Origin of the sequence: Planococcus sp. CP5-4_YE (assembly GCF_019042655.1) — a bacterium.
Taxonomy (GTDB): Bacteria; Bacillota; Bacilli; order Bacillales_A; family Planococcaceae; genus Planococcus.
On the sequence record NZ_JAHPZO010000003.1, the window covers coordinates 172730 to 230400 of the forward strand.

The 57671-nt window shown below is 49.6% G+C and carries 57 protein-coding genes, 1 other RNA gene and 1 other annotated feature (2 of these 59 running past the window's edge); of the genes, 6 read left to right on the forward strand and 52 right to left on the reverse strand.

Features of this window, described 5'->3' with window-relative positions:
- From grpE to lepA, 4 genes are all read right to left on the reverse strand, one after another.
- Positions 1-142 carry the 5' portion of a nucleotide exchange factor GrpE gene (grpE, locus tag KTG14_RS05260; protein ID WP_258048455.1) on the reverse strand. Its footprint begins 464 nt before the window's first position, so 142 of the gene's 606 nt are visible here — the first part of the coding sequence; its start codon is at positions 140-142; its stop codon lies off the left edge, out of view.
- Positions 143-161: 19 nt separating this feature from the next.
- A complete protein-coding gene (gene hrcA, locus KTG14_RS05265; RefSeq protein ID WP_216969952.1) occupies positions 162-1193 on the reverse strand; it encodes a heat-inducible transcriptional repressor HrcA in 1032 nt (343 codons plus the stop codon).
- Positions 1194-1284: 91 nt separating this feature from the next.
- Positions 1285-2424, reverse strand: coding sequence for a radical SAM family heme chaperone HemW (gene hemW / locus KTG14_RS05270; RefSeq protein ID WP_216969953.1), 1140 nt, complete (start codon positions 2422-2424; stop codon positions 1285-1287).
- A gap of 58 nt (positions 2425-2482) precedes the next feature.
- Positions 2483-4312: a translation elongation factor 4 gene (gene lepA / locus KTG14_RS05275; protein WP_216969954.1), complete on the reverse strand. Its 1830-nt coding sequence runs from the start codon at positions 4310-4312 to the stop codon at positions 2483-2485.
- Between the two features lie 215 nt (positions 4313-4527).
- Between lepA and rpsT the strand changes: the two genes are divergently transcribed.
- Entirely contained in the window at positions 4528-4776 is a 249-nt protein-coding gene (gene rpsT / locus KTG14_RS05280; RefSeq protein WP_058380945.1) for a 30S ribosomal protein S20, read from the forward strand.
- A 110-nt stretch (positions 4777-4886) separates the two neighbouring features.
- On the opposite strand, the gene holA is transcribed toward rpsT, so the two are convergent.
- Positions 4887-5921 (reverse strand): DNA polymerase III subunit delta, encoded by a 1035-nt coding sequence (gene holA, locus KTG14_RS05285; protein ID WP_216969955.1) that lies wholly within the window; start codon positions 5919-5921, stop codon positions 4887-4889.
- Positions 5922-6099: 178 nt separating this feature from the next.
- On the opposite strand from holA, the gene KTG14_RS05290 reads away from it, so the two are divergent.
- Positions 6100-6234, forward strand: coding sequence for a YqzM family protein (locus tag KTG14_RS05290; RefSeq protein WP_082799234.1), 135 nt, complete (start codon positions 6100-6102; stop codon positions 6232-6234).
- A gap of 36 nt (positions 6235-6270) precedes the next feature.
- Here the strand turns inward: KTG14_RS05290 and KTG14_RS05295 are convergent, their stop codons facing one another.
- From KTG14_RS05295 to KTG14_RS05350, 12 genes are all read right to left on the reverse strand, one after another.
- The gene (locus KTG14_RS05295) at positions 6271-8436 is read right to left on the reverse strand and encodes a DNA internalization-related competence protein ComEC/Rec2 (protein ID WP_254178005.1); all 2166 of its coding nucleotides are present in this window, start codon (positions 8434-8436) and stop codon (positions 6271-6273) included.
- A 104-nt stretch (positions 8437-8540) separates the two neighbouring features.
- Positions 8541-9113, reverse strand: a complete 573-nt coding sequence (locus KTG14_RS05300) for a ComE operon protein 2 (RefSeq protein ID WP_216969957.1) — start codon at positions 9111-9113, stop codon at positions 8541-8543.
- 71 nt (positions 9114-9184) lie between these two features.
- Positions 9185-9787, reverse strand: coding sequence for a helix-hairpin-helix domain-containing protein (locus KTG14_RS05305; protein WP_216969958.1), 603 nt, complete (start codon positions 9785-9787; stop codon positions 9185-9187).
- Positions 9788-10127: 340 nt separating this feature from the next.
- A complete protein-coding gene (locus tag KTG14_RS05310; protein ID WP_216969959.1) occupies positions 10128-10850 on the reverse strand; it encodes a class I SAM-dependent DNA methyltransferase in 723 nt (240 codons plus the stop codon).
- On the reverse strand, positions 10847-11185 hold the full coding sequence (gene rsfS / locus KTG14_RS05315; RefSeq protein ID WP_101190200.1) for a ribosome silencing factor: 339 nt from the start codon (positions 11183-11185) through the stop codon (positions 10847-10849). Before rsfS ends, KTG14_RS05310 begins: the two co-directional genes overlap by 4 nt.
- A complete protein-coding gene (gene yqeK, locus KTG14_RS05320) occupies positions 11178-11756 on the reverse strand; it encodes a bis(5'-nucleosyl)-tetraphosphatase (symmetrical) YqeK (protein WP_216969960.1) in 579 nt (192 codons plus the stop codon). The genes rsfS and yqeK overlap by 8 nt, the downstream gene beginning before the upstream one ends.
- Positions 11710-12318: a nicotinate-nucleotide adenylyltransferase gene (locus KTG14_RS05325; RefSeq protein ID WP_216969961.1), complete on the reverse strand. Its 609-nt coding sequence runs from the start codon at positions 12316-12318 to the stop codon at positions 11710-11712. The genes yqeK and KTG14_RS05325 overlap by 47 nt, the downstream gene beginning before the upstream one ends.
- On the reverse strand, positions 12315-12605 hold the full coding sequence (yhbY, locus tag KTG14_RS05330; protein WP_216969962.1) for a ribosome assembly RNA-binding protein YhbY: 291 nt from the start codon (positions 12603-12605) through the stop codon (positions 12315-12317). Before yhbY ends, KTG14_RS05325 begins: the two co-directional genes overlap by 4 nt.
- Positions 12592-13416, reverse strand: coding sequence for a shikimate dehydrogenase (gene aroE / locus KTG14_RS05335; RefSeq protein ID WP_216969963.1), 825 nt, complete (start codon positions 13414-13416; stop codon positions 12592-12594). Before aroE ends, yhbY begins: the two co-directional genes overlap by 14 nt.
- A gap of 12 nt (positions 13417-13428) precedes the next feature.
- On the reverse strand, positions 13429-14532 hold the full coding sequence (yqeH, locus tag KTG14_RS05340) for a ribosome biogenesis GTPase YqeH (protein WP_216969964.1): 1104 nt from the start codon (positions 14530-14532) through the stop codon (positions 13429-13431).
- The gene (locus KTG14_RS05345; RefSeq protein WP_211653968.1) at positions 14529-15050 is read right to left on the reverse strand and encodes a YqeG family HAD IIIA-type phosphatase; all 522 of its coding nucleotides are present in this window, start codon (positions 15048-15050) and stop codon (positions 14529-14531) included. Before KTG14_RS05345 ends, yqeH begins: the two co-directional genes overlap by 4 nt.
- Before the next feature lie 39 nt (positions 15051-15089).
- Complete coding sequence (locus tag KTG14_RS05350; RefSeq protein WP_216969965.1) at positions 15090-15863, reverse strand: phosphatidylserine decarboxylase; 774 nt, start codon at positions 15861-15863, stop codon at positions 15090-15092.
- Positions 15864-15971: 108 nt separating this feature from the next.
- Between KTG14_RS05350 and pssA the strand changes: the two genes are divergently transcribed.
- A complete protein-coding gene (pssA, locus tag KTG14_RS05355; RefSeq protein ID WP_374939894.1) occupies positions 15972-16493 on the forward strand; it encodes a CDP-diacylglycerol--serine O-phosphatidyltransferase in 522 nt (173 codons plus the stop codon).
- Positions 16494-16548: 55 nt separating this feature from the next.
- On the opposite strand, the gene mtnN is transcribed toward pssA, so the two are convergent.
- The 15 genes from mtnN to cymR form a co-directional block, all read right to left on the reverse strand.
- Positions 16549-17253 (reverse strand): 5'-methylthioadenosine/S-adenosylhomocysteine nucleosidase, encoded by a 705-nt coding sequence (mtnN, locus tag KTG14_RS05360; RefSeq protein ID WP_216969967.1) that lies wholly within the window; start codon positions 17251-17253, stop codon positions 16549-16551.
- Between the two features lie 48 nt (positions 17254-17301).
- Complete coding sequence (locus KTG14_RS05365) at positions 17302-18015, reverse strand: YrrS family protein (protein WP_216969968.1); 714 nt, start codon at positions 18013-18015, stop codon at positions 17302-17304.
- Between the two features lie 118 nt (positions 18016-18133).
- The gene (gene greA / locus KTG14_RS05370) at positions 18134-18610 is read right to left on the reverse strand and encodes a transcription elongation factor GreA (RefSeq protein ID WP_216969969.1); all 477 of its coding nucleotides are present in this window, start codon (positions 18608-18610) and stop codon (positions 18134-18136) included.
- An 81-nt stretch (positions 18611-18691) separates the two neighbouring features.
- Entirely contained in the window at positions 18692-19315 is a 624-nt protein-coding gene (gene udk, locus KTG14_RS05375) for a uridine kinase (RefSeq protein WP_216969970.1), read from the reverse strand.
- A 27-nt stretch (positions 19316-19342) separates the two neighbouring features.
- A complete protein-coding gene (locus KTG14_RS05380; RefSeq protein ID WP_216969971.1) occupies positions 19343-19948 on the reverse strand; it encodes an O-methyltransferase in 606 nt (201 codons plus the stop codon).
- 632 nt (positions 19949-20580) lie between these two features.
- The gene (mltG, locus tag KTG14_RS05385) at positions 20581-21705 is read right to left on the reverse strand and encodes an endolytic transglycosylase MltG (protein WP_216969972.1); all 1125 of its coding nucleotides are present in this window, start codon (positions 21703-21705) and stop codon (positions 20581-20583) included.
- Between the two features lie 92 nt (positions 21706-21797).
- Positions 21798-22106, reverse strand: a complete 309-nt coding sequence (locus KTG14_RS05390) for a DUF1292 domain-containing protein (RefSeq protein ID WP_058380964.1) — start codon at positions 22104-22106, stop codon at positions 21798-21800.
- 13 nt (positions 22107-22119) lie between these two features.
- On the reverse strand, positions 22120-22536 hold the full coding sequence (ruvX, locus tag KTG14_RS05395) for a Holliday junction resolvase RuvX (RefSeq protein ID WP_216969973.1): 417 nt from the start codon (positions 22534-22536) through the stop codon (positions 22120-22122).
- Positions 22537-22538: 2 nt separating this feature from the next.
- The gene (locus KTG14_RS05400) at positions 22539-22805 is read right to left on the reverse strand and encodes an IreB family regulatory phosphoprotein (protein ID WP_216969974.1); all 267 of its coding nucleotides are present in this window, start codon (positions 22803-22805) and stop codon (positions 22539-22541) included.
- 87 nt (positions 22806-22892) lie between these two features.
- Positions 22893-25517 (reverse strand): alanine--tRNA ligase, encoded by a 2625-nt coding sequence (gene alaS, locus KTG14_RS05405; protein WP_216969975.1) that lies wholly within the window; start codon positions 25515-25517, stop codon positions 22893-22895.
- A gap of 295 nt (positions 25518-25812) precedes the next feature.
- Entirely contained in the window at positions 25813-28260 is a 2448-nt protein-coding gene (recD2, locus tag KTG14_RS05410) for an SF1B family DNA helicase RecD2 (RefSeq protein WP_216969976.1), read from the reverse strand.
- A gap of 26 nt (positions 28261-28286) precedes the next feature.
- Positions 28287-28946 (reverse strand): tetratricopeptide repeat protein, encoded by a 660-nt coding sequence (locus KTG14_RS05415; protein ID WP_216969977.1) that lies wholly within the window; start codon positions 28944-28946, stop codon positions 28287-28289.
- Positions 28947-28960: 14 nt separating this feature from the next.
- Positions 28961-30079, reverse strand: a complete 1119-nt coding sequence (gene mnmA, locus KTG14_RS05420; RefSeq protein ID WP_216969978.1) for a tRNA 2-thiouridine(34) synthase MnmA — start codon at positions 30077-30079, stop codon at positions 28961-28963.
- 15 nt (positions 30080-30094) lie between these two features.
- Positions 30095-31228 carry a cysteine desulfurase family protein gene (locus KTG14_RS05425; protein WP_216969979.1) on the reverse strand — a complete coding sequence of 378 codons (1134 nt, stop codon included), beginning with the start codon at positions 31226-31228 and terminating at the stop codon, positions 30095-30097.
- A gap of 14 nt (positions 31229-31242) precedes the next feature.
- The gene (cymR, locus tag KTG14_RS05430; protein WP_058380971.1) at positions 31243-31659 is read right to left on the reverse strand and encodes a cysteine metabolism transcriptional regulator CymR; all 417 of its coding nucleotides are present in this window, start codon (positions 31657-31659) and stop codon (positions 31243-31245) included.
- A gap of 137 nt (positions 31660-31796) precedes the next feature.
- Between cymR and KTG14_RS05435 the strand changes: the two genes are divergently transcribed.
- Positions 31797-33080, forward strand: coding sequence for a replication-associated recombination protein A (locus KTG14_RS05435; protein ID WP_216969980.1), 1284 nt, complete (start codon positions 31797-31799; stop codon positions 33078-33080).
- Between the two features lie 54 nt (positions 33081-33134).
- On the opposite strand, the gene KTG14_RS05440 is transcribed toward KTG14_RS05435, so the two are convergent.
- From KTG14_RS05440 to hisS, 4 genes are all read right to left on the reverse strand, one after another.
- On the reverse strand, positions 33135-33896 hold the full coding sequence (locus KTG14_RS05440) for a tRNA threonylcarbamoyladenosine dehydratase (RefSeq protein WP_216969981.1): 762 nt from the start codon (positions 33894-33896) through the stop codon (positions 33135-33137).
- 105 nt (positions 33897-34001) lie between these two features.
- Positions 34002-34185: non-coding RNA, 6S RNA (ssrS, locus tag KTG14_RS05445), on the reverse strand.
- 44 nt (positions 34186-34229) lie between these two features.
- Positions 34230-36014 carry an aspartate--tRNA ligase gene (gene aspS, locus KTG14_RS05450; protein WP_216969982.1) on the reverse strand — a complete coding sequence of 595 codons (1785 nt, stop codon included), beginning with the start codon at positions 36012-36014 and terminating at the stop codon, positions 34230-34232.
- A gap of 2 nt (positions 36015-36016) precedes the next feature.
- Positions 36017-37300, reverse strand: a complete 1284-nt coding sequence (gene hisS, locus KTG14_RS05455) for a histidine--tRNA ligase (protein WP_216969983.1) — start codon at positions 37298-37300, stop codon at positions 36017-36019.
- Between the two features lie 47 nt (positions 37301-37347).
- Positions 37348-37588 (reverse strand) — a binding site (T-box leader).
- A gap of 118 nt (positions 37589-37706) precedes the next feature.
- Here hisS and KTG14_RS05460 point away from each other — a divergent pair.
- Positions 37707-39272: an N-acetylmuramoyl-L-alanine amidase family protein gene (locus KTG14_RS05460; RefSeq protein WP_216969984.1), complete on the forward strand. Its 1566-nt coding sequence runs from the start codon at positions 37707-37709 to the stop codon at positions 39270-39272.
- Between the two features lie 414 nt (positions 39273-39686).
- Here the strand turns inward: KTG14_RS05460 and dtd are convergent, their stop codons facing one another.
- The 13 genes from dtd to ruvA form a co-directional block, all read right to left on the reverse strand.
- Positions 39687-40139: a D-aminoacyl-tRNA deacylase gene (gene dtd / locus KTG14_RS05465; RefSeq protein WP_216969985.1), complete on the reverse strand. Its 453-nt coding sequence runs from the start codon at positions 40137-40139 to the stop codon at positions 39687-39689.
- A gap of 9 nt (positions 40140-40148) precedes the next feature.
- On the reverse strand, positions 40149-42341 hold the full coding sequence (locus tag KTG14_RS05470; protein ID WP_216969986.1) for a RelA/SpoT family protein: 2193 nt from the start codon (positions 42339-42341) through the stop codon (positions 40149-40151).
- 117 nt (positions 42342-42458) lie between these two features.
- Entirely contained in the window at positions 42459-44012 is a 1554-nt protein-coding gene (locus KTG14_RS05475; RefSeq protein WP_216969987.1) for a glycosyl hydrolase family 28-related protein, read from the reverse strand.
- A gap of 89 nt (positions 44013-44101) precedes the next feature.
- Positions 44102-44614, reverse strand: coding sequence for an adenine phosphoribosyltransferase (locus KTG14_RS05480; protein ID WP_068461876.1), 513 nt, complete (start codon positions 44612-44614; stop codon positions 44102-44104).
- A complete protein-coding gene (gene recJ / locus KTG14_RS05485; RefSeq protein WP_216969988.1) occupies positions 44605-46947 on the reverse strand; it encodes a single-stranded-DNA-specific exonuclease RecJ in 2343 nt (780 codons plus the stop codon). The genes KTG14_RS05480 and recJ overlap by 10 nt, the downstream gene beginning before the upstream one ends.
- Positions 46948-47032: 85 nt before the next feature.
- A complete protein-coding gene (locus tag KTG14_RS05490; protein ID WP_216969989.1) occupies positions 47033-47473 on the reverse strand; it encodes a LapA family protein in 441 nt (146 codons plus the stop codon).
- A 105-nt stretch (positions 47474-47578) separates the two neighbouring features.
- Positions 47579-49858, reverse strand: coding sequence for a protein translocase subunit SecDF (gene secDF, locus KTG14_RS05495; protein ID WP_216969990.1), 2280 nt, complete (start codon positions 49856-49858; stop codon positions 47579-47581).
- Between the two features lie 63 nt (positions 49859-49921).
- Entirely contained in the window at positions 49922-50242 is a 321-nt protein-coding gene (locus KTG14_RS05500; RefSeq protein WP_216969991.1) for a post-transcriptional regulator, read from the reverse strand.
- Positions 50243-50575: 333 nt separating this feature from the next.
- Positions 50576-50833, reverse strand: a complete 258-nt coding sequence (gene yajC / locus KTG14_RS05505; protein ID WP_058380984.1) for a preprotein translocase subunit YajC — start codon at positions 50831-50833, stop codon at positions 50576-50578.
- 41 nt (positions 50834-50874) lie between these two features.
- On the reverse strand, positions 50875-52017 hold the full coding sequence (gene tgt / locus KTG14_RS05510; protein WP_216969992.1) for a tRNA guanosine(34) transglycosylase Tgt: 1143 nt from the start codon (positions 52015-52017) through the stop codon (positions 50875-50877).
- Positions 52014-53093 (reverse strand): tRNA preQ1(34) S-adenosylmethionine ribosyltransferase-isomerase QueA, encoded by a 1080-nt coding sequence (gene queA / locus KTG14_RS05515; protein WP_216969993.1) that lies wholly within the window; start codon positions 53091-53093, stop codon positions 52014-52016. Before queA ends, tgt begins: the two co-directional genes overlap by 4 nt.
- Positions 53090-54088: a Holliday junction branch migration DNA helicase RuvB gene (gene ruvB / locus KTG14_RS05520; RefSeq protein ID WP_216969994.1), complete on the reverse strand. Its 999-nt coding sequence runs from the start codon at positions 54086-54088 to the stop codon at positions 53090-53092. Before ruvB ends, queA begins: the two co-directional genes overlap by 4 nt.
- A 16-nt stretch (positions 54089-54104) precedes the next feature.
- Complete coding sequence (gene ruvA, locus KTG14_RS05525) at positions 54105-54701, reverse strand: Holliday junction branch migration protein RuvA (RefSeq protein WP_058380987.1); 597 nt, start codon at positions 54699-54701, stop codon at positions 54105-54107.
- 365 nt (positions 54702-55066) lie between these two features.
- On the opposite strand from ruvA, the gene KTG14_RS05530 reads away from it, so the two are divergent.
- Entirely contained in the window at positions 55067-55600 is a 534-nt protein-coding gene (locus KTG14_RS05530; RefSeq protein WP_374939893.1) for a transcription repressor NadR, read from the forward strand.
- 53 nt (positions 55601-55653) lie between these two features.
- Here KTG14_RS05530 and pheA read toward each other — a convergent pair whose 3' ends face one another.
- The 3 genes in view from pheA to obgE are tightly spaced (at most 20 nt apart) and all read right to left on the reverse strand, a layout consistent with a single transcriptional unit that may run on beyond the window.
- Positions 55654-56514: a prephenate dehydratase gene (gene pheA / locus KTG14_RS05535; RefSeq protein ID WP_216969996.1), complete on the reverse strand. Its 861-nt coding sequence runs from the start codon at positions 56512-56514 to the stop codon at positions 55654-55656.
- Positions 56515-56534: 20 nt separating this feature from the next.
- Entirely contained in the window at positions 56535-56987 is a 453-nt protein-coding gene (locus tag KTG14_RS05540) for an ACT domain-containing protein (RefSeq protein ID WP_068868964.1), read from the reverse strand.
- Positions 56988-57003: 16 nt separating this feature from the next.
- Positions 57004-57671, reverse strand: the 3' portion of a protein-coding gene (gene obgE, locus KTG14_RS05545; RefSeq protein WP_216969997.1) for a GTPase ObgE. The gene runs 622 nt beyond the window's last position; the window shows 668 of its 1290 coding nt (coding positions 623-1290); the start codon falls outside the window, past its right edge; it ends in the stop codon at positions 57004-57006.

Below are 57671 nucleotides of genomic sequence, written 5' to 3' on the forward strand. Positions count from 1 at the left end.
GCATCTGCTCAGCCGATTCGACAGTTCCAGGCTCGGTTCCTTCAGCGGTTTCCGCTGTTTCATCCATAGCCTCCTGCGCCTCTTGCTGTGCAGTATCCCGCTCTAGGTCTTGTTGTTTGATTGTTTCTTTTTCATTCGACAAAATATATGCCTCCTTTGGTTCACTTTCCTTGAAACAGCCGTGTCAGCTCTTTTGATAAATCGCTACTGACGTAATCCAGCAGCGAGACGATCCGGCGGTAATCCATTCTTTTCGGCCCAACGATCGCAATGGAGCCCATCTGCTCATCGCCGATATCATATGATACCGTAATGACCGAGCAATCTTCCATAGCAGCGAGGGCGTTTTCAGAACCAATACGGATTTGAAGCCCTTGAGCACCGATCGGCAGGATTTCAGGAATGTGCTTCCCTTCTTCCATTACGTCCATTAGCTCGCGGATTTTTTGGATATCATGGAAATCTGGCTGCCTCAATATATTCAGCTTGCCTCCATAATACACGTTATCCGAGCGCGGGAGCAGCAGTGCCTGCTGAAACGTCCGGAACAATTCCCCGTAACGCTCGACATGCTGGCGCAATAGCGCGAGTGTCTCCTGCTCAAGACGGTTGTGCAAATCATGCAGCGAGACGCCGATGAGCCGTTCATTTAAGATATTGACCATCTTTTCGATATCGGATGGGTCCATATCTGTCGGGATGGAAAATACCCGATTTTCCACATGTCCCGAATCCGTGACAATAATTGCCACGGCCACGCCAGGAGACAAAGGCACGATCGACAATTTCTTGACGATGTGTTTCCGGATATCCGGCCCTAGCAGAATTGACGTATAATTTGTCAATTCGGAAAGGATGCCAGCCGAACGTTTGATAATTTCCTCGGTTTCGTTCACTTTTTCCTCGAAAACCGAACGAAGCTGGACAATGTCCTGTTGCGGCACAGGATTCGGCGTCAACAAATGGTCGACGTAATAACGGTAACCTTTTTGAGACGGAATCCTGCCCGAGGATGTGTGAGTCTTTTCGAGGTAGCCTTGGCCCTCGAGTTCAGCCAATTCATTGCGAATGGTTGCCGAACTGGACGTGATCCCTGGCTTTTTAGTTAATTGGTTCGATCCTACCGGCTGCGCTGATTGGATATAATCATCGACTGTCACTTTTAAAATGAGCAGCTGCCGTTCTGTTAACATGATCATCACCTCTGTTAGCACTCTATTAGTTCGAGTGCTAAGACTACACTAAAATTACCAAAACTTTTTTTGCTTGTCAACGGAAGAGCTTTTACGAAAGCAAAAATTGCTCAAAAACTTCATTGCCAACAAATCGGCCTTTGTGCGTTAATTTGACACGACCTTGTTCGATCGCTAAATTGCCTTTTGCTTTTTCATTTTGAAGGATCTCTCCGTATACTTGCTCGAGCGATGCGCCAAACTTTTTATCGAAATGAGCCATGTTGACGCCTGCCGTTTTACGAAGTCCCAAGAACATTTCTTCTTCCATTTGCGCCTTAACGCTTACGTTTGTCTGATCGAGTACAGGGCGATGTCCCGACTCTAAAGGTTCCATGTATTTTTTCAGCGGCCCGTGATTGGAATAACGGACGCCGTCCACATAGCCATGGGCGCCTGCGCCGATGCCGATGTATTCTTCATTATCCCAGTACAAAAGATTATGGCGGGATTCATGGCCTGGCTTTGCGAAATTGGAAATTTCATATTGATGCAAGCCATGCTTTTCCATTTCATCCATGAGGCGTTCGTACATATCGCCTTCCAAGTCTTCGGTCACCGTATTGAGCTTGCCTTTGACCATCAAATTATAGAACACCGTTTTCGGTTCAATGATCAACGAGTAAGCAGAGAAATGCGGCATGTCAAACGCGAATGCGCGCTCAAGCGTTTCATCCCATTGCGCCATTGTCTGCCCAGGCAGCCCGTACATCAAATCAAAGCTGATATTCGAGAATCCGACTTCGCGTGCAGTTTCAACGGCACGCAACACATCATCATTGGAATGAGTACGGCCTAGACGCTTCAATAAATCCTGGTCGAAGGTCTGGACGCCCATGCTGAGGCGGTTGACGCCGCCGTTGAACAACACTTCCATTTTTTCGCGCGTCAGTTCATCGGGATTCGCTTCTGAACTCCATTCCACATCTTCGCTCATCGGTACATATTGATGGATCAATTCGAGCAAACGCTCTAATTGCTCTGGCGTAAGGGCAGTTGGGGTCCCACCGCCGAGAAAAACTGTTTCAAGCGGCTCATTTAATGCGCCTTGTTGTTTCCACAGCGCCAACTCCTTGCCGATCGACTCGATATAGGCGTCCACTGGCTGGTCTTTGAAAAATACTTTATTGAAATCGCAGTAAAAACAAATCTGGTGGCAGAATGGGATATGGATATACATGCCTTTTACCATAAAAAATCCTTCTTTCTAATAAGAAAAGGAGGCAGAAAAACCGCCTCCTTTTTTTCGTTTATTTGGATTGGTCATCCATTTTGAGAACAGCCATAAATGCTTCTTGAGGGACTTCTACGGAGCCGACTTGCTTCATCCGCTTTTTCCCTTCTTTCTGCTTATCCAATAGCTTACGTTTCCGGGAAATATCGCCTCCGTAACATTTTGCGAGAACGTTCTTCCGGATGGCGCTAATGGTCTGGCGAGCCACAATCTTTTGGCCAATGGCCGCTTGAATTGGCACTTCAAACTGCTGGCGAGGGATCAAAGTCTTCAATTTGTCGACAATGATCTTCCCGCGTTCGTAAGCAAAATCTTTATGAACGATAAAGCTCAAGGCATCGACTTTTTCTGCATTCAACAGAATGTCCATCTTCACCAGTTTTGAATCTTTGTAGCCGATCAATTCATAATCAAACGAGGCATAGCCTTTGGTACCCGATTTCAATTGGTCAAAGAAATCATAAACGATTTCAGCAAGCGGCAATTCGTAAATAATGCTGACACGTGAGTTGTCGAGGTAATCCATCGTCATGAAATTGCCGCGCTTCTGCTGGCAGATTTCCATAACGGCACCGACGAAATCGTTCGGAACCATGACAGTCGCTTTGACGTATGGCTCTTCGACGTATTCGATCTTTTGCGGATCCGGCATCATCGCCGGGTTGTCGATATTAAGCACTTCCCCGTCCGTCATGTGGACGTGGTAGATAACGCTTGGTGCGGTCGTGATCAAATCGATATTGAATTCACGTTCGATGCGCTCCTGGATAATCTCCATATGCAATAGTCCAAGGAACCCGCAGCGATAGCCGAAGCCAAGCGCTTGTGAAGATTCAGGCTCGAATTGCAATGCTGCATCGTTGAGCTCCAGTTTTTCCAGTGCATCGCGCAAATCGTTGTATTTAGATGTATCGATCGGGTACATCCCGCAATAAACCATCGGGTTCAAGCGGCGGTAGCCAGGCAGTGCTTCTTGTGCCGGGTTGTCCGCAAGTGTGATCGTATCCCCAACGCGTGAATCCGCGACATTTTTGATGGAAGCCGTCAAAAAGCCGACATCGCCAACAGTCAATTCGTCGCGCAATGTCACTTTCGGCGTGAAGACGCCGGCTTCAACAACATCAAATTCTTTGCCGCTCGCCATCATCTTGATCTTGTCGCCTGGTTTGACGGTGCCTTCCATGATCCGGATATATGCGACAACGCCGCGGTATGGATCGTACAAGGAATCGAAGATCATCGCTTTGAGCGGTGCAGACGGATCCCCTGTTGGCGGTGGAACTTTTTCGACGACCTGTTCGAGGATTTCCTCGATGCCGATTCCGGCTTTGGCAGAAGCAAGTACTGCTTCAGACGCATCGAGGCCGATGACATCTTCGACTTCCTGGCGCACGCGCTCAGGGTCTGCTGCAGGCAAATCGATTTTATTGATGACCGGAAGAATCTCGAGATCGTTATCGAGCGCTAAATAGACATTGGCCAGTGTTTGCGCTTCGATGCCCTGTGCTGCATCGACGACCAATACGGCACCTTCACATGCTGCGAGGCTGCGGGATACTTCGTATGTGAAGTCGACGTGGCCTGGCGTGTCGATCAAATGCATAATGTATGTTTCTCCGTCTTTTGCTGTATAATTGAGCTGGACGGCATTCAATTTGATGGTGATTCCCCGCTCCCGCTCCAAATCCATGGAGTCGAGCAATTGGGATTTCATTTCGCGTGCTGTCAGTGCATTGGTTCTTTCCAAAATGCGGTCGGCCAGCGTCGATTTTCCATGATCGATGTGTGCGATGATGGAAAAATTGCGGATCTTCTGTTGTCTCGCTAATCTCTGTTCTTGGTCCATTTTCTTCACTCCCATATAAACTACTTTGAATTATAGCAGTCAAGCGGGTAATGGGCAATGAATCACCGCATAAAGCTTTCAGTGTCAAGGCAAACTTCTTTCCACGTAACTATTGCATTCGGCCAGCCGATTTGATAAAATAACTTTTGTTGTATAGAGACACTGAAGAGCAAGGGCAATCGCCTGCCGCTCAAATTGTCTAGGAGGTGAAAGATATGCCAAACATTAAATCTGCAATCAAACGTGTTCGCACGAACGATACGAAAAATGCTCAGAACTCATCTGTTAAAACTGCAATGCGTTCTTCTGTGAAAAAGGCTGACAAAGCTGTAGCCAATAATGAAGAAAACAAAGGGGATTCCCTTAAAGCAGCAATCAAACAAGTTGAGAAAGCAGCTTCTAAAGGTTTGATTCACAAAAACACTGCTGCCCGTAGAAAATCAAGCCTTATGAAAAAAGCGTAAAACGCATCAAAAGCCGGCCCTATATGGAGCCGGCTTTTTTCTATGCAAAAAAACAAAAAATCGCCGCCCGCTCCAGCAGGCAGCAATTTTTTCGCAAAGTGATTCTATAGTCAAGAAGATTTCTTCGTATGCCCTGCGCGTTTCATCAGGAAAAATTCCAGCACCCGCTCCCTATTGCCGGAAACGGTCTTTAATTGCAGGTCGATGTCTGCCAAATCGCCGAGCACTTGAAGCAACCGGGCTTCCGAAATCTGCCGGCGCTTCTCTACCAACAGCTTGACGCGGTAAGGATGAGCTTTGAGCTGTTTGGAGATCTGCTGCGCATGATAGCCTTTTTTCTGCAGATAATAGACATGCACCATAAAACGGATCTGCGATGCCAGCAGCGCGGCAAGTGCGACGGGCTCTTCCTTTTGCCGCAGTAAGTCGTAATAGACGCTGAGTGCCGTCTGAACATCCCCGTCGAGATAAGCCTGCAACATCTTGAAAGCATCCTGCTCAAGTGTCCGCGCTGTCATGTCTTCGATGAGCGCTTCTGTAATCTCCTCTTGTTCCGAACCGAGATACAAAGACATCTTCTCGATCTCAGAAGCGAGCAAAGTCAAATTGGTGCCCGCCATTTCAATGAGCTTTTGTGCACTTTGGCGCTCCAGAGTCTTGCCATGGGATTTGGCCTCATGCGCAATCCAACTTTCCAGTTCATGCGGCTGCAACGATTTCGCTTCGATGAGCACGGCATTCTTCTTCATCAATTTGACAATTTTTTTGCGTTCATCCAATTTCTCATAAGGTGCCACAAAAACCGTCACGCTCGTCGCCGGTGGATTCTCGAGCCATGCTTCTAAGGACTTGAGATCATGGTTGATTTTCTCTTTCCCGCGTTCCGCCGCTTTTAGGAACGAAGCATTGCGCGCGATGATCAGCTTGCGGTCGCTGAAAAACGGAATCGTGTCCGCCTCTTCCAATACATGGCCGACCGGCACTTCATCCAAGTCGAAATTGGAGACATCCGTTTCCCCCGCCTCCGCCATTTGCGCTTTCAGCAATTCGATCGTCTTGGTGATGAAATAACTCTCCGTCCCCACGATCAGGTAAACCGGATCGATTTTATCCGCGCGTATCGACTTCCAAATTGATGTAATCATACGTTTCACTCCCTCTGCCCTTAACTATACCGGATTTATCCGCATCGGTCTGCCTCGCAGGACAAGTCCGCTTTTGACAGTTGTGTGACGTCAGCCGAAATTGGCGGACATTGTTGAGTTCGATATGGATTTTTCGCTTTTGTTCCCTTATAATAAAATCAACTAGGAGGGATTTTCAATGAATGAATTTGAACAGAACGTTCAGTCCAAACGCAACGATGCCATCGATGCAGGGATGGGCTTCGTCGTTTCCTTTGGTTTCTTCGCACTTATTTTCATCATCGCTGGCGTCGTACAATTCGTAGCCCGCTGATTACAAAAAAAGCTCCGGCATAAGCCGGGGCTTTTTTTATTTTCGGCTGGTATCGACGGAAAGAATCCCGTCTTCTATCGTCATGCGTATAGTCCCTTTTTCGGCTGTCGACAAGAGCGGCAACCCCAATTCATTAAAACGTGCTGTCACTTCTGGGCTCGGATGTCCATAGCGGTTGTCGATCCCTGCAGAAACGACCGATACTTGCGGCCGAAGAGCTTCCAAAAAAAGTTGCGAGCTTGACGTCTTGCTTCCGTGATGCCCTACTTTCAGAACTGTCATGCCAGCTAGTTGTCCACCGTATCGCTCCACCACCCCAGATTCGCCTTCGCTTTCCAGGTCTCCCGTAAAGAGGATCCGCTGCCCTTGGTGGTCCATCAGCAAGACTAGCGAATCATCATTGCCTTCATACACTTCATCTTCCGGGGATAGATACACGAATTGCGTTTCCCCCACTTGCCAGCCTGAACCGTTCTTCGGAAACTCCACACGCGCTTCACGTGCAGACGGCGCGAGTTCTGTCATCAAAGCGTTTGCTTCAGAGCCGGGCGTAATATGCAGGCGTTTCACAGCCAGCTCTTCAAAAACTTCATCCGCCCCTTCAGCATGGTCCGCATCCGGATGGCTCAAAATGAAAAGATCGATGCTCGCGATGCCCCGCGCTTTCAAATACGGCACCACGGTTTGACGCCCCACTTCAAACGGCCGGCTTCTTTCCTGAAATGTTTCCCCATCAAAACGCAGCACTCCCCCGGCATCGATTAAATACACCGCCTTGCGGTAAGGCAATTCAATCAAAGCGCTGTCGCCCTGTCCGACGTCGATAAAACTAACGTGAAGCCTTGGGTCGATATACGGCTTTACCGCCAGCAGCAGTGCCGGAATGAGCAGGACGAGCAATAAACGCAGGCGGAAGCGCTTTTCCGCCTGGACAAAAAACAGCAGCACGCTGGCAGCCATGAATAACAGCCAGCCAACAGACGGCCTGCCCGGCGTCCATACTTGGTGAGGCAAGCCTGCCAATGACGAAGTCAGCCCTTCAATCCAGCTGCGCAGCGGCACGTAAACCGCAAAGAGAACGGCGTCAATGCCCAGCGGCAAAAAGCTAGCAGCCACTAAAATGAAGTTCGCTGGCAAAATCACCAGCGTGAACAACGGAACATAGACGGCATTTACCAAAAATGAGGATAGGGAGATTTCAAAGAAGTGGAACAGCAATAGAGGATATAAGCAAAGCTGGGAAACTGCCGTGACAATCAAGCCGCTTTTTATAAAAGAAGCCCCTTCCATCAATTTCAGCGAGGCGATGATTCCAAAGCTCGCCCCGTAAGACAATTGAAAGCCGATATCCTGCAACAGGCCGGGGTCCATCCACAAAAACGCGATGAAGCTCGCAGTTAAGGCTTGAACAACTGATACATGAAGCCCGAAAAGCCTCGCACCCAGCACTAATGCCACCATGGCGCAAGCCCGCATGACCGATGGAGCGGCGCCCGCAAACACTGCATAAAGTGGCAACATGACCAGCAATAACGCCGTTGCACTTTCTTTCCTGACCCTTAAGCGCAACAAAACAAAATAAATCATACCGGTAACGATGCCGACATGCAAACCAGATATCGCAAACAAGTGTGTGATACCGAGCGTCCGCTGGATCCTGGCTTGTTCAGCATCCATGCCGCTGCGATCCCCGAGCAGGAGTGCCTGGGCTTCCACTGTCAACGACTCGGGAAAGGATGTCTCGATATGGTCGATCAAACCTCTGCGCTGACCAGCCAAACGTGCACGAAGCCCTGTCCCAGATACCGCAGACTCGAGCGTTTCAATCTCGAGCATGCCAGATGCATTATGGCGCTCCAAATAGCCCGCCATATCAAACGCGAATTGATGGGCAGGCTTTCTCGGCTCCGCGTATTTTCCCGACACCTGCAGCGTCGCTGATGGGCCCAGTTCCTGCAATCGCTGCTGCTCTTCATCTGAACGGATTCGGTAGCTCGCATAAATGACTTGGCCGGATGCGGCAGACGCAAATCCTGACAAGCGGTCGCCATCGATTGATAGTTCATCGAAAGCAAGTGCCCCTTGAAAACGTCCGGTTAGCATAGGACCTTCTACCAGACGGGCATCCATTGTAATGAAGGAAATCAATGACACCGCCAAAATAATCACGAGCCAAATGCCGGGTTCTCTCCGGTATATCATCCAACAAAAAAGCAGCGCCATGAGCAAAAGCTTATCAGCTGAGCCATGTGCTGCTTGTGCGGCAATTGCCGTCGCAATTGCTGCATAGAGAAATAACGCTTCCGTTAAACGATAAGTTCTCCGAATAATTCCTTCACCCGTTCTTTATAATGGGACAACTCTTCTTCGCTCGCCCCTTTTGCGCCAAGCTGTTCAATCAATTCCATATAAAGCGCCATTTTCTCGACGCTAAGGAAATCAATTGTCCGTTCATCGAACATCACTTGGATCACTTCGACGTTTGCCTGTTCCAGCAGTTCGATTGCGTATTCATGATTTTTATAATCAGCCGCATAGTAAAGGCGCGAAATGCCCGCTTGGATAATGGATTTCGTGCATTGGAGGCAAGGGAAATGGCTTACATACATATCGGCGCCGCTCACGCTGACCCCGTACTTCGCACATTGCAATAGCGCATTCATTTCCGCATGGATGGTCCGTACACAATGGTTATCGACAACATAGCAGCCTTTATCGATGCAATGGTCTCCACCGGAAATCGAGCCGTTATAGCCCCCAGCCATGATGCGCCGGTCCCGGACGATCGTCGCTCCAACAGCCAGCCGTGTGCAAGTGCTTCTTAGCGCTAAAAGATGGCTTTGAGCCATAAAAAATTGATCCCACGTTATTCGCTTCATCTGATTGCCTCCTGCTGTTTCGTTAAATTAAGTGTAGCAGAGGCAGTTGTTTCGTCAAGGGCCGTCCGTCCCTACCTGACTCGGACCAGTTCTTTCAATTGTTCAAAACTCTTTTCGCCGATGCCTGTCACGTCCATCAATTGCTCGGTGTTTTTGAATGGCCCGTTTTCAGTCCGGTGCGCCACGATTGCCGCTGCTTTTGCCGGACCGATTCCAGGTAGTTCGGTCAACTCATCTTCGGTAGCCGAATTCAAATTGATGAGGCCCGGCTCTGTGCTTCCGCCCGGCATTGCTGCTGCCTGTGCCGGGCTTTCTTCGCCTTGTTTTGGCACATAGACCGATGATTCATCGATCACGATGACCGCCAGATTGATCGAGCGGGTGTCTGCTTCAGGTAAAAAGCCGCCGGCAGCATCGATGGCGTCGTTGATGCGCGATCCTGCAGGCAATTCATACAAGCCCGCGTTTTGGACCGCGCCTTTCACGTCGATCATGACGCTTGTCGGGATTGACACATCGGGTTCCGGTGGCGGCGGTTGTTCGATGGTTTCGGAAGTAAGTTCGTCGAGGCTCGTGGCCTCAGGGGGTTCGTGCAGGAGAAAGAAATAGAGAAGCGCCAAAACAGCGGCGATCGGTACAATGATGCGGCTGTATTTGGCAAGTTGCGGAGACATATTCAGTGGGCATCCCTCGTTTCCACAGAAAGCAAACAGCTGAAGCTGTCTGAATTATATAATAACGGACAAGCAGAAGTCTATCTTTTCATAAAAAAACCCGCATATAAAAATATGCGGGTTTGCAGGCTGTCGAGAAACTTCAGAAGATCGTATTTTCCGAAGCTTAGCGCTCGCTTTCCGTGGGGCGGGAATCGAGCGAACGCTTCTTCAAATACTTTGAGAAAACATTAATTTTTAATTGTAAAAAAGCCGATTTCTTTTCGATCTACTGCGAACTATAGTCTTTTTCAATACTTTGAAAACCCGCATATAAAATATGCGGGTTTGGTGTGGATGATTATTTTGTCGCGCGGAAAAAGATCCGTTCGCTTTCGTCGTTTGGTGCATCCGCTGTAAAATCAGCAGTCACTGACTCTACCGCGAATCCGGCTTCCATGAGCCATTCTTTGTACACATCAATCGGGAAAGTCCGTTGTTCATGTGTTTCTTCAAAACGCTCGAACATCCAGCCTTCTCGCACGAAAAAAGTCAAATCGTGGATTACGCTCTGAGGCGCTGAGCCTTTTTCTGTGTGCCACATATAAGCAAGATCTTCTCCGTCATAAACGAAGGGGCTATCCATGAAGATCTCGTCGACTTTGAACACCGAATGGACATCGAAAAAGAAATACCCGCCCGGATTCAACGCCGCATAAACTTGTTCGAACGTCTTTTTGACCTGCTCTTCTTTCGCTAAATAATTCAAAGAATCGATCGCGATGGTCACGGCATCGAAGCCTTCTAAGCCTTCGAGATTGTCCATGGACAATTGAAGCACCGGAATATCCAGTCCCGATTCTTTAAAGCGTTTCTGTGCCACAGTGAGCATGTCAGCGGATAAATCACTCGCCGTCACGTCATAGCCGAGTTCAGCCATCAATTCAGACAGCACCCCGGTGCCGCAAGCGAGATCGAGTACAGATCCGGAACGCATCGTTTCTGCAATCCATTCCACATATTGTTCGTATGGAATATCTTCCATCAAGTCGTCGTAGACCGCCGCAAACCGTCCGTAGTTCATACTTCGAGCTGCGGGGCGTCGCGCCATAGACGCTCTAGGTTATAGTAAGAGCGCTCATCGCGGTGGAACACATGTGCCACGACATCGCCAAGATCGACCAAGACCCAACGAGCTGCGTCGAAGCCTTCAATACTTTTGACTTCATAGCCGGCTTCTCCAGCTTTATCCATCAATTCACGGGCAATTGACTGTACTTGGCGGTCCGAGTTCGCGCTGCAGATCAAGAAGTAATCCGCCAACAGCGAAATCCCTTCCATATTCAATACAACGATATCTTCTGCTTTTTTATCCTCTGCGGCTTGGTATGCCACTTGCAATAATGTATCTTTAGTCATTCTTCACGTTCCCTTTCTGTTGCTCAAAATGCTCTAGGCATTTCAAGGAATCCGGATAAACCGGCTGATTTTTTGATGCGAGAAATTCGATCGTTTGCCGGATCGACGCTTCCATCAAGCGGTCGAGACCATCATGCTTCATGGCTCTCAACCGGTCGACTCCCGGAAACTTGCGGCTCGGCTCGATCATATCTGCAATGTAAATAATTTTTTCAAGGTCGGACATGGCGGCACGCCCTGTTGTGTGGTAGCGAATCGCGTCAAGGATTTCTTCATCTTTGACTCCGAATTCATACTTAGCCACATAAGCGCCGACCGGGGCATGCCATAATTCGTGATGATAGTCGAGCAATACAGGATCCATGTTTTCTTTTTCGATAATTCCGCGCATCCATTCACGGTCGGCAAATTTCACCACATCATGGAGAATCGCCGCAACACGTGCTTGCTCTTCCGGCACTCCGTAATGCTTGGCAAGTGCGACTGCCGTATTCATCACGCCCAGGACATGGTTAAAGCGTTTTTCAGGAAGGCGTTGTTTGACTTTTTGGAGCATCAGGCTCGGGTCCATATAATCGCTCCTTCCGGATAAAAGTTTCCACTTGTTCGGGAACGAAAAAAGTCAATGGCTTGCCAGCCAAGACGCGCTCCCGCAGCATCGTTGAAGACAAATGCATTTCCGGAGAATCGATCATCATCACCGGATAATTCGTTTCGGCTTTATAGCCCGGACGGCCGATGCCGACAAACTGGACCAATTCAGCCAGTTCTCCGATGCGGTGCCAGCTATGCAGGCTTTCGACCATATCGCCGCCGATGATAAAATAAAATTCATATTCCGGTTCACGTTCGATGAGCTTGACCATCGTCTCATAAGTATACGAGACCCCACCGCCCGACACTTCAATGTCTTCTAGGCGGAACTGAGGCTGACCCTCGATAGCAAGTCGAGTCATGTTGACCCGTGTATCCGTATCGATGCCGCTCGATTCTTTATGAGGAGCGATGGCATTCGGCATGAAACGCACTTCATCCAAGCCCAGTGCGTAATAGGCTTCATTCGCCATGATCAAATGGCCGAAATGCGGCGGGTTGAACGTGCCGCCGAGAATGCCGATTTTGCGTTTTTTCACGGAAGCTCAATCCGTTTATTGTTGACGGACGCTTTATACAAAACGACCGTATGGCCGATCAATTGCACTAATTCCGCTTTTGTTCCTTGTGCCAGATGGTTCGCCACTTCGTGCTTGCCATCTTCATTGTTTTGCAGAATGCTGATTTTTACGAGTTCTCGTTTTTCAAGAGCTTCCCCGATCTGTACGAGCATCGCTTCATTGACGCCGCCTTTCCCGACTTGGAAGATCGGGTCCAAATGATGCGCTTCGCTTCTTAAAAAACGTTTTTGTTTACCTGTTAACATGATTTCCTCCTAGTTTTTCCGTAATCAATTGAATCATTTCTTCTGTATCCGGACGGATGCCTGTCCATTTTTCGAACGAAATGGCACCCTGGTTGACGAACATGCCGACACCGTTCAGCACCAGGCAGCCTTTCGCTTTCGCTTCTTTCAGAAATGGTGTTTCGAGCGGATTGTAAATGATGTCCGCGACGACCGATCCGCTTCCAAGATGTGTTAAGGACAGCGGCAACGCTTCTTCTATCAATCCGACGGAAGTTGTTTGAACAATCGTGGCGAATTCACTCAAGTTCGCTTCGGCCTCTGCCAGCACAACCGCCTTGCTGCCGGTTTCCTCTGCAAGTTCCTGCGCCCTGCGGAATGTTCGGTTGGTGATGGTGATATTGCTGAAGCCGGCACGCGAGAGCGCAAAACTGATGCCTCTTGCTGCCCCGCCTGCACCAATCACTAGCAAAGCGCGTTCTTTATCGACAGGATAACTTAATAGCGAACGGACAAACCCATCGCCATCTGTATTGAATCCCTTTAAACGCCCATTTTTTGCAGCGACCGTATTGACCGCATTCATGATGCGTGCCGTATCATCCAGCTCATCCAATAACGGGATTGCCGCCTGTTTGTGGGGCAAAGTGATATTGAATCCGCTGATGCCAAGCAATTTCATCGAATGAAACGCTTGTTCCAGCTGTTTCGGTTCGACATGCACCGGGATATAGGAAGCATCGATGCCGTGTTTTCCGAACCAATGATCGTGCATAAAAGGCGATAACGAATGGGAGATCGGATCTCCGATGACCGCATACCATTTCTTCATTGTGAAAACCTCCTATATAAGAGATGGGCGGACGATGACTTCTACCCCTTTTGGTGCGTGGGCAGCGATCGTCACGTCATCATGCTGGACCGTTATCCAGCCGAGCCCAGAAAAGACGATGTCTGTCTTGCCTTCTTTGATGCGGAATTCATGGCGCACCAATTCAGGGAAATCTTCTTTATATTCAGAAGATGGCGGAGCAAGCATGCCACCCAGGTGCTGTTCATACAATTCATCTGCATTGTCCAGTTTGGTCCGGTGGATATTCAATGAATTCGCAGCATGCACTGTAAAAGATGAACGTTTGCCGCTGATGAAATCGAAACGCGCCAAACCGCCAATGAATAATGTCTGTTCAGGATTCAATTGGAAGACGCGCGGCTTGATTTCTTTTTTCGGCATGATCGCCTTCAGGTCTTCCGTGTGCAGATGATGCGCCAGCTGATGATGGTTGATGATGCCCGGCGTATCATATAGCGAGCGCTCATCATCGAGCGGAATGCCGATCATATCAAGCGTCGTGCCAGGGAAATGCGAAGTCGTGATAACATCTCCTTCGCCTGTTGCCTGTTTGATGACACGGTTGATGAATGTCGATTTCCCAACGTTCGTGCAGCCGACCACGTACACATCGCCGCCGTCGCGGTATTGTTCAATCGCATCCATCGCTTCTGCGACGCCCGTTCCTTTATGGGCGGAAACCGCCAAAATGTCGACCGGGTTCAAGCCTAATTTACGCGACTCTTGTTTCATCCAATTGATCAATTTCTTCTCTTTGACCGACTTTGGAAGCAAGTCCGCTTTGTTGGCAATCAACAAAATTGGATTGTTTCCGACAAAGCGGTGCAAGCCCGGAAGCCAGCTGCCGTTGAAGTCGAAAATGTCGACGATTTTCACAATCAGCCCTTTGCGTTCCCCAAGGCCATTCAAAATACGCAAGAAATCATCATCTGTCAAAGAAACCGGCTGCAACTCGTTATAGTTTTTCAAACGGAAGCAGCGCTGGCAAATAATTTCTTCTTTATCGAGCGAAGACGGCGGCGCGTAGCCGATATCGTCTTTCCGCTCTGTTTGGATCTGTACACCGCAACCGATGCAATATGGCATTTCTGTCAATTTTCTTCCTCCCACATCAATTGTCCTTTTTCTTTCAACCTTTTCATGATCCGGCGCTCGACCAGCCGGTTGAAACGCGTAAAGAAGCCGTCCGATTGCGCGACCGGCAACACGAGGATTGTATGAAGCTTATTGCGGTTGCCGCCAAAAATATCGGTCAGCATCTGGTCGCCGATAACGACGACTTGTTCACGCTTGACGCTCATGATTTTCAGTGCTTTGCGGAAAGCTTTGCCCATCGGTTTTCTTGCCTGGTAAATAAATGGGATGCCAAGCGGGTCTGCAAACGACTTCACGCGCATCTCATTATTATTGGAAACGATGACTACTTGAATCCCTGCATCTTTCATTGATTTCAGCCATTCGATCAATCGCGGTGTCGCTTCAGGGCGGTCCCATTCAACCAATGTATTGTCCAAGTCGGTGATAATGCCAAGTACTCCTTTTTCTCTCAATGATTCTGGCGTAATGTCAAAAACCTCTTTAACGTATTGCCTTGGAATAAAATATCGATACACACATAACAACTCCTGTTTCTAGGGACTTAAGTCCATTGATTATACCATATATGCAAGGGGTTCTCCCACCTTGACCCGGTCGCCGTCATTGATTTTCGTGTCAAATTGAAGATGACCGCCTTCAAAGAACAAAGCGACCGTTGAACCGAAGCTGAAATAAGCGACTTCCTGCCCTTTTATCCATTCGGATCCGAACGCCGTCAATTCGATGGAATTGACGTACATCGCCCCGACTTTCACGACCAATACGCGGCCATGCGGCGTTTCGAGTTCAGTGATGAGCCGGCGGTTGCCGCTGATCGGCGATTTGCCGTAAGTCAGTCCAAGCCGATTGACCGGGTAGGATTTTTCACCGAGCATGTATTGCTTTACGACTTGGCCGTCTACTGGGCTATGGATGCGGTGGTAATCTGCGGGCGACAAATAAAGGATCGCATATTGGCCATTCGCATAGCGCGCAGCCATCTGTTCACTGCCAAGAAGTTCAGCAAGTGAGTATTCGATGTCTTTGACCTTGAACTGGCTATCGTTTTGGATAGCCCCGTGGATTTCAAGGCGACCGTCGACCGGAGATACCAGTCCGACATCGGCAATAGGCCGCGCGTCCATTTTCAGACGGCGCGTAAAGAAGTCATGCAAGCTCGTGTATTGTTCGTTCGGGCGATCGATATCGCCAAGTTCGATGTTGTAAGCATTGATGAATCCAGGAATAAACTTACGGCTGATGGCCGATTGGGCAAAGCGTTTCAATACCGTGGAACTGGCCTTGCCGTTTCCCAATTCAATCATCGATTGGTATAGGCGTTTTTTCATGCTTGCACCTCCGTCGTTAAAATAGTCTACCATTTTTTGTCGATTCGCAGTATAATTGTCGAAAGCATATCGAAAAAAGGAGCGCTTGCATTGATATTGATCGACAAAATGGACCACACCATTAAACGGCTAAAAAGCCAGGCAGCCAACACATTGACGATTGGCAATATGGTTTTCGGCGGCGCCTCATTGATGGCAACTTTGAGCGAATACTATAGTTACAGTGTGCTATTTATTTTTATCGCTGCATTTTTGGATCGTTTTGACGGCATGGTCGCAAGAAAATACAACCAGGAATCGGAACTCGGTAAACAATTGGATTCCATGGCGGATATCATTTCATTCGGCGTGGCCCCTGCACTGTTGATCCATCAGCTCGCTTTGCAGGATTTTGGGCTAGCCGGGATGGTGTTCACAGTTATCTATATTTCATGCGGCGCTTTCCGCCTGGCACGTTTTAATATCACCGAATCCAATGGCTATTTTACCGGTTTGCCGATCACCGCTGCCGGAACTGTGCTAACTTTGTCATATTTCGGGTTCAACCATTGGTCGCCCGCTGTCTATATGTTCATTCTCTTGATCTCTTCACTATTAATGATCAGCACATTTTCATTACGGAAAGTATAAAAGCTGAGGGCTTGATGCCCTCAGCTTTTTTGCTTGTTTTGGGATAAAGTTCCGTTTATATGCGCTGGAGCATCTTTTCGATGACACGCAGGACGATTTCCGTCGAGTGCTTGGCAGCAACCGGAAGGAATTCATCAAACGAGACCGAAGATTCTTTGCCAGCGATATCCGATAAAGCGCGAATGACGACAAACGCCGTATCGTATTGGAAACAGACTTGGGCGACGGCAGCCGCTTCCATTTCTGCTGCTTTCATCTCTGGAAACTGCTGTTTCACCAATGCCACACGTTCGGGATCGCTCATGAACGAGTCGCCTGTCGCGATAAGCCCGACCGCATGCTGGTGTTCACCGATTTCATCAACAGCTTGGACGGCGAGTTCAATCAATTCTTTGTTGGCGATATAAGAAGCCGGCATTTGCGGAACTTGCCCGAGCTCATAGCCGAACACCGTAGCATCGACATCATGATGGCGTACTTCATCTGAAATAACTACAGCGCCGACTTCCAGCTCCTCATCAAAACCTCCAGCCGAACCAATGTTCAATACCAGATCCGGCTTGAACTCCTGCATCAGGATGGTGGTTGTCATCGCCGCATTGACTTTGCCGATGCCGCTTTTCAATAGGATGAGTTCCTGGCCTTTGTATGTACCTGTTGTGAATTCGCTATTGGCGATTTCACGGACAGATGGGTTTGCTAATTGATTGCGCAACAACTCTACTTCTTCTTCCATTGCGCCGATTACACCGATTCTCATTGTATCCGCTCCTTGCTTCCAAGATTACGCCGGAAAAACGGCGCCCTATTAATAGGCGCCGTCCAGCGTTTTAAGTACATCCATTTTCTCCGGCTTCCAACCCTCACGATCTACCCATTGGAGATAGACACGGTATTTTTCAGACTGGTCTTTTGACTGGACTGTCGCGATGGATTTTTGCGGGCCGCCGCCATTTTGGACCATCATGACATACATGTCATTTTGGGACAATCCGGTAGCATACGTGACCGCTTCAATTTTTTCGTTCCAATCAACCGAATTTTTCTGGTACGAAGAGACATGGTCGCCGCTTTGGCTTGTGCCTACTGGCTCCCAACTGGTGTTGACGATGGTTTCACTGACGATAGGGTCGTTGGACTCTTCACGTGTGATGGTACCGCCTTTTGTTTCTTCTTCCTCTTCTTTTTCTTCTTTTTCTTTTTCTTCAGCTTCTTTTTTGGCTGCTGCTTCTTCTTCAGCCTTGGCTTCCTCTTCAGCTTTCTCTTCAGCCTCGAGGTCATTTTCCTCTGCTGTCACTTGCGTATCATCATCGCCGCTCGTTTGACTTTCTGTTTCCGGCGTTGCTTCTGTGGATTCAGGATCTGCTGAATCGTCGCCGCCTCCGAATAACAATGTCGCCCCGATGATAACCACCAAAGTAAATACTAAAGCGATCATGATATTGAGGATGGAATTTGAACGATTTTTATTGTTCTTATTCTTATTCAAACGAGAGGGATAAGACTTTTCTTCGTTAGCCATGGAAAGCCCCCCTTTACATGTATTTTATCATATTTAGCCCATGACAAATTTGACGTTTCAACTAAAGTTTTGTTTCACTCATCAAAAAAAGCCACTCCCAAAGGAATGGCTGGGTGCATTACTTGATCGAAACGATCTTGACTTCCATTTCCCCGCCGGGTGTCAATACTTTCACACGGTCACCGACAGTGCGGCCAAGCATGCTTTTGGCGATTGGCGAGTCGTTCGAAATACGCCCTTCCAGCGGGTCTGCTTCTGCAGATCCAACGATGGTATAGGCTTCTTCATCGCCGCCTGGAATTTCCATAAACGTAACTGTTTTCCCGAGGCGCACGACATCATTGCCAGCTTCCTCTTCATTTATAATTACCGCATTGCGGATCATGGATTCCAATGTAGAAATGCGCCCTTCGACAAAGGCTTGGTCTTCCTTAGCGGAATCATATTCGGAGTTCTCGGACAAATCTCCGAAGCTTCTTGCGACTTTAATACGTTCCACCACTTCTTTGCGTTTGACCGTTTTCAAATAATCCAGTTCATCTTCCAACTTCTGCTTTCCGGCAGCTGTCATCGGAAATTGTTTATCGTTTGCCATACTCTCCCCACTCCTTCAACTGCTGACTATGGATGCGCTAACACCCGTCAGTCTCGTATCATTCTATTATAAATTACCAATCTATTCAAGAATTGTTTTAATTTTTGTAACCATTAGATCAATTGCGACTTCGTTTTGGCCGCCTTCTGGGATGATGACGTCTGCATAGCGTTTTGTCGGCTCTATGAATTGGTTATGCATCGGGCGGACTACCGTCAAATATTGTTCGATAACCGAGTCGATCGTCCGGCCGCGTTCGTTGATATCGCGCATCAAACGGCGGATGATGCGGAGATCTGCATCGGTGTCGACAAATAACTTGATGTCCATCAGTTCACGCAGGCGTTCGTCTTCTAGAACCAGTATACCTTCAAGAATGATAACATCTTTCGGGTCAATTACAATGCTTTCCTCTGCCCGGGTGTGGATTGCGTAATTGTAGATCGGCTTTTCAATCGCACGCCGTTCGAGCAATTCGTTAACATGCTTGATCAATAGATCGGTATCGAAAGCGAGCGGATGGTCATAGTTGGTCTCAAGGCGCTCTTCGAACTCAAGGTGGCTTTGGTCTTTATAATAATAATCCTGCTCGATGACCACTACGGAATGCTCTTTGAACACTTCATAAATGGAATTGGTGACACTGGTCTTGCCTGATCCTGAACCGCCAGCGATGCCGATGACGACCGGTCTGTTTTTAGACATATACGTTAACTCCTTGTGTTTCGATTTTCATTTTTTCCTGCAGACGAGAAGCCCGTCGCCGACTGGCAAAAGCTCACAGTCGAAGCCGGGATGCCCGTCCATGGTTTCACGGAACGAGCGGATATTACGGATCATTGTGCGCTTGCGTCTGGGCACTTCTTTAATCGGCTGTTCAGCCATGCCGTGCATCGACATATTATCACAATAAATGATGCCTCCTGGAGACAGCAGACTTTCGTATTTATTGAAGAAACGCTCATATTGCCCTTTGGCTGCATCAATGAACATGGCATCGTAAAACGGGGCCAATTGGGCTATGTCCAGTTCGAGCGCATCGGCGCAGATAGCCTGCACACGCCGTTCCATTCCCGATTCACGTATGAACCCAAGCGCCTTATTGTGGCGATCTTCGTCCCGTTCAATCGTGTCGATGCTGACGTCAGGCAAAGCTTTGGCCATACGAAGCGCCGAATAGCCGATTGCCGTTCCCAGTTCAAGCAAGCGTTGCGGTTGTTGACGCTGCAACAATTCCAGCAACTCCCCGATGCCCTGCTCTTCCATGATCGGCACATGTTGCGCCGCCGCGTAGGAGCGCATCGTTTCGAAAAATGCTTCTATTGTTGAATCAGGCATTGTGGATGTCCGCTCCTTTCACGCTCTAGTCCTTCATTTGAACAGAAAAGAAGAAGGGAAACGGACGCTCCCTTCCTTCTTATACAAATTGAACTAATGGTTTTGTAATTAAAATCTTATTAAAACGATATTCCGCAAAACAGCTGTAAGAGCTTTGCTCTACTCTCACTATGTTCGAGCATCGCAAACGAATTGGTTCAGCTCTGCTTCACCGATTCGCTTCCTGGGGGCTCGCGCTGAACTAATTCGGGCTAGACGCCCGAATGGATTTCAGCACTTCGTCGAAACGGAGTTGGAAAGCCCCCTCCGTTTCTGCTCCCCAAGGAGTCTGCGCTGTTTTGCTCCATATCTCTCGAATAAAATACACTAAAGAGTGGAAGGCGGCGAAGGGCAAAGATGTGCTCCCACATCGCTGCGTTACTGCGTCGCAAACGAATCGTGTCAAGCACGATTCGTTTCCTGCGGGAGCAGTGACGGAGCACCGCGACGGAGCGACATGAGTCTATGCCCTGGCAGCTGGCAACGCGACGTCCTGTCGCGCCAGCTGCATGACCCACATCCTGTGGGCCCGAAAGCGTCCGCCTGGAACGATTTATTTACACTTACTCATTCTCTAGTTCAAATTATATTAATCAATTTCCGATATGTTCATCGCGGTATTGAAGATGCTGTTCGTAGCTGGTCGAGAAGTAGTTTTTGCCTTCTGAGTCAGCCAGGAAGTACAGATAATCCGTTTGGTTCGGGTCAAGCACCGCTTCGATGGATGATGCACCGGCAGCAGCAATCGGCCCGGGCGGCAAGCCTTTATTCGTATAGGTGCTGTAAGGATCTTCGAACTCGTAATCCGAGTTGAACAAGCGGTCCTTATGCTCGCCCATCGCATAAATGACGGTCGGGTCTGTCTGCAGCGGCATGTCTTGATCCATGCGGTTGTAGAATACGCTAGCAATGGTTTGTCGATCTGATTTCGCAGTCGCTTCTTCCTCTAGTAGCGAAGCAAAAGTCAATAACCAATGAGGTGATTTTTCCTCTTCCTGCAAAACGCTTTGGTAAGGCTCGATATTCGCTTTAGTAGCATCGAGCATCTGCTCAATCAACACGGTAAGTGAAGGATTTTCCTCATAAATCGGATAAGTGGCCGGGAATAGATAGCCTTCTAGCGCGAATTTGACGTTCTCCCCTTTGATCTCATCGGTCAGCAATTCAGGGTATTTGGTCATCAATTCATCGATATAAGCTTCATCTTGCACTTGTTCCATAAACTGCTCAGCGGTATATTCCGTATTTTCCGCAATTACGCGCTCGGCAATCTCTTCTAAGGTTAAACCTTCAGGAACACTGATGGTATATAACGGTTCATGATAAACTTTCCCAGTTTTCAAGCTTTCCGTAATTTCGTCCAATGTCATCGACTGAGTCAAACCATAGCTGCCTGCCTGAAATTCCGATTCATTTTGGAACTTGACGTAATACTTGTAGATTCTAGCATCTTTAATGATGCCATTGTCTTCAAGCAAGGCGGCAATGCTATCCAGGTTAGAACCGATCGGCACTTCGATATCGATGACTTCCTCGGAATTTGGATCGACAGGCTCGAGTGCATCGGTGACATAGCTATAAGCTTGCCAGCCTGCCACCGCGACGACCACAAGAAACACGAGTGCTACGATCAGCACAATGCGCCGAACGATTCGCACTTCTTTTTTCTTTTCCTTCATCCTGTCGAACATGACGTCTTTCTTTGACTGCTTTTCCACGGGTGTTCCCCCTCAGCTATTCATCTCTCCAAAACAGAAGGCGATTCAAACGAAAGGGACGGAATCAAGGTTCAATTCCGTCCCCCTTATGGTTATTGCTCTTCGTTTTCTTCTTCTTCCTCAAGGAAAGTATTGAGCATTTCTTCAATCATGTCCCATTCTTCTTCCGTTTCGACCGGGCGAAGTTCGCCGCCGGAAACCTTCTCATCGGAATCCAGGTTTTCAGTGAATGAAGATGCGTGGATTTCGATCTCGCCTTCTTCGTCTTCATCTGCGCCTACTGGGAAATACAAAACGTATGATTTTCCGAAATCTTCCGATTCAAATGTGAACAACACTTCAAATAATTGCTCGTTTCCGTGCTCATCCACTACTGTAATATGCTCTTGACCATGTTCCATTTGTGTCACCTCATCATTTTTTTGAATCAAGATAGCCTTGCAAAATCATCACTGCAGCCATCTTGTCGATCACTTTTTTGCGGTTTTTCCGGCTCACATCAGCCGATATCAGCATTTTCTCCGCTGCCATCGTCGTTAGCCTTTCATCCCAAAGCACTACCGGTATATCATATCCTTCTTTTAGCAATGCTGCAAACTTTTCGGAAGCTTCCGCCCGTGGCCCGATTGAGTTGTTCATGTTCTTCGGATAGCCCACGACCGCTTCCGTTACTTTGTACTCCTGAATCAATTCGCCAAGGCGTTCAAGCCCAAACTGGCCGTTTGCCTCGTCGATTTTGACGGTTTCGATGCCTTGTGCCGTCCAGCCCAGTGCATCGCTGATCGCCACTCCGATCGTTTTGGAGCCGACATCCAATCCCATTGTTCGCATAATTATTCCTCGTTATTCTTTTTGATGTAGAACTTTACCAGTTCTTCCAAGATTTCATCCCGCTCCAGTTTCCGGATCATGTTCCGGGCGTCCTGGTGGCGAGGGATATAGGCCGGATCACCTGAAAGTAGATACCCGACGATCTGATTGATCGGGTTGTAGCCTTTTTCATCTAGAGCAGCATGGACTTGCAGCATGACCTGCTTTACGTCCTGCTCCATCGATTCATCGGATGAATCGAATTTCATCGTGCGATCAAATGAGCTCACGACAAGCACCTCACTTTCGGAATGTGTATTGGCAATTCGTTCCTCTTGCTGAATCCCATTATAACTGAAAGCGCAGATTTGTTAAACCTATTTGACCAAAGTATAAACCGATTCGAGGGCTGCATCCAATTGCTCTGGATTTTTCGCTCCGGCCATCGCCATGTCCGGACGCCCGCCGCCTTTGCCGCCGCATTGTTCCGCGACCGCTTTGACGATATTGCCTGCGTGGAAATCCTTGCCGGCAATGTTTTTCGATACGCCCGCTGCAAGCATGACTTTGTCGCCGTCGCTTGCGCCGAGGACAATGACCGCCTGTTCGAACTTCGCTTTCAAGTCATCAACCATCTGGCGCAGCTGGTTATTGTCTTTTGCTTGAACTTTTGCGGACAATACTGTCACATCTCCGACTTTTCTTGCGGATTCCAGTAATTCACCGGACTGGGCATTGGCGATTTTCTGCAGCAACGATTCATTTTCACGCTGTAAAGCTTTAATATCAGCTTGAGTTGTTTCAACTTTTTGCACGAGGTCGCGCGGATTGGCTTTCAATAGGGAAGCTGCCTCATCCAAAGTCTTCTCGCTTTGCTTCATGTTCACGTAAGCGCCTTTTCCGGTCAATGCTTCAATGCGGCGAACACCAGCACCGATGCCGCCTTCCGAGACAATTTTAAAGACGCCGATTTCGGATGTGTTCGCCACATGGATCCCGCCGCACAATTCGAGCGAGTAATCACTGATGGCAACGACGCGGACGACATCACCGTATTTTTCGCCGAACAAAGCCATCGCGCCCATATCTTTTGCTTCCTGCAAGTTATGATAGCCGGATTCAACTTCGATGCCTTCCCAGATTTTTTCATTAACTGCCTGCTCGATTGTCTCCAATTCTTCTTTCGTCACTTGGCCGAAATGGGAGAAGTCAAAGCGCAGGCGATCTGGGCCGACATACGATCCTGCCTGGTTAACGTGCGTGCCGAGCACATCTTTCAATGCCTGATGCAATAGGTGGGTCGCCGTATGGTTTTTGACCGTATGGCGGCGCTCAGTTGCATCGACTTTTGCTTTAACAGCTGCTTTCGTCAATTCGCCGGAATCGACTCGGACATTATGCAAGTTCTGGCCGTTCGGTGCTTTTTTGACATCGAGTACGGAAGCCGACACCAAATCATTCATCAACACTCCTTTATCAGCAATCTGCCCGCCGCTCTCTGCATAAAATGGCGTTCGATCCAACACTAGTTGCACTTCTTCGCCTTCTTGCACGCTGTCGACCAATTCACCGTCTTTGACGATGGCGACGATTTCAGCGTCCGCAACTGTGTGCGAATAGCCGATAAATTCGCTTTCTTCTTTAATATTGCCGAGCACTTCGGATTGCGTCTGCATGGAATTGACGTTTTGACGCGCGTTTCTTGCGCGTTCGCGCTGTTCATTCATCGCACGTTCGAATCCTCCATGGTCGACAGCCATTCCTTCGTCTTCTGCATATTCTTCCGTCAACTCTACCGGGAAGCCGTAAGTGTCATACAGGCGGAACACATCTTCGCCTGGAATTGCGTTATGGCCTGCTTGTTTTTGCTTTTTGACGACAGTATACAAAATTTCCAAGCCGTCATGCAAAGTTTCGAGGAAGCGCTCTTCTTCGAGTTTCATGACACGGACAATGAAATCTTCCTTGTCTTTGACTTCAGGATAAAAGCTCTGCATGATTTCGCCAACTACCGGCACGAGCTGATACATGAATGGTTTTTCAATGCCCAGTTTTTTCGAGTAACGGACTGCACGGCGCAATAAACGGCGCAGCACATAGCCACGGCCTTCGTTGGACGGCAAGGCGCCGTCGCCGATTGCAAAGGCAACTGTGCGCACATGGTCAGCGATGACTTTGAATGCCATATCCTGTTCCTGGCTTTCACCATAGGATTTGCCGGAAATTTCCGCTGTCTTCTCGATGATCGGCACGAACAAATCCGTATCATAGTTGGTTGGTACGTCCTGCACAACCGAAGCCATGCGTTCCAAGCCCATTCCCGTATCGATATTTTGTTTCGGCAGCGGCGTGTACGTATGGTCCGGGTTGTGGTTGAACTGGGAGAACACCAAGTTCCAGATTTCCAGGTAACGGTCATTTTCACCGCCCGGATACAATTCAGTGTCTTCCGGGTCATTGCCGTAGCTCTCGCCGCGGTCATAGAAAATCTCGGAGTTCGGTCCGCTTGGGCCTTCCCCGATATCCCAGAAGTTGCCTTCGAGGCGGATGATGCGTTCAGCCGGCACGCCGACTTCGTTGAGCCAGATAGCATAAGCTTCCTCGTCTTCCGGGTGGATCGTCACGGACAATTTATCGGCATCAAATCCGATCCATTTATCATCCGTCAAGAATTCCCAAGCCCAATGAATCGCTTCTTTCTTGAAATATTCACCGATCGAGAAGTTGCCGAGCATTTCGAAGAATGTATGATGGCGAGCCGTTTTGCCGACGTTTTCGATATCGTTTGTGCGGATCGACTTTTGCGCGTTGACGATGCGCGGATTTTCCGGGATGACGCGGCCATCGAAATATTTTTTTAAGGTCGCAACACCGCTGTTGATCCACAATAGCGACGGGTCTTCAAACGGCACAAGCGGCGCACTCGGTTCCACGTCATGGCCTTTTTCTTTAAAAAAGTCGAGATAGAGCTTTCTGATTTCTTCAGCTTTTAAATTCTTCATCAAAATTCCTCCTTCTGCATAATAAAAAGCCCTCATCCCCTAATAAAAAGGGACGAAGGCTTGATTCGCGGTACCACCCTGGTTACACAGGCAAACATCCTGTGTCTCTCAAGCGCCTTAACGCGGCGGGACGGCAGTGATTAGCTGCACTCGGGAGTAGCGTTCAAAAGATGCGGCAGAAGGCCCTTTCAGCCAAGGGGAGCCTTTTTCTAAGCAGCCGGAACCTCTTTACTGTCTCCGTCTAGGTGTTGTCTATCTGTTATAAATTGAATTATAGAAAACCAAGCGGGCCTTGTCAAGCACCCTCATGGTCGGTATAGTCGCGCGGCGTGATGCCTTCCATGCCGATCATTGGATGGATGCGGTGGGCGTTCTGCTGTGTCAGGCTTTTCGGTCCTGCAGCTTCCGCTTCTGGCTCTGCCTTTTGAACTGATGTATCTAGTGCATCCGAGGCTGCTCCTTCATCTGGAACAGCCGCTATGCCCAGTCGGTCTGCCAATGTCGTCAGGCGGCTTGAATCATCGGTACGCTCGACCCCGTAGCGGAACACGCCCGGGTCGCCGCACAGGATGAGAAAATCTCGGCTTCTTGTGATACCCGTATAGAGCAGGTTGCGCCGCAGCATTTTCATATAGCCTCGGACGACCGGCATAATGACCGTCGGAAATTCCGAGCCTTGCGCTTTATGGATCGAACAGCAATAGGCGAGCGTCAGCTGGTTCAAGTCACTGCGCTGATAGGTCACTTCGATGCCATCGAACGACACGACGAGCAGATCCTGCTTTTCCACCGTCTCTTTCGCTTTCATGATGGCGACCACTTCGCCCATATCGCCATTGAACACATTGCTTTCAGGCTGATTGACCAGCTGCAGCACTTTGTCATTAATGCGGTACGTGATGTCGCCGAAAACCAGCTCTTTGCGGGAACCGTCATCGTTCGGGTTGACCATTTGCTGGATCATCTGATTAAGCGCATCGATTCCAGCTGGCCCTTTATACATCGGCGCAAGCACTTGGATATCTTTGATCGTATGGCCTTTTGCTAAGGCGCTCTTGACAACTTTCTCGACGACCAGCGGAATTTGGTCTGCGCCAGCACGGATGAATGATCGGTCTGACGTCTTCGCTTCGATATTATCCGGCAGTTTACCAGCTTTCATCTGGTGCGCGAGTTCGATGATCGACGAGCCTGAGCTTTGACGGTAAATTTCCGTCAGCTCAACCGTCGGAATGCGGCCGGATGCGAGCATGTCCCGCAGCACTTGCCCGGGGCCAACAGGCGGCAATTGATCCTGGTCACCGACGAAGATTAGCTGGGCATCGACAGGGACCGCTTTTAGTAACTGATGGGCAAGCCATGTGTCGACCATTGACATTTCATCGATGATGATCAATTTACCTTCGATATCTTTTTCGGTTTCCTCTTCCCGTTCCTGCCCGTTAAAGCCGAGCAATCGGTGAATCGTCATCGCCGGCAAATCGGTCGACTCACTGAGGCGTTTTGCCGCACGTCCTGTGGGAGCTGCCAAAATGATCGGGAACGGTTCTTTTTTCTTGGCGTAGTCTTTCGGGTCAAGCGACAAGCCGTGCAGCTCTGCATATACCTCGACCAAACCCCGGACGACTGTCGTCTTGCCGGTCCCGGGTCCGCCGGTGAGGATCATGACGCTTGAGTTCAAGCTTTTTTCGATGGCATCGATTTGCGTCTCTGCGTAATTGACGCCGAGCCGCTCTTCGGCATCGCCGAGCGCTTTGCGGATTTCAGATGACGGAAAGCCGTCGCGCGTCTCTTGCTCGGCGATCAATGTTTCTAGCTTCGTCGCAATGCCGACTTCCGAATAATAAAGAGACGGCAAATAAAGGCGGGTTTCTTCCCCTGCCACTTTGCCTTCTTCGTTCAATTCAATGGCTGCCTGTGAAATCGAGTCGACCGGGATATCTTCGCGTTGGCTCGCTTCAAGCATTTGCTTGACGAGCGGGATCAAATTCTTCGCATCGACAAAGACATGCCCTTCCGATAAGGAGGCCTGGTTCAATACATGAAGGATCGCCGCTTTGATACGGTCGGGGTGGCTGCCTGTGATGCCGAGTTTCGAGCCGAGCTCGTCCGCCCGGTGGAAACCGATGCCGTCGATTTCCTCGATGAGCTGGAATGGGTTTTTCGTCAGGATATCAATCGTTTCCTCGCGGTAAGCCTGATAAATCCTCATGCCGATTTGCGGGCCAAAGCCCCAATCGTTCAATTGGATCATCACGCGCTCAAGGCCTAAGTTCATCTGCAAAGTCGAGCGGATTGTATCTTTTTTATCATCCGACAGGCGCGGGACGCCATCGAGCGCATCCGGGTCTTCGAGGATTTTTTTTATGGCATCGCTGCCGAGTTTTTTGACGATGGTCTCGGCGGTTTTACGGCCGATGCCGTTAAACAAATCACTCGACAGATAATGAACGACGCCTTGTTCCGTTTCCGGCACTTCTTTCTTGAAGGTTTCTGCCTGGAACTGCACGCCGTACTTCGGGTGATTCTTGACGCTGCCGGTGAATTTGTATTGTTCTTCCAGAGATAGCTTCGGGAAATAACCGGAGACGATGATTTCCTTTTCGGTATAGGGGGTGTTGGTTTGCTGGATTTTCACTTTGATAATGGAGAAGAGGTTTTGGGGATTGTGAAAAATCGAGACGACCGGACGTCCCAGCACAAATTCACTATCTTTTTGGAATAAATCAATCTGTCCGGACATGCGGCCGTCTCCTCTCTTTCAGTGCTTCAATTCAATCGTTCGTTAATCATATCGTAGGCATAACGCGCCATTTCGTTCTTGTCATCCAATGTGTACGCACGCTGCAAATGATACATGGCATCTTCCGTGCGGTCGCTCGATACGGCATATAGAACGCCCAGGTTATAATGGACGTCTGAGTTGTCGACATCGATTTCTAGCGCGTAAACAAACTGTTCTTCCGCCATGTCAAAAAACTCAAGCGATGCCAATGCGATACCGTAGCTGAGACGCGCTTGCAGGTCATTTGGATCCAATTCGACAGCACGCTGCAAATAAGGCAAAGCGAGCTTCGGCTGGTCGATGCGTTCGAAGCATTTGCCGACCATGTAATGGGCGTCCGAGCCTTCGATGCCGTTGTGGATTGCTTTTTCGTATAATTTCAACGCTTCTTCGTAGCGTTCCGCGTTGTAATAGAGATTCGCCAATCCGTAATAGGCCGTCGCGGAGGTTTCATCGAGTGTCAAAGCTTTCTGGAAAAAACGCTCGGCGCGCTCTGTTTCATTCATGGACGCCAGGACATGCCCAAAGTTGATGTAACCGAGAGCGTCTTCCGGCTGTTCTTCAATGGCATTCGTAAACGCCTGGATGGCGTCTTCCGCACGCCCTTCTTGCAAGGCTTTGATGCCGATTTCGTTATAATTCATCGCCGATTCCCCCATTATCCTACATAGTCCAGCTGTGAACCGTTTTTAAAGACGCGGTCGATCGTGCCGCCGCCAAGGCATTCGTCACCATCGTAAAAAACGACTGCTTGGCCCGGTGTAATCGCACGCACCGGCTCATCAAAGGTGACGACCGCTTCGCCTTTTTTCATGTCGACTGTGACGCCGACGTCCTGCTGGCGGTAGCGGAATTTTGCTGTGCACTGAAACGATTGAGCCGGTGCATCGCCCGTTGTAAAGCTCAAGTTGACCGCAGTCAAGCTATCGGAAAACAGCGCATCATGGTGGATGTTCTGCCCGACGTACAAGACGTTTTTCTCCAGGTCTTTCCCAATAACAAACCACGGGTCGCCTGCTCCGCCAATGCCGAGGCCTTGGCGTTGGCCGATCGTGTAATACATCAAGCCGTCATGTGATCCTTTTTTGACGCCGTCCAAGGTTTCCATCGAACCTGGTTGAGCTGGAAGATATTGGCTGAGGAACTCCTTGAAATTGCGTTCGCCAATAAAGCAAATGCCCGTCGAATCTTTTTTCGTCGCTGTCGCAAGTCCTGCTTCAAGGGCGATTTCACGTACTTCCTTCTTCTCGATCGCACCGAGCGGGAACATGACTTTCGACAATTGTTCTTGGTTCAGCTGGTTTAAGAAATAGGTTTGGTCTTTATTGTTGTCGACACCTCGCAGCATATGCGTGACGCCGCTTTCGCCCGTTTCAACGCGAGCGTAATGGCCCGTCGCGAGGTAATCCGCACCGAGGCTAAGTGCGTGCTCAAGAAATGCCTTGAACTTAATTTCCTTATTGCACATGACATCAGGGTTCGGCGTGCGTCCCGCTTTGTATTCCTCGAGGAAATACGTGAATACTTTATCCCAATACTGCTTTTCGAAATTGACCGCGTAATACGGGATGCCGATTTGGTTGCAGACGCGGATGACGTCTTCGTAATCTTCCGTCGCTGTGCAGACGCCGTTTTCGTCAGTGTCGTCCCAGTTTTTCATGAAGATGCCGATGACGTCATAGCCCTGCTGCTTCAATAAATAAGCGGCAACCGAAGAGTCGACCCCTCCGGACATGCCGACGACTACGCGTGTATCTTGTGGAGCTTTGGTTTCCATTTTTATTCACCTTTTCTATTTTTGCGCCAGGCGCTTCGTGATTTGAGCCGTTTTTTCGGCTGCTTGTTCAATATCCGTGGCGGTCAGGCCGATGCCGAAACTGAAACGAATGGAATTGCGCAGTTCTGCTGCATTTTGCCCATACATCGCAACGAGCACATGTGACGGGTCAATCGAACCGGCCGTGCACGCCGAACCGCTCGATGCGGAAATGCCGGACAGGTCCAAATTGACCAAAAACGATTCGATATCGATGCCATTCAAGGAAACGTTGAAAATATGCGGCAATTGGTCGGTGCCGTTCTCTTTAAAGTCGATGCCATTTCCCTTGAATTCGGCACGGAAAATTTCTTTGAATTCCGTGAACGCTTTGCGTTTATCTTCCATCGTTTCCTGTGAGATTTTCACTGCGCTGGCAAACGCCTGGATGGCCGGCACGTTTTCCGTTCCGGCACGGCGTTTGCGTTCCTGCTCGCCGCCGTACATCAAGGGCTTAAGCGGCGTGTTCTTGCGCTGGTATAAAAATCCGATGCCTTTCGGGCCGTTCACTTTGTGGGCAGAGATCGATAGCAAATCGACGTTCAACTCATCCACATCGATTGGCAATAAGCCATACGCTTGTACCGCATCGGTATGGAAAGTGACATTCGTCCCTTTCAAAAGCTCTCCGATTTCGGCAATGGGCTGGACTGTGCCGATTTCATTATTGGCGAGCATGACCGTCACGAGAATCGTATCATCCCGGAGCGCTTGTTTCACGTCTTCTGGCTTGACACGGCCTGTTTCATCCACAGGCAAATACGTCACGTCATAGCCCTGTTTCGCCAATTCTTCGCAAGCGTGAAGAACCGCATGATGCTCGGCTTGTGTGGTGATGATATGGCGGCCATCTTTGGCGCTGGCTGTTCCGAAAATCGCCAAATTATCCGCCTCTGTGCCGCCGGATGTGAAGATAATTTCGTTATCGTCTGCCTGAATGCTTGAGGCGAGCGTGCGCCGTGCATCATCCAAGATACGCCGTGCATCGCGGCCGGTCTGGTGGATGCTTGATGGGTTGCCGTAATGCTCACTTAAGGCTTTGGCGAACACTTCAGCTGCTTGCGGATGCATCGGCGAAGTCGCCGCATGGTCCAAATAGATTTGTTTCATGATTCATTAACTCCTTATATATAGAACATATAATGTTCGGTGTCGCCTTCTTCTGTCTGTGCCAAATCTTCGATTGTTGTCGTATCCAAGACGTTCTTCACCGCATCGCGTATGCGTCCCCATAATTCACGCTGGGGCTGCTTTTCGTCTTCGATGCCTTCGACCGGCTGGATCGGCCCCTCGAGCACACGGATGACGTCTCCTGCTGAAATCTCCTTCGGATGGCGCGTCAGCATATAGCCGCCGTATGCGCCGCGCACGCTTTTCACGAGCCCTGAATTGCGCAGCGGTGCCACGAGCTGTTCAAGGTAAGCTTCCGACAATTCATTGTCCGCGGCAATCTTGCGCAGCGGCACTGGGCCTGCCCCATATTGTTTTCCTAATGCAATCATAATTGTTAAGCCGTAACGGCCTTTCGTTGATATTTTCATCTAAAACTACTCCTCTGGAACCTAATCGTCAATTCTTCAAATAAGTATAGCATATCTTACAGGACATAGGCTTTCAATGACTTTCAGCGCACGATTCGCTATACTGATGGAATGAATAGACGGAAGGAGTTTTCCTCGTGCACAATGAACCACTCGCTTTCCGCATGCGTCCGCGGACCATCGACGAAGTTGTCGGCCAAAAAGATGTCATCGGCCCTTCAACTGCATTGTATAAAATGATCAAAAGCGGCCATGTGCCGTCCATGCTCTTATATGGCGACCCCGGCATCGGCAAGACCTCAATCGCGCATGCCATCGCCGGCACTTCCGATCTGCCGTTCATCGCGCTCAATGCAACAACCTCCGGCAAGAAAGATGTCGAATCGGTCGTTCAAGAGGCGCGCATGACCGGCAAGGTATTGCTGTTTTTAGATGAGATCCACCGCTTTAATAAACTCCAGCAAGATGCGCTTTTGCCTCATGTCGAGTCCGGCTCGATCGTATTGATCGGCGCGACGACAGAAAATCCCTTCCACGATGTCAATCCCGCCATCCGTTCACGCTGCGGCGAAATTAAGCAGCTCAAACGGTTGACGCAGCAAGATATCGTCGAGCTATTGAACAGTGCCTTGTCAGATGAAAAGCGCGGGCTTGGCCGTGAGAAGATTCGTATTTCCAAAGAACAAGTCGAACGCATTGCCGAAGGAACAAACGGTGACGCGAGAAAAGCTTTGACGATGCTCGAATCGATCGTCATCGCGTCGGATGAAGAAGACGGCGAATACCTCGTCGATGACGGCATCATCGAGCAGATGATCAAACGCGTCGGCGTGTTCGGTGACAAAAAAGGGTCACATTTCTTCAACCTGTTATCGGCTTTGCAGAAATCCGTACGCGGAAGCGATGTCAATGCGGCGATGTATTACCTCGCCCATCTGCTGGAAAACGGGGACCTTACTGCTGTAACGAGACGCCTGCTCGTCATGGCCTATGAAGACATCGGCCTCGCCAATCCAGCGGTCGGCGGGCATGTACTCGCAGCGTGCCAGGCAGCAGACCGCCTCGGCTTGCCGGAAGCGCGCATCCCGCTCGCGCAGGCAGTCGCTGAGATGTGCTTGTCGGAGAAATCCAATTCCGCCTACCGAGCCATCGATGCGGCCACGGCCGCCATCAATAAAGGACAGGTCGGTGACATCCCCGCGCATCTGCGAGATACCCATTACGCCGGCAGCGCCGAGCTCGGGCACGGCGGCTATAAATACCCTCACGATACACCGATCGGCTCGTTCGGCGGCTGGGCGGATCAGGATTACTTGCCGAAAGAATTAAAAAAAGCGGAGTTCTATAAGCCCGTCGTAGCCGGAGAAGAAAAGAAATTCGCCGGCATCTACGAAAAACTGAAAGGCTTCCGCAAAAAATAATGCATAAAAAAACGGACGGAGAATGAGGACATTCTCCGTCCGTTTTTCTATGATCTATTGATTGACGCGTTGAATATGAATCGATTTGGTCATTTGGTTAACAACCCAACTCGCCGCGATCAATCCCACGGTCGATGGAGTGAACGCATTGGAAGACGGCGGCATTTGCGCTTTGCGGATCGCTGCGTCTTTTTTGCCGACGGTTTCGACCACATCTTCACGCACCACAATCGGGCTTTCATCAGAGAAAATGACCGGTACGCCTTTGCGGATGCCCGCTTGTTTCAGTTTCTTGCGTATCATTTTCGCCAGAGGGTCGGTATGGGTTTTCGAGATATCAGCGATTTTAAAGCGCGTCGGGTCCGTCTTGTTGGCGGCGCCCATGCTCGAGATAATTGGAATACGGCGGCTATAGCATTCTTTAATCAGATGCACTTTGTAGATCAATGTATCCGAAGCATCGATGACATAATCAGGTTTATGGCTGAAAAATTCTTCATAAGTGTCTTCTGTATAGAACATATGGAGCGTCACCACTTCACACTCCGCATTGACATCCTCAATGCGCTTTTTCATCACTTCGACCTTGGATTGGCCGACTGTGGAGAGATTCGCCACCAATTGGCGGTTGATATTGGTAATGTCGACATCATCTTTATCGACGAGGATGATTTTTCCGACGCCGCTTCTTGCGCAAGCCTCGGCTGCAAATGATCCGACCCCGCCGACACCGAGGATGGCGACCGTTGAACCTTTCACCAGGTCCATTCCTTCTTTGCCAATAGCGAGTTCATTTCTTGAAAATTGATGTAACATATTCACACTGCCTTTCAGGTTCAATATTAAATAGGGATACTAGGGATTATACACATAGAAAATCCCTCCGGCAAATGCCGGAGGGATTTGGATTACTTATGTAAGAAGAATCCCGATCGTGCCGTCCTTTGTGTTGCGCATCGTTTGAACCCGCTTATAGCAGGTGGGTGACCGCATCACCACTTATAACTTCCCGTTAAGGCATGTTAGCCATGATGATATGTAGGTCTCCCGACGACAAAATGTTGGGTCAAAATCGAATTGCTAAAAACGAACACATCAGGATTCTCTCTACAAGTATAGTAGCATAACCGAAAAAGATGTACAAGCCTTTTACTCTATATCTTTTTCACTATTCTGAATAGTTACCGCTAGGTTTAATTCCTCTAATTGGGCCGGCGATACTGCACTCGGTGCTTCTGTTAGCATATCATTTGCAGAAGCCGTCTTTGGAAATGCGATCGTATCGCGCAAATTGGTGCGCCCTGCCAACAGCATCACCAAACGGTCAAGGCCGAATGCGATGCCGCCGTGCGGAGGCGTCCCGTATTCAAATGCTTCGAGCAAGAAGCCGAATTGCTCTGTCGCTTCTTCTTTTGAGAAACCGAGCACTTCAAACATTTTCTCTTGGATGTCGCGCTTGTAAATTCGCGCCGATCCCCCGCCGAGCTCATAACCGTTCAATACCAAGTCGTAAGCTTGCGCACGGACATTTTGCGGTTCCGTCGACAATTTATCGAGGTCTTCTTCGAAAGGCATTGTAAATGGATGATGTGCGGCATAATAGCGGCCGGCTTTGTCATCGTATTCAAGCAACGGCCAGTCAGTGATCCATAGGAATTTGTAAATCGATTGGTCAATCAAGTCCAGGTCTTTGCCGAGCTTCATGCGCAAAGCACCAAGTGAATCTGCCACGACCGTTTTGGAGTCGGCGACAAATAGCAGTAGGTCTCCTGCTTCAGCATCAGCTGCTGCAATCAAGCTATCAGCCATTTCACCTTCGAAGAATTTGGCGATTGGCCCTTTGACGCCGCTTTCTTCGACTTTCAACCACGCCAAGCCTTTCGCGCCGTAACGCCCGGCGAATTCGCCAAGAGCATCGATGTCTTTGCGTGAATAACTGCCGGCTTGTCCTTTGGCATTGATTAGTTTCACTTGCCCACCGGATTCGACTGCGCTTGTGAAGACTTTAAAGGCAGAGTCTTTCACTAGTTCCGATACATCGGTCAACTCCATGCCGAAGCGAACATCGGGCTTGTCGGAACCGAAACGTTCCATAGCATCACGGTAGCTCATGCGCTCAAATCCTGAGTCGATGTCAATGCCTTTGACATCTTTCATCACTTGGATCATCAAGCGTTCGTTCAATTCAATGATGTCTTCCATCGTCTGGAAGCTCATTTCCATATCGATTTGCGTGAATTCCGGCTGGCGGTCAGCACGCAAATCTTCATCGCGGAAACAACGCGCAATTTGGTAATATTTGTCTACCCCTGATACCATCAACATTTGCTTGAACAGCTGTGGTGATTGCGGCAAGGCGTAGAATTCACCATCGTGAACGCGGCTTGGCACCAAATAGTCGCGTGCGCCTTCCGGTGTGGATTTCGTCAAAATCGGTGTTTCCACATCAAGGAACCCTTCACTGTCGAGGAAATTGCGGATCGTTTTTGTCACATCCGAACGCATTTTCAAGGTTTCGAACATCGCCGGGCGGCGCAAGTCTAGATAACGGTATTTCAAGCGCAAATCTTCGCTGACGTCCGTTTGATCTTCGATTGCAAACGGCGGGTTTTTCGCGGCATTGATAATTTCTGCGCTATCCACTTGCACTTCGATTTTGCCGGTTTTCATCGCTGCGTTTACTTGTCCTTCCGCACGTTCAACGACAAGCCCGTCGATATGGACGACAAATTCGTTACGCAAGGATTCACCGATTTTTGATGCTGTTTCCGAAATTTCCGGGTTGAAGACCACTTGGACGATTCCTGAACGGTCGCGGACATCGACGAAGATCAATCCGCCGAGGTCGCGGCGTTTGCGGACCCACCCTTTCAATGATACGCGCTGGCCAATTGCCGTTTCGTTCACTTCTCCACAATAATGTGTTCTCGACATAGTTATTCCTCCAATGATTTCTTTTTCAGGATGTGTTCAGCTAATTCATGGAATGACACTTCTTGCTGGTCACGCGTCGCCATTTCTTTGACAGCCGCTTTGCCACTCTCAAGCTCCGACTCGCCGATGACGATGACATACTGCGCACCTTTGCGGTCAGCAGACTTCATCTGCGCTTTCATCTTGCGGTCAGTGAAATCCATGTCCGCGGAGATGCCATTTGCGCGCAGGTCCCGGACAATCGAGACGGCTTTCTTTTTCGACGCTGCATCCATTGCAATGACGTATGCATCAAGCGTCTGGCTTTGCCCGATTTCTACTTTTTCCATTTCCAGTGCCAACAATAATCGTTCAATGCTCATCGCAAAGCCGATCCCTGGAGATTCTGGGCCGCCAAGGTCTTCGACAAGCCCATTATAACGTCCGCCGCCAGCAAGCGTCGTAATTGCTCCGAAGCCTTCCGCCTCGCTCATGATTTCAAACGCGGTGTGATTGTAATAATCGAGCCCTCTCACTAGGTTCGGGTCGACGACATAGCTGATGCCGAGTTCGTCTAGGTATTCTTTCACTTGCGTAAAATAAGCGCTCGATTCTTCATTCAAATAATCCGCAAGCGACGGAGCCGTCGCCATCAAGGGATGTTCCCGGTCCACTTTGCAATCGAGAATGCGCAGCGGATTTTTCTCTAGTCGGTTCTGGCAGTCGCCACAAAACTCTTCAATTGACGGTGCGAAATGCTCAATGAGCGCTTGCTTATGTGCTAAGCGGCTTTCCGTATCGCCAAGTGAGTTCAAAACAAGGCGCAGACTTTTCAACCCGCTTGCTTTATAGACGTCCATTGCCAGTGCAATGACTTCAGCGTCAATGGCTGGATCTTTTGAGCCGATCGCTTCTACGCCGAACTGGACAAACTGGCGCATGCGCCCGGCTTGTGGCCGCTCATAGCGGAACATTGGGCCCGTATAGTAGAGCTTCACCGGCTGGTCAGGCTGGCCGAAAAGTTTGTTTTCGACGTACGAACGTACAACGGATGCCGTTCCTTCTGGACGCAACGTCAAAGAGCGATCTCCTCTATCTTGAAATGTATACATTTCCTTTTGGACGATATCCGTTGTATCGCCGACACCCCGCTGAAATAGTTCTGTGTGTTCGAAAACCGGCGTGCGAATTTCCTTGTACTGATACAGATTACACAATTCATTAATCGTCCGTTCGACTTCCTGCCATTTGGCAGATTCTTGCGGCAGCACATCATAGGTGCCGCGCGGTGCTTGAATATTGCCCATTTCCATCTCTCCTTTTCCATACAAAAAAGCCCCCGCCCCTTGCTTACGCAAGGGACGAGAGCTAAAAATCAGCTTCCGCGGTTCCACCCTAGTTGACGCAAACTTCTGCGCCCTCTCTGTCCGGATAACGGCCGGAACCGTCTTAGCCTAATAAGCGCAGTGCGCCGTTCAGTAAAGAACCTCAAGAGTGTTGTTCATTGCAGATCTCTGCAGGAAAGCTTTCAGCCCAGGGCTTTCCCTCTCTTTTCAGTCGATGCACACAATTACTTTCTCCGTCTTCAGCAAAAATTATATAAGTAGAATAAATCAATCTTAATCAGCTGGAGAATTCTTGTCAAGCTTTTGCATACATTGCCTGATTTTTTTGATATTATGATGAAGATGAACTTAATTTAGGAGGACCGCTATGCAACGACGACTTATCCTTACCTTGCTGGTTTTTATTTTGGCCTTATCTGGCACGATCCCATTAGCTGTTACGAATCCTGCCCATGCAGATAACGGCGAAGTATCAGCTACGGGCTCAACGGTCAATATCCGGACTGGGCCGGGTTTGAGCTATGAAGTGATCGGTTCGATGAAACAAGGCGACAAAGCACAACAAGTTTCACGCAACGGCGATTGGATTGAGATCCGCCACGGCAATACAGAAGGCTGGGTCGCTTCCTGGCTCGTCAGCACAGAACCAGCACAAAACACATCAGCCCAAACCGCTATATCGTCCGTTGACAGCTTGAATATCCGCGCACAGGCAGATCTATCTTCCGCGGTGCTGTCAAAAATGAACGCCGGTGAACAAGCACAAGTGATTGCGAGCCACGGCGACTGGACAGAAGTCCACTTCCGCAATGTCCGCGGCTTTGTCTCGACACAGTACATAAGCTTAACAGAGCAAAAAGCAGCAGCTCCTGATGATTCGGCTGGCGAACAGCAGGAACAAGCGGCTCAAGCTCTTGAAAAACTTTCTTCATTCCGCATCGCGGTCGACGCACTGAATGTCCGTGCTGAACCGAGTCTAAACGCGAAAATCCAAGCTTCTGTTAAAGAAGGCCAAGTGTTCAACGTAAAAGGAATGGACGGCAACTGGGTCCAGCTTGAACTCATCGATGGAAAAACCGGCTGGGTCTATGCCTTCTATGGTGAATTGTCCGACCAGCCCGCACAAAAAGCAAGCTCCTCAGATGAACAAGTGACCGTCCTTACCGACGGCACGAATCTGCGTGCACAAGCGAACACCTCATCAGAAGTGGTCACGCGGGCGGATGCCGGTATGCAGCTATCAGTGGCAGGCAAAGAAGGCCAATGGTATTTAGTGGCGCTTGAAGACGGCCGCCAAGCTTATATTGCCGATTGGGTCGTACGCACGGGAACATCCACTGAACCGGCCGAAGCCGAACAACAACCCGCCAGAAAAGCCGGCACCTTGAACGGATTGACAATTGTCTTGGATCCGGGCCACGGAGGCAATGATGGCGGTACAGTCGGCGTCCGGAAAACGAATGAAAAAGACCTGACCTTGAAAACGGCAGAAATCCTGTCGCATCACTTGCGCTCTGCGGGGGCGGAAGTCGTCATGACAAGGCAGTCGGATGTTTATGTCGACCTTCGCCACCGCGTTTCCGAAAGCCACCAAGTGGCAGCGGATGCCTTCATCAGCATTCATTACGATGCCACTGAAGACAGCACGGTTTCTGGCTTTACTTCGTATTATCAACATCCATACCAACAAAAATTAGCTGAGCACATCAACGGCGGATTGGCCGGCAAATTGACACTCGATGACCGCGGCGCAAGAAAAGGCAATTACCTCGTCTTGCGGGATAATCGACAAGCTGCGGTGCTGGTCGAACTTGGCTTCCTCAGCAACTTCAACGAAGAGCGCATCGTCTCAAGCGACCAATTCCGCCAACAAGCGGCGCTTGGCCTTTACAACGGCATCATTAGCTATTTCGATTCTGAATTAAGTGAATGAAATCGAATGCCCCGCTTCTCAAATGAGAAGCGGGGCATTCTTGTTTTAAGTGGATTGTCACTTGACGCTGAAAGCTTCAAGGAATCATTTCCAGCTATTTTCTCTATTGTAAAAGAGGCAAGCACATACGCTTGCCTCTTCCAGAGAGTTGAATAAGTTCGTAATCTGTTATAAGTCAAAAAAGAGCTTAGCTTTTTGACATTTGATAATCAATGACCTGACTGAGTATTTGGAGAAGCGTTTGCTCGACTCCTGTGGGACTAGCGGGTTTGAGAGACCCCGCAGGAACGGAGTGACGAGGAGGCTCGATTCCCGCCCCACGGAAAGCGAGCAATAAGCTTCGGAAAATACGATTATCAAGAGTTTCTCGATGAGTTGAAAGAGGCAAGCAGACCTGCTTGCCTCTTTCAAACATTATTTTTTAGCCCCGTCGGAATCAACAATGATGGTGACCGGGCCATCGTTGACGAGCTGGACGTCCATCATCGCACCGAATACACCAGTTTCAACCTGGAGGCCCTGGCTTGTCAATTCCTCGTTGAATTTCAGCCACAAAGGTTCCGCCTGTTCCGGGCGCGCTGCTTCCACAAAACTCGGGCGCCGTCCTTTTTTTACATCTCCGTACAAAGTGAACTGGGAAATCGACAGCACACTGCCCCCCGCTTGCTCGATCGAGCGGTTCATCTTGCCGTCTTCGTCTTCAAACAAGCGAAGACCAGCAATTTTTTTGGCGGCGTAGACCGCATCTGCTTGAGTATCGCTATGGGTGATGCCGACCAATAACACATAGCCGGAATCGATGGCCCCTGTAATTTGACCGTCAACGGTGACGGACGCTTTTTTTGAACGCTGCAATACGACTTTCATGGCTCCTCCTTAATTCGTCACACGTTTAACCGAATAGACGTCGGGAATTTGCTTGATGCGCTCCACGACACGGTTCAGGTGAGAAATATGCGGAATCATGATCGATAAATTGATCGTCGCAATCTTGTCTTTATCAGCACGCCCGCTGACGGCGGTGATCGTCGTCTTCGTCTCACTGACCATGTGCATCACTTCGTTGATCAAGCCGGTGCGGTCATAGGCCTGCACTTCAATATCGATTTGATACGATTTGTTTTCAGGTGATCCTGAGTCTTCCCATTCGACCGGAATCAGCCGATCGGATTCGTCGGCTTGGATATTCGGGCAATCCGCGCGATGGACCGAGACGCCGCGGCCTTTGGTGATAAAGCCGAGAATGGCATCACCCGGCACCGGGTTGCAGCATTTTGACAAACGGATCATCATATTGTCGATGCCGCGCACGATGACGCCGGATTCCGTCTGTTTTTTCGGTTGGTTGGACTTCATTTCCACAGTAATTTTTTCGATGGCTTCTTCCTGCTCACGCTTTTTGCGCTGGCGCTCCGCCAAACGGTTGACGACTTGCTGGGCGGTGATGCCATTGAATCCGACCGCCGCATACATATCATCTTCACTGGCGAAATTGTATTTCTCGATGACGCGTTTGATATTCTCTGCTGTCAGCACTTCTTTTTGGGTAAACTCTTGTGCTTTGATTTCCTTTTCGACAAGTTCGCGTCCTTTATGAACATTGTCATCGCGCACTTGTTTCTTGAAGAATTGCTTGATTTTATTTTTAGCCTGCGTCGATTTGGCAATTTTCAGCCAATCTCGGCTTGGTCCTACCGATTGCTTGGACGTCAAAATTTCGACGATATCGCCGGTATGCAGCTCGAAATCAAGCGGCACCATCTTGCCGTTCACTTTCGCGCCGATTGTCTTATTGCCGATTTCGCTATGGACACGGTAAGCGAAATCGATTGGGCAGGATCCGTCCGGCATTTCGATGACATCGCCTTTCGGGGAGAACACATAGACCATGTCCGAAAACAAATCGAATTTCAGCGATTCCATGAATTCTTCCGCGTTGTCGGATTCGTTCTGGAAATCAAGGATTTCGCGGAACCACGACAGGCGGGAATCGACTGAGCTTAGCGGCTTGTCGGAGGTTTTGCCTTCTTTGTACGCCCAATGCGCCGCGACCCCGTATTCGGCGATGCGGTGCATTTCCTCTGTGCGGATCTGCACTTCTAGAGGATCGCCCTGCGGCCCGATGACCGTTGTATGGAGCGACTGGTATAGATTCTGCTTCGGCATCGCGATGTAATCCTTGAAGCGCCCAGGCATTGGTTTCCATGTGGAATGGATGATGCCAAGCACTGCGTAACAGTCCTTGATGCTGTCGACCGTGATGCGCACAGCAAGCAAATCATAGATTTCGTTGAACTGCTTGTTCTGCATCGCCATTTTCTTATAGATGCTGTAAATATGCTTTGGACGCCCGAATAGATCAGCTTCAATGCCGACCTCATCCAGCTGGACACGGATTTCGCCCATGACGTTATTTAAATAATCTTCCCGCTCCGTGCGTTTTTTCTTCATTAGATTGACGATGCGGTAATACTGCTGGGGATTTAAATACCGGAGAGCAGTGTCTTCAAGCTCCCATTTGATCGTATTGATCCCTAGGCGGTGTGCAATCGGCGCAAAGATCTCCAAAGTCTCATTCGCTTTGATGCGCTGCTTTTCGACCGATTGGTATTTCAAAGTTCTCAAATTATGCAAACGGTCCGCCAGCTTGATGAGGATGACGCGGATATCCTGCGCCATCGCGACAAACATTTTACGGTGATTTTCCGCTTGCTGTTCTTCTTTCGACATATACTTGATCTTGCTGAGTTTTGTCACGCCATCGACCAATAATGCGACTTCCTCATCGAATTCACGGACTATGTCTTCGCGGCTGACGTCGGTATCTTCAACGACGTCATGCAAAAAACCCGCTGCGACTGTGGCGGGATCCATTTGCAATTCTGCGAGGATCCCGGCCACTTGCACCGGATGCACAATATAAGGTTCGCCGGATTTCCGGAATTGGCCATCATGGGCTTCATAGGCAAGCTGGTACGCCTTTTTTATCGTTTCTACGTGCTCTGCATTCATATAGGACGCAACCATTTCGAATACATCTTCAACTGTTCTCACTTGATCTTTCGCCATAATTGCCCACCTTGCTTTATTTATTTCCAGAAGAGTATTTCTTTATTATAGATAACTTTCCGCTAAAAAGTAAAGCTTTTGCGTGTTTTCATCTATCTCCCGGAAATACCCCAGGGGCTACAGGCGTTCAGCTTTCTGTTTACGGATGCCGTCGACCATGATCCATTTGCTGTCATCGCCCACTGCGACGGTCTTATTTGACGAATCGATACTCATAATGTTTTTGACACGGACATTGCGTGCGCTTTGCTTTCCGCCCATGATTGAAATATCCGATCCCGCCGTGCGGAAGCCACGTACGACACCGTTTGACAGCGATATATGCTCGGCACGGTATTGTACAGCGGAAGCGGGGCGCCCTTTGTAATCATAGAGCGGATCGCCTTCGAACAGGAAGCGATTGATCGCGACATTGCGGTAGCCGGAAATAACCAGCGAGCGCGGCGATGAGTCCTTATAGAGCCGCGTTTCGACCGGTGCTAGAGACACGAGACGCTGCGCTTTGATGTTATAGGCCGACAAGGATTCCGGATCTTCGCGGAGATGATGGCCGATATGGCGGAAATTGAACGAACGGTTGTCATTGACCGACAAATGGCCCGATATAAAAACACCGGACGCTGCCGACGAATTGGCGTGCGCTTTGATTTCGACGCCGCCGAAGCAACGCGACGTGGAATTATTGAACAGCCAGACATGCCTAGAGCCATCATCGATCTCAATACCATTGGAATTCGAATAGCCTTTTTTATGGGCTTTTCCGCTCGGGTCGGAGAAATGGCAATTGGAGACGAAGACATAATCGCTGTGATGGGTCGTCAAACCGTCGTCCCCGAAGCCGAAGCCGTTCACTTGGTCGACCCAGATATATTTGCAGCCGCCCCTTCCGCGCATGCCGTCACCTGCGTAATTATAAAGCGGCGAGGTAATGTCGACGCAGTGAAGCCCCGGATTGATTGCTTCTACATCCCGCACCCATCCGTAGGTAACGCCTGCAAAAGTTACGCAACTCGAATAATTGCCCCAAGAATTGGTGCGTTCCGCATGTCCAAGGCGTTCCACGTTCCAATCGAGGCTCAAGCTCTCAATCGAGATATTGCGGTTGCCATTCACATAATTGGAGTTTGTCAATAAACGAGAACGCTTTGGCGCTTTCGGATGCAGCTTGATGACCGAAGCGGCCTTGCCCGCCCCGACAATCCGGCTCCATGAAGGGACGCGGATCCCTTTGACGATATAGACGCCGGGCGGAACCGTCACTTCCACCCGGCCATTGCCAATCGCTTTTTTAAATGCTTCGGTGCAATCCGTGACGCCGTCACCGACCGCCCCGTAATCCCGGATGTTGACGCGACGGTTGATTGTTGAATCAAGTTTCTTGTATTCACGGTCAAGTTTGCCTTTCCATTCCGGAAACAAGTCCTGTCCGAACACGATAGTGCCGTAGCCGTTATCATCCGCGACTTCATACTCATCGGCGAAAACGGACCATAGTTTTTCGAAGAAATGGATTGGCCGCTTAATGCGTACGCGGGGGAGATCTTTCTTGATGTCATTGAACAGTGCTTCGGTCTCCCGGGTAGTCTGTTCTAAAGGAGTCGCATCGTTTAGCAGCTGCCCGATCAATTCATTGTTTTGTACAGGGTCATACCGTCTGTCCAATTCGATCATGGAAATCACCTCTCTCGCAAGTTTCTTTCTCTACCATACCCCGCCGTCAGAAAAAAAATCACCTTGCCCCAAAAGGCAAAGTGATTTTCTTAATATTGCATCAAAGTTGTGACATCATAGCCGTCGAGGTTCTTGCGGCCATCCAAGTAAGTCAACTCGATTAAAAATGCGCAGCCGACAACCACTCCGCCAAGCTGTTCAACCAGGTTGATCGTCGCATTGATTGTTCCGCCGGTAGCCAAAAGATCGTCCGTGATCAAGACGCGCTGTCCCGGTTTAATGGCATCTTTGTGCATCGTCAATACGTCCGTGCCGTACTCAAGGCCGTATTGTGCACGAATCACTTCACGCGGCAATTTGCCTTCTTTGCGGACCGGCGCAAAACCGATTTCTAGCGCATAAGCAACAGGGCAGCCAATGATAAAGCCGCGAGCTTCCGGTCCAACGATAATTTCTGCGTCCACTGTTTTCGCGTATGCAACAATTTGGTCCGTTGCGTATTTATAGGCTTCGCCACTGTCCATCAAAGATGTAATATCCTTGAACCTGATTCCTGGCTTCGGCCAATCTTCTACGATGGTTATATATTGCTTTAAATCCATAATTCTTCCTCCTTGGCTGACACTTGGGCGTCAAACCAGTCTTTTAGATCCCGATAGGATGCATATAAGAGCTTCTGTTCCAAAGCAATCTGCCGCTCGCGCTTCTTATAAGCCGGCGCTTCTGAAAGATCACGTTTTCCAGGAGCCTGTGCAATCTCGGTAATTCCATTGTTAAGTGTAACAAAACCGAGTTCAAAAAACACCTGAAGCATGAAAAATAATGTTTCCCGGCTCCAGCCTTTGTGTTTAGCAAGTTCTTCGCCATTCTTTTTAAAATCGAAGGTGCCGCGCTTCTTGACGAAGCCGAACAGCCATTTGAATTGGTCACGGTCCGGGATACGCTCGAAATATTGTGATTCCTGCGCGTAGAAATGGGCATAGACACGCTTTGGCCGCAGCTGTGTGAGTACGGACGACAACTGCTCTTCAGAGTCCGGCAGATCCAACAGCACCAAATGCTCTTTCGCTGCACCCGATTCGACGAGCGACTGCACCGAGACGATCGGTCCGTCAAGTAATGAGCTAAACACCGCTTCCGTTTCTTTTTGGAAAGCGACGAATACCTGGTTTTGTTTTGGGATGAGCTTCGACCAGCGACTGACTTGGCGAATGCCGCGGATGTCGAATAATTGCCATTCGTCCGTGCGGATGTCCTCCACTAATAGCTGTGGTTTTTTGCGGCCGTTCCATTCGTTGATCTGTAGGTCGCCGATGACATCGATCTTGACCTCAGGCGTCAGTTCATCGCCGAGCTCACCGATGCCGAAGCCGACCGCATCCAAGGTAGAGCCGTTTTGCGCCAGCTCCATTTTCAAATGCGCTTGGCTGGCGCCGATTTTACGAATGCCTGCGACTTTAACGCCATCCAGATAAAACTTCGGTTTGGCAAACCCCATGCCAAATGGCGCTAGACGGCGCATGCCTTCAATGGTTTCCGTATCAACTTCATCAAGTGTCACAGGGATATCGATCGATACGACCGGCACTAAATCTTCTGCGGTCAACGAATTTTTTGCTTGTTCGTTCAAACGCTCGCGCAATTCATCGACGTCTTCCGCGGCAAGCGTCATGCCTGCTGCCATCGGGTGTCCGCCGAAATGTGGCAGGATGTCGCGATTTTTGGCGAGTTCGTTGTACAGGTGAAAGCCTTCGATGCTGCGCGCCGAACCTTTTGCTTTGCCATTCGCCAAATCAAGTGACAATACGATTGACGGACGGTAAAATTTCTCGGTCAATTTGGAAGCCACGATGCCGACAACGCCAGGATTCCAGCCTTCTTGGGCAACGATAATGACGTGCGGCAACTGCTCGCCGTAGCGCGCTTCTACTTGCTCGATCGCTTGCTCAGAAATCGCCTTAACGATCGCCTGGCGTTCTTTGTTCAAAACGTCCAAGCCATCTGCGAGTGAACGAGCTTCTGATGGGTCATCCGTCATGAACATACGCACCGCCGGATCAGCCGATTGCAAGCGGCCAATCGCATTGATGCGCGGACCGAACATAAAACCAATCGTCTCTTCCGTAATGTCGCGCTGCTTGACTCCCGCAACGTCCGCTAATGCCGCAATCGCGGGCATCGGCGAATCTTGCAAAGCACGCAAGCCTTCTTTGACGAGCACGCGGTTTTCACCGTGCAATGGTACCAAATCGGCAATCGTGCCGATCGCCACCAGCTCCGTCAAATGGTCCGGGATGTCCCCGTAGAGCGCCTGTGCCATTTTGAATGCCACACCGACGCCGGCCAGTTCGCCGAACGGGTACTTGCCTTCCGGATGCCGTGGATGGATGACCGCGAGTGCTGCGGGCATTTCGTCGCCGATATCGTGGTGGTCACTGATGATGACATCCATCCCGAGTTCATTTGCCAAGCGCACCGGCTCTATTCCTGACACGCCGTTATCGACTGTAACAATCAAGTTGATACCTTCTGCATGGGCTTCCTTGAATAGCTCTTCATTCGGGCCATAGCCATGGTCGAAGCGGTTCGGGATCTTGAAGGACACATCAGCGCCCAAATCCTGCAGCACTGTCATCATGACTGTCGTACTGGTCACCCCGTCTGCGTCGTAGTCGCCATAAACGAGAATTTTTTCTTCCGCTTCAATCGCCTGCTGGATACGCGCCACTGCGACGTCCATATCCTTCATCAGAAACGGATTATGTATGCCGGATAGTTCGACATCTAGAAATTCCTGTGCTTTTTCCACTGTGTCGATTCCGCGCGTGACGAGAATTTTCGCCAGCACAGATGACAAGGATAGCGCTTGTTGTAATTCCTGGACGGCTTGTTCATCCGGGCTTGTCAATTGCCATCTTTTTTTCGATTCAATCATTGGATCTCACTTCCTCACCCGTACATTATACAACATCAGCGGGCAGACAAAAACCTTTCGGCTAAGCGCCGAAAGGTTCATTTTTCTACAATTCGTCGCGGCGCGTGTCCGGACGGCGGTCCTGTGTATCGTCGATCCCAAATTCTTCGCGCTTTGGCTGAGAACGGAGCGACTCGTCCGCATCATGCGTCCGTTCTTCTCCGGTGACGACCATTGGATCAGGCGTGACGCCTGCGCGCTGGTATTCAGCGATTTCGTTCTGTTGCGTGGCGATAAGCGATTCCTTGACCGCCACTTCTTTTTGAAGAGTCTTCACTTTACGCTTCAATTGGTAATTACGTGTCATGGCGAGAATACTCGAAAGCAGGAAGCCGAGCAATGCGGACACGAGAATGACCAGGATCAACGGCCATTGTGATTCGCCGAACACATAATTGACCGGCACGTTATCGACATTAAATACTGCAAATACTGCGATGATGATAGCAAAAACAAGACCGAGCAATAAGAGCCATTGCAATTTCATGTGAACCATCCTTTCTTAATGAAAACTGTGTACACCTTTCCCCCTTTCATACAAAAAGGGACAAGGTATCATTATTCTATACCCTGTCCCTTTGTCCTATTAAACTTATACGACTGGTTCGTCAGAGCCCCATTTGGACTCTTGTTCTTTCTTCTCGATATCGATCGGACCTTTCTTATTCAACTCGCGTTTTTTCAATACGAGCCATAGCTGGGCTGCGATGAAGATTGACGAATACGTTCCAGCGATCAAGCCGATCAATAAGGCGATCGAGAAATTCGTAATCGATGCAGCGCCGAAGATCAGGAGAGCCAGCACGACAAGGAATACCGTCATGACGGTATTGATCGAACGCGTCAAGGTTTGGCGGAGGGAAGTATTAACGATCTTCTCCAATTGCTCCACTGTCTCGACTTTTTTAACGCGGCGCATGTTTTCGCGGATCCGGTCAAACGTGACAATCGTATCGTTGATGGAATAACCGATAATGGTCAAGACGGCGGCAATAAAGGTGATATCCACCTCGAGCCGCAGAATGCTGAATGCAGCAACGATGAAGAACGTGTCATGCAACAGTGCAACGATTGATGCCACACCCATGCGCCATTCAAAGCGGAACGCCACATAGATGATGATGCCGATTGCCGCAATGGCAAGAGCATATAGTGCATTCTTTGCAAGCTCGATGCCGACGGTCGGCGATACGGTCGAAACGTTCGGTTCGATGCCGTATTCGTCTATAGCCGCAGATTTCAATTCTTCAATTTCTGTTTGACTGAAATCATCGACATATCGGACGACGCCGATGGAAGAACCTTCCCCTGCCATGACGATATCGTCAGACGGGTAGCCCGCACTTTCCACGAAGTTCTCCACTTCATCTTTTGTTAATGAAGATTCAGAAGTGATTTCAACGCGTGTACCGCTGGAGAAATCGATTCCCAAATTCAATTGGAAAATCGACAGCACGACCATACCTGACAAGATGAGCGCAAGCGAGGCAGCGAAGAATTTGCGGCGGTTGCCGGCAAAATCAAAGCGGTCGTATGGCGTCGACAAATCCGTGATGTGAAGGTCTTCTTCTTTCGTGTGGATCTTGTTTTTAGATAAGCCGAACCATCCTGGCTTATTGTCCAGGAATCCGCTCCAGACCCAGAGTCCGAGCATGAGGCGAGAACCCCATACAGCCGTCAGGAAGCTTGCGAGAATGGAAATGATCAGCATCGTCGCAAAACCTTTAACGGAACTTGTGCCGAAATAGAACAACACGGCAGCAGCGAGAAGCGTCGTGATATTGGCGTCAATGATCGCAGAAAACGATGATCTGGCACCGGCACGGAACGCATCCCGCACGGACTGGCCTGTTCGCAGCTCCTCGCGTATGCGCTCATAGGTGATGATATTGGCATCCACTGCCATCCCGACGCCGAGCATGATTGCTGCGATACCCGGTAAAGTTAGCACCCCGCCAATCCACTGGAAGATCACAAGGATCAAATAGACATAAGCGGAAAGCGTGATGACTGCAATCGCGCCTGGGAAACGGTAGAACAACAGCATGAAGATGAGAACAGCCGCGATGCCGATTCCAGCAGCAAATGTCGTCTGGTCTAGCGCTTGTTCACCAAATTGTGCCCCGACTGATGTCGAATACACTTCTGTAAGTTTCACTGGAAGCGCCCCAGCGTTCAAAATACCAGCCAAATTCTGCGTTTCCTCAACTGTAAAGGATCCGGAGATTTCAACGCTTGGTGAATTGATGCGCTGTGAAACGCGCGGGTCGGAAACGAATTTCGGATCCGCTTTCAGGCGTTCTTCCTGATAGGAATCAACGCCTTCTTCAAAATCGAGCCAGATGACCAGAACATTATCCGGCGCTGGCATTTGAGCGATTTCGCCAGTCACTTCGGCGAATTTACCCGGTTCATTCAACTCAAGTGTAACGATCGGCTGACCTTCCTGGTTGAAAGTAGCCGTCGCACCGCCTTGCGTGAGGTCATCTCCCGACAACATGACATTGTCATTCGCATCGCGGAACGATAAATTCGCTTCTGTTGAAAGCAGCTCACGGGCGGATGATTGGTCTTCAACGCCCGCCAATTGGACGCGTATCCGGTTGCCGCTTTCGATTTGAATGCTCGGTTCACTGACACCAAGCACATCGATGCGGCTTCTCAACGCATCTGTCGTATCAGAGACGACTTCTTCTGTAATTTCTTTCTCACTGCCTTCTAGCGGTTCGACTTGATAAAGAACTTCAAATCCGCCCTGCAGATCAAGCCCGAGATTGATGTCTTTGGCGATCGGCAGGCTGGTCGTGCCAATCAGGCCAACAAGCATGAATACCAGCAGGAAAAAGGCGATGATGCGAGATCTTGCTTTCATATGTATAGTTCCTCCTCAATATAGAACACAGCACTTACATTATCGGTGACGTGCCAAAAGGTGTCAAATCCCACGCGGTTTCTGGCGCGCCGGACGAAGAAGCTGCTGCAGGTCCTCCATGCTGTCTTCCGAGAAAAAGTTTGCGGTTTTAAAGCCCTCCACCTGATGGTAAGCAACAAAATCGGAAGCCGTCAGATCCATAATATTCGACACCATCTCATGCAAGCGCATGTCTTCGACTTTCTTCTTTTTCCACGCTTTTTTCAGGCAATAATCCCACAACGCTTCCGGGGTGAATGTTTCGTATTGCAAATACGTGAATTCGCTGCATTTGCTCTCCAATGCCGGCAGCACTTGCTCGTATTTTTCCGGATAGCTCATCATGTCGGTTCTCCTTTCTGCAGTTCTGTTTCCATTGTAACTCCCAGATGGAAATTTTAGAACAAATGCATGAAAATTTTTGGAAAATTGTTTAATTTATTTTGGTTAAAACAAGTTAATGAAATCGCTCCAGGCGGACGCTTTCCGCTCTTTCACTTGAGTATATACAGTAGAGAGGAAACAAACCAAAATAGGCTACTTAATCCACAGCTTCATTTATTTTGCATAATATTGTTCTTATAAAGGCTATAAATAGCTTTGTTCAGTTAGAGTATAGTGAATTTCCAAATGGACGAAAAAAACGCCTCCCGAAAGGAAGACGGTTTTTGCGGTTGCTTATTCTACGATGCGGGCGATTGCTTGGCGCTCGAACTGCATGCGCGTGCCGTCAGCTACCGTGATATAGATCGTTGAGTCGTCTACTGCGTCGACTTGGCCATGCAAGCCGCCGATCGTCACGATGCGATCCCCACGCTTCAATTCCGACTGCATATTAGCTGTCGTTTTTTGGCGTTTTTGCGCCGGGCGGATGATGAAGAGCCACATCAGCAAGAACATCAATAGTAAAGGTGATAACGCAATTAATGTTTCCATTGTTCAATTTCCCCCTTTCGTGTTCTCTATCGTTTTCGAACTCAGAAATTTTTTGCATTCGGCTTATTGAATCCGTACGCTTCAAAAAATTCTTCGCGGAAATCTCCCAGGCGGTCTTCGCGGATCGCTTGACGCACCTGTTCCATTAAGTTTAACAGAAAATGCAGGTTATGATAACTCGTAAGGCGAATTCCGAAGGTTTCATCGGCACGCAATAAATGATGCACATAGGCGCGCGTATAATTCGTGCACGTATAGCATGTACATTTCTCATCGATTGGCGTGAAATCGCGCTTGAACTTAGCATTTTTCAAATTCAGACGGCCTTCACTCGTCATAAGTGTACCGTTGCGTGCGATGCGCGTCGGCAATACGCAGTCGAACATATCGATGCCGCGGATTGCGCCATCGATCAAGGAATCGGGCGAGCCGACGCCCATCAAATAACGCGGCTTATCAAACGGCATGAACGGCGTCGTGAATTCGAGCGCACGGTTCATGACATCTTTCGGTTCACCGACCGACAAGCCCCCGATTGCGTAACCCGGGAAGTCGAGCGCGACGAGATCTTCTGCGCTTTGGCGGCGCAGGTCTTCGTATTCGCCGCCTTGGATGATGCCAAACAAACCTTGATCATGCGGGCGTTCATGTGCTTCTAAGCAACGTTCCGCCCAGCGCGATGTGCGTTCGACACTGGATTTCATGTAGTCATGCGTCGCCGGGTATGGCGGGCATTCGTCAAACGCCATCATGATGTCGGAGCCGAGGTCATTCTGGATTTGCATCGCTTTTTCCGGGCTCAAGAACAATTTATCGCCGTTCATATGGTTGCGGAAATGGACGCCTTCCTCTTTGATATTGCGGAACTCACTAAGTGAGAACACTTGGAATCCGCCAGAATCGGTCAAAATCGGGCGGTCCCAGTTCATGAATTTATGCAAGCCGCCTGCTTCTTTGATGACATCATTGCCTGGGCGCAGCCACAAATGGTATGTGTTGCTTAAGATGATGCCGGCGTTCATCGCTTTCAATTCTTCCGGGCTCATCGTCTTGACAGTCGCTTGTGTGCCAACCGGCATGAAAGCCGGCGTTTCAAAAGAGCCGTGCGGTGTGTGGACGATGCCGAGGCGTGCGCCTGTTTGTTTACATGTTTTGATGTGTTCGTACGTTACTGCATGGGTCATGAGTTGGTCTCCTTTTTCTGTGGTTCAATAAACATCGCGTCGCCGAAACTGAAAAAGCGGTAGCGCTCTTGAACAGCTTCATCATAAGCATTCAAGATCGCGTCACGGTTCGACATGGCGCTGACGAGCATGACGAGCGTAGATTTCGGCAAATGGAAGTTGGTGATGAGTCCGTCTACGGCTTCAAAACGATAGCCCGGGTAAATGAAGATATCCGTCCAGCCATTGTCTTCCTGTAATTTGCCGCCGAATTTTTTCGCGACTGACTCGAGCGTGCGCGTCGACGTGGTGCCGACGGAAATGACGCGGCCACCTTGCTGTTTCGTTGCATTGATCAAATCCGCGGTTTCTTTCGTGATGCGGTAAAATTCTGCGTGCATTTCATGGTCTTCAATCGATTCCACCGATACCGGGCGGAATGTGCCAAGCCCGACGTGCAAGGTGATGAATGTGATATTGACGCCTTTATTGCGGATTTCAGCGAGTAATTCATCGGTAAAATGCAGTCCGGCAGTCGGCGCTGCGGCACTGCCCCGCTCTTTCGCGAACACCGTCTGGTAACGGTCCTGGTCTTCCAGCTTTTCGCGGATATAAGGCGGCAATGGCATTTCGCCCAATTGGTCGAGAATCTCATAGAAAATCCCGTCATAGATAAATTTGAAGTGACGGCCTCCGTGATCCAAGACGCCCGTACATTCCGCGCGCAACAAGCCGCCGCCGAACGATACAACGGTGCCGATTTTCACTTTCTTGGCTGGTTTGACGAGCGTTTCCCACACGTCTTCTTCGGTCTGCTTCAACAGCAGCACTTCGATGTTCGCACCGGTCTCTTCCTTCGTGCCCATGAGGCGCGCCGGCAGCACGCGGGTATCGTTCAATACGAGCGTATCGCCTGCATGCAAATGGCCGAGGATGTCGCGGAAATGCTTGTGCTCGACCGCGCCTGTCTCTTTATCCATCACAAGTAAGCGGCTAGAGGTCCGGTCGAGAAGCGGCGTTTGCGCGATCAATTCCTCCGGCAATTCAAAATCAAAGTCATTTACATTTAATTGCTGTTCGTTTGTAAGTTTAGTCATTCAGGCATCTCCATTTTAAAGTGTTCGTAAGCAAGAGGCGTCACCATGCGCCCTCTTGGCGTCCGTTGAATAAAGCCGATTTGCAATAAATACGGTTCGTAGACATCTTCAATGGTCGTCGATTCCTCGCCGATGCTTGCGGCGATCGTATCCACGCCGACAGGCCCGCCGCGAAAACGGCTAATCATGCCGGTGAGTAGCTTATGGTCGATATGATCAAGACCGAGCGGGTCGACTTGAAGCATCTCGAGAGCTTGTTCTGCCATATCGGTCGTGATCGATCCATTGCCGCGCACCATCGCATAATCGCGCACACGCTTTAGCAATCGGTTCGCGATACGCGGGGTTCCACGGGAACGGCGTGCGATTTCAATAGCCGCGTGCGGGTCGATATCCGCTTCGAACAAGGCGGCGCTGCGCTCGACGATATCCGTCAAGGCTTCCGTGTCGTAATACTCGAGCCTTGATAACACGCCGAAACGGTCACGCAGCGGAGCTGACAATGCCCCTGCACGCGTCGTCGCCCCAATCAACGTGAACGGCGGCAAATCGAGCCGCACGGAGCGCGCAGTCGGGCCTTTGCCGACAACGATATCGAGACAGAAATCTTCCATCGCCGGATACAGCACTTCTTCGATCGAGCGGTTCAAGCGGTGAATCTCATCGATGAACAATACATCTCCCGGCTCGAGTGATGAAACGATCGCCGCCAAATCACCGGGCCGTTCAATCGCAGGGCCTGATGTCATCTTCACGCCGACTTCCATTTCATTGGCGATGACGGTCGCTAGCGTCGTTTTCCCGAGACCCGGCGGCCCGTAAAGCAATACATGGTCAAGCGATTCATTGCGCATTTTCGCCGCTTCGATGAAAATCTCCAGATTGTGCTTTACTTTCTGCTGGCCGATATATTGCGACAAACGCTGTGGCCGCAACGATTGCTCAAAGCGCTCATCAAATTCCGAAACTTCGCCGTCAATGATGCGTTCTTCCATGGCGTTCGCCTCCCCGTTAAGTTTGCTTCAATAATAGTTGAAGAGCTTTTTTCATATAGCCTTCCGTGTCGAGCTCGAGGCCCTTGAGTTGAGGCTTCACTTTCGTGATCTCACGTTCCGAATAGCCGAGCGCCCCAAGTGCAAGCATCGCTTCCTCGAGTTCCGATTCGTCGCCGCCGAACAAGTCCGGCTGGCCGGCTTCCGCGTAGGATTCCCCGAAGAAATCGGTCAGCTTGCCTTTCAAGTCCAAGATCATCTGGCGGGCGGTTTTCTTGCCGACGCCAGGGAATTTCACCAAATACTTCTCGTCTTCCTGCTCGATCGCTTCGATGACGAACTGCGGCTGGCCCGATGCCAAAATCGCAAGCGCACCTTTAGGGCCGATGCCCGAGACGCTGATGAGCTTACGGAACAATTCCCGCTGCTCGAGCGTCGGAAAGCCGAAGAGGAATTGTGCGTCTTCCCGCACGTGATGATGCACAAAGATCTGCAGTTCATCCGATCCGAATGAATACGGGTTCGGGGCAAAGATCTGCCAGCCGACACCTTGCTGCTCCACTACCAAATATTCAGGCGTCACACGGGTGACTTGCCCTTTTATGTAATCGTACATTGCACTCGCCCTTTCATTTTCAACCTATTGATTATACCATATTCCGGCCGCTCCTACGAAGAAAGCTATCCGCTTCGGCTAGACATTGCGATGCGCCAAAAGAGCTCCCCGCTGATTGAAGTTTCTCTTTATCCCGCTTTAACGGTCTGTAAGGCTTTCGCTTCACCAAGCGAAATCCCACAGGCCGTAAAAGTCCGATTGGATCGGGCCGACAGGATGTCGGTTACATAGGCGTTGCCGCAGGACGCGGCGCTCTTAGACTATGTTCTGCTTTATAACAGCGGGGATGGAGGAGCTCCCCGCTGATTGAAGTTTCTCTTTATGTTAAAATGAAGTATCGCAATATGGAGCAACGGAGGGTTTTCATGAAAAAATTATATGGCGAAGAGCGCCGCAATGTTTTATTGGATGAGCTGAAGCAGGCAGGTCGGCCGATGACTGGCAGCGAACTGGCAAAACTCGCGCAAGTGTCACGGCAAGTGGTAGTCGGCGACATGACCTTATTGAAAGCAAAAGGCGAACCGATCATCGCAACAAGCCAAGGTTATTTATATTTAGACCCGACCGGCAATAAACAAGTGAGCCGGCGCATCGCCTGCAATCATAAGCCAGAAGAAACAGAAGCCGAGCTGCGGTTATTGGTCTACTCAGGCGTCACGGTCAAAGATGTTTCGATCGAACATCCTGTCTACGGCGAACTGACGGCTGGGATTCACGTCTCGACACCACTTGATGTCGATCTGTTCATGCAGCGCATACGCGATACCGGTGCCAGTTACCTGCTCGAGCTGACCGAAGGCACGCATATCCACACCATTACAGCAGATCTTCCTGAAACACTTGCAAACGCCGTCGAAGCAATGAAGCAGTACGGCTACTTGCTCGAAGAAGCCGAATAAGAAAAATCCCCGGATGCCACTAGGGCGTCCGGGGATTTTTGCATGCTTGCTACTTATGAATTGTACGTATAGTAGGAACCGAGCGTCTTAACACCGCAACCGAGAGCCGTGAGCTCTTCAAATGCGCCACGCATCATCGCTGCATTTTCGTCTTCCAACACGTCGGCGATAAAGAAATAATTGCCGAGCCCCGTCTTCAAAGGCCTCGATTCGATCTTCGACAAGTTCAATTGACGCCAAGCAAAAACCGACAATACCTGGTGCAAAACACCAGACCGGTCGTCTTTTGGCGGCGTAATCATCAAGGTCGTCTTGATCTGCGCTTCGTGCCCGGGATCGGTCAATTTATGATTGCTTCTCGACAACACGAAAAAGCGCGTGTGGTTGAAATGGAAATCGTGAATGTCGCGCTGTACAATGTCCAGTCCGTATTTTTCCGCTGCGTAATCATTGGCGATCGCCGCAATATTACGCTCCGGTAATTCCGCCACCATTTTAGCAGCCGCCGCTGTTGAGCTGTATTGCTCAAGCGGCGTGTGCTTATAGGTGTAGTAAAGGAATTTATGGCATTGCGCCAAGGCATGCGGATGCGAATAAATCGCTTCGAACGATTCCGCACCGCGGTTTTCCGGATGGACCAACAAATGCTGCTCGATCGGCGACAGCACTTCCGCCGTCACATAGAGCTCCGCTTCGTGGAACAAATAATCTACCGTCAGCGGCACAGAACCTTCAAGCGCATTTTCCAGCGGAACAACCGCATAATCGACCGTGCCATCCGCGACCGCTTCAATGCATTCGGGAATGGTCGTATACGGCATTAGCTGTTCTGTTGGGAATACCTTAGAGGCTGCCAAATGCGTAAACGACGCTTCTGGGCCTAAAAACGAAATTCTCTTTTTCTCTCTGGTCATGGACTCATCCCCCCCTACATTTATGACGAACCGCTCGATACCACATCGGCCGACTCAACAAAGTCGAGTTTTTTTAATTGTTGCAAGAACATGTCTAAATCGACATCCATTGCCGTCACATCCAAAGACAAGGTAACGTTCGCACGCCCTTGAATCGGAATGGTCTGGTGAATGGTTAAAATATTGCAGCCCATTTCCGCAACAGCTTGCAGCAAAGTCGCAAGAGTTCCGGAACGATCTTCCAATTGCAGGAAAACCGTCAAGATTCGCTCTTTGACGATGGAATGAAACGGAAAAACCGCGTCACGGTATTTATAGAATGCCGAGCGCGATAAACCGGTCTGTGCGACCGCATCCAAAATGGACATGCGGTCTCGCTGAAGCAGTTTTTTTACTTCCAGCGTTTTGACCATCGCTTCCGTCAGTACATCTTCCCGCACCAGGTAATAGCGTTGTTCCGAAATATCCTTCATTCAAGTACCCTCCGCATCAGTCGGTGAATTCGAACTCAAATTCAAGCAAACGGACCGTGTCGCCGTTTTCTGCCCCGCGCTCGCGAAGAGCATCATCAATGCCCATGCCGCGCATTTGGCGGGCGAATCGGCGAATCGAATCTTCACGAGAGAAGTCGGTCATCTTGAACATCCGCTCGATTGCGTAACCGGAAAGGACAAAAGCACCATCCGGGTCGCGTGAAATATCGAATCCGTCGCCTTGCAATTCGTGCTTGTAAAGAACCGTATCCGCTGCATCCGGATCTGCCTCGTCTTCCATCGGGAATTCAGGCGTCACTTCAAGCAAGTCGGCTACCGCAAACATCAGATTGTTCAAGCCTTTTCTCGACAATGCGGAAATCGGGAACACTTTTGCGTCTTCCGGCAATTTCTTGCGAAACTCTTCCAGGTTTTCTTCCGCATCCGGCATGTCCATCTTGTTCGCTACAATCAATTGCGGGCGTTCAGTCAAGCGCATATTGTATTGCTTTAATTCTTCGTTGATGGTCACATAATCCTCATAAGGATCGCGGCCTTCCATGCCCGACATATCGATGATGTGGACAATAACGCGCGTCCGTTCAATATGGCGCAGGAATTGATGGCCAAGGCCGATTCCTTCGTGTGCGCCTTCAATCAATCCTGGCAAATCAGCCATGACGA

What these genes read in the sequence shown, in the direction of transcription:
- hrcA (WP_216969952.1), bottom strand. Translation starts at nt 1,193, where the DNA reads ATGTTAACAGAACGGCAGCTGCTCATTTTAAAAGTGACAGTCGATGAT.
- hemW (WP_216969953.1), bottom strand. Translation starts at nt 2,424, where the DNA reads ATGGTAAAAGGCATGTATATCCATATCCCATTCTGCCACCAGATTTGT.
- lepA (WP_216969954.1), bottom strand. Translation starts at nt 4,312, where the DNA reads ATGGACCAAGAACAGAGATTAGCGAGACAACAGAAGATCCGCAATTTT.
- rpsT (WP_058380945.1), top strand. Translation starts at nt 4,528, where the DNA reads ATGCCAAACATTAAATCTGCAATCAAACGTGTTCGCACGAACGATACG.
- holA (WP_216969955.1), bottom strand. Translation starts at nt 5,921, where the DNA reads ATGATTACATCAATTTGGAAGTCGATACGCGCGGATAAAATCGATCCG.
- KTG14_RS05290 (WP_082799234.1), top strand. Translation starts at nt 6,100, where the DNA reads ATGAATGAATTTGAACAGAACGTTCAGTCCAAACGCAACGATGCCATC.
- KTG14_RS05295 (WP_254178005.1), bottom strand. Translation starts at nt 8,436, where the DNA reads ATGATATACCGGAGAGAACCCGGCATTTGGCTCGTGATTATTTTGGCG.
- KTG14_RS05300 (WP_216969957.1), bottom strand. Translation starts at nt 9,113, where the DNA reads ATGAAGCGAATAACGTGGGATCAATTTTTTATGGCTCAAAGCCATCTT.
- KTG14_RS05305 (WP_216969958.1), bottom strand. Translation starts at nt 9,787, where the DNA reads ATGTCTCCGCAACTTGCCAAATACAGCCGCATCATTGTACCGATCGCC.
- KTG14_RS05310 (WP_216969959.1), bottom strand. Translation starts at nt 10,850, where the DNA reads ATGAACTACGGACGGTTTGCGGCGGTCTACGACGACTTGATGGAAGAT.
- rsfS (WP_101190200.1), bottom strand. Translation starts at nt 11,185, where the DNA reads ATGACTAAAGATACATTATTGCAAGTGGCATACCAAGCCGCAGAGGAT.
- yqeK (WP_216969960.1), bottom strand. Translation starts at nt 11,756, where the DNA reads ATGGACCCGAGCCTGATGCTCCAAAAAGTCAAACAACGCCTTCCTGAA.
- yhbY (WP_216969962.1), bottom strand. Translation starts at nt 12,605, where the DNA reads ATGTTAACAGGTAAACAAAAACGTTTTTTAAGAAGCGAAGCGCATCAT.
- aroE (WP_216969963.1), bottom strand. Translation starts at nt 13,416, where the DNA reads ATGAAGAAATGGTATGCGGTCATCGGAGATCCGATCTCCCATTCGTTA.
- KTG14_RS05350 (WP_216969965.1), bottom strand. Translation starts at nt 15,863, where the DNA reads ATGAAAAAACGCCTATACCAATCGATGATTGAATTGGGAAACGGCAAG.
- pssA (WP_374939894.1), top strand. Translation starts at nt 15,972, where the DNA reads ATGGACCACACCATTAAACGGCTAAAAAGCCAGGCAGCCAACACATTG.
- mtnN (WP_216969967.1), bottom strand. Translation starts at nt 17,253, where the DNA reads ATGAGAATCGGTGTAATCGGCGCAATGGAAGAAGAAGTAGAGTTGTTG.
- KTG14_RS05365 (WP_216969968.1), bottom strand. Translation starts at nt 18,015, where the DNA reads ATGGCTAACGAAGAAAAGTCTTATCCCTCTCGTTTGAATAAGAATAAG.
- greA (WP_216969969.1), bottom strand. Translation starts at nt 18,610, where the DNA reads ATGGCAAACGATAAACAATTTCCGATGACAGCTGCCGGAAAGCAGAAG.
- udk (WP_216969970.1), bottom strand. Translation starts at nt 19,315, where the DNA reads ATGTCTAAAAACAGACCGGTCGTCATCGGCATCGCTGGCGGTTCAGGA.
- KTG14_RS05380 (WP_216969971.1), bottom strand. Translation starts at nt 19,948, where the DNA reads ATGCCTGATTCAACAATAGAAGCATTTTTCGAAACGATGCGCTCCTAC.
- KTG14_RS05390 (WP_058380964.1), bottom strand. Translation starts at nt 22,106, where the DNA reads ATGGAACATGGTCAAGAGCATATTACAGTAGTGGATGAGCACGGAAAC.
- ruvX (WP_216969973.1), bottom strand. Translation starts at nt 22,536, where the DNA reads ATGCGAACAATGGGATTGGATGTCGGCTCCAAAACGATCGGAGTGGCG.
- alaS (WP_216969975.1), bottom strand. Translation starts at nt 25,517, where the DNA reads ATGAAGAATTTAAAAGCTGAAGAAATCAGAAAGCTCTATCTCGACTTT.
- recD2 (WP_216969976.1), bottom strand. Translation starts at nt 28,260, where the DNA reads ATGTCCGGACAGATTGATTTATTCCAAAAAGATAGTGAATTTGTGCTG.
- KTG14_RS05415 (WP_216969977.1), bottom strand. Translation starts at nt 28,946, where the DNA reads ATGAATTATAACGAAATCGGCATCAAAGCCTTGCAAGAAGGGCGTGCG.
- mnmA (WP_216969978.1), bottom strand. Translation starts at nt 30,079, where the DNA reads ATGGAAACCAAAGCTCCACAAGATACACGCGTAGTCGTCGGCATGTCC.
- KTG14_RS05425 (WP_216969979.1), bottom strand. Translation starts at nt 31,228, where the DNA reads ATGAAACAAATCTATTTGGACCATGCGGCGACTTCGCCGATGCATCCG.
- cymR (WP_058380971.1), bottom strand. Translation starts at nt 31,659, where the DNA reads ATGAAAATATCAACGAAAGGCCGTTACGGCTTAACAATTATGATTGCA.
- KTG14_RS05440 (WP_216969981.1), bottom strand. Translation starts at nt 33,896, where the DNA reads ATGTTACATCAATTTTCAAGAAATGAACTCGCTATTGGCAAAGAAGGA.
- aspS (WP_216969982.1), bottom strand. Translation starts at nt 36,014, where the DNA reads ATGTCGAGAACACATTATTGTGGAGAAGTGAACGAAACGGCAATTGGC.
- hisS (WP_216969983.1), bottom strand. Translation starts at nt 37,300, where the DNA reads ATGGGCAATATTCAAGCACCGCGCGGCACCTATGATGTGCTGCCGCAA.
- KTG14_RS05460 (WP_216969984.1), top strand. Translation starts at nt 37,707, where the DNA reads ATGCAACGACGACTTATCCTTACCTTGCTGGTTTTTATTTTGGCCTTA.
- dtd (WP_216969985.1), bottom strand. Translation starts at nt 40,139, where the DNA reads ATGAAAGTCGTATTGCAGCGTTCAAAAAAAGCGTCCGTCACCGTTGAC.
- KTG14_RS05470 (WP_216969986.1), bottom strand. Translation starts at nt 42,341, where the DNA reads ATGGCGAAAGATCAAGTGAGAACAGTTGAAGATGTATTCGAAATGGTT.
- KTG14_RS05475 (WP_216969987.1), bottom strand. Translation starts at nt 44,012, where the DNA reads ATGATCGAATTGGACAGACGGTATGACCCTGTACAAAACAATGAATTG.
- KTG14_RS05480 (WP_068461876.1), bottom strand. Translation starts at nt 44,614, where the DNA reads ATGGATTTAAAGCAATATATAACCATCGTAGAAGATTGGCCGAAGCCA.
- recJ (WP_216969988.1), bottom strand. Translation starts at nt 46,947, where the DNA reads ATGATTGAATCGAAAAAAAGATGGCAATTGACAAGCCCGGATGAACAA.
- KTG14_RS05490 (WP_216969989.1), bottom strand. Translation starts at nt 47,473, where the DNA reads ATGAAATTGCAATGGCTCTTATTGCTCGGTCTTGTTTTTGCTATCATC.
- secDF (WP_216969990.1), bottom strand. Translation starts at nt 49,858, where the DNA reads ATGAAAGCAAGATCTCGCATCATCGCCTTTTTCCTGCTGGTATTCATG.
- KTG14_RS05500 (WP_216969991.1), bottom strand. Translation starts at nt 50,242, where the DNA reads ATGATGAGCTATCCGGAAAAATACGAGCAAGTGCTGCCGGCATTGGAG.
- yajC (WP_058380984.1), bottom strand. Translation starts at nt 50,833, where the DNA reads ATGGAAACATTAATTGCGTTATCACCTTTACTATTGATGTTCTTGCTG.
- tgt (WP_216969992.1), bottom strand. Translation starts at nt 52,017, where the DNA reads ATGACCCATGCAGTAACGTACGAACACATCAAAACATGTAAACAAACA.
- queA (WP_216969993.1), bottom strand. Translation starts at nt 53,093, where the DNA reads ATGACTAAACTTACAAACGAACAGCAATTAAATGTAAATGACTTTGAT.
- ruvB (WP_216969994.1), bottom strand. Translation starts at nt 54,088, where the DNA reads ATGGAAGAACGCATCATTGACGGCGAAGTTTCGGAATTTGATGAGCGC.
- ruvA (WP_058380987.1), bottom strand. Translation starts at nt 54,701, where the DNA reads ATGTACGATTACATAAAAGGGCAAGTCACCCGTGTGACGCCTGAATAT.
- KTG14_RS05530 (WP_374939893.1), top strand. Translation starts at nt 55,067, where the DNA reads ATGAAAAAATTATATGGCGAAGAGCGCCGCAATGTTTTATTGGATGAG.
- pheA (WP_216969996.1), bottom strand. Translation starts at nt 56,514, where the DNA reads ATGACCAGAGAGAAAAAGAGAATTTCGTTTTTAGGCCCAGAAGCGTCG.
- KTG14_RS05540 (WP_068868964.1), bottom strand. Translation starts at nt 56,987, where the DNA reads ATGAAGGATATTTCGGAACAACGCTATTACCTGGTGCGGGAAGATGTA.